This window comes from Vibrio sp. 10N.222.47.A9 (genome assembly GCF_963872585.1).
Classification (GTDB): Bacteria; Pseudomonadota; Gammaproteobacteria; order Enterobacterales; family Vibrionaceae; genus Vibrio; species Vibrio splendidus.
Window position 1 is genome coordinate 1 of sequence record NZ_CAWNBB010000019.1, and the last position, 57,671, is coordinate 57,671.

Annotated in this window: 49 protein-coding genes (1 of these 49 running past the window's edge); 29 read left to right on the forward strand and 20 right to left on the reverse strand. The window is 43.9% G+C overall.

Features of this window, described 5'->3' with window-relative positions; genetic code table 11:
• Positions 1–100: 100 nt before the first annotated feature.
• Entirely contained in the window at positions 101–577 is a 477-nt protein-coding gene (locus AACT19_RS02845) for a hypothetical protein (RefSeq protein WP_004729970.1), read from the reverse strand.
• 612 nt (positions 578–1,189) lie between these two features.
• Here AACT19_RS02845 and AACT19_RS02850 point away from each other — a divergent pair.
• From AACT19_RS02850 to AACT19_RS02885, 8 genes are all read left to right on the forward strand, one after another.
• Positions 1,190–2,398, forward strand: a complete 1,209-nt coding sequence (locus AACT19_RS02850) for a NupC/NupG family nucleoside CNT transporter (protein WP_076645096.1) — start codon at positions 1,190–1,192, stop codon at positions 2,396–2,398.
• Positions 2,399–2,736: 338 nt separating this feature from the next.
• Entirely contained in the window at positions 2,737–3,006 is a 270-nt protein-coding gene (locus AACT19_RS02855) for a hypothetical protein (RefSeq protein WP_004729977.1), read from the forward strand.
• A 113-nt stretch (positions 3,007–3,119) separates the two neighbouring features.
• Positions 3,120–4,553: a TolC family protein gene (locus AACT19_RS02860; RefSeq protein WP_076645098.1), complete on the forward strand. Its 1,434-nt coding sequence runs from the start codon at positions 3,120–3,122 to the stop codon at positions 4,551–4,553.
• Complete coding sequence (locus AACT19_RS02865) at positions 4,550–5,788, forward strand: efflux RND transporter periplasmic adaptor subunit (protein ID WP_076645100.1); 1,239 nt, start codon at positions 4,550–4,552, stop codon at positions 5,786–5,788. The genes AACT19_RS02860 and AACT19_RS02865 overlap by 4 nt, the downstream gene beginning before the upstream one ends.
• A 2-nt stretch (positions 5,789–5,790) precedes the next feature.
• Positions 5,791–8,997, forward strand: coding sequence for an efflux RND transporter permease subunit (locus AACT19_RS02870; RefSeq protein ID WP_076645104.1), 3,207 nt, complete (start codon positions 5,791–5,793; stop codon positions 8,995–8,997).
• Between the two features lie 153 nt (positions 8,998–9,150).
• Positions 9,151–9,861: a response regulator transcription factor gene (locus AACT19_RS02875; protein ID WP_076645106.1), complete on the forward strand. Its 711-nt coding sequence runs from the start codon at positions 9,151–9,153 to the stop codon at positions 9,859–9,861.
• The gene (locus AACT19_RS02880; protein ID WP_076645108.1) at positions 9,858–11,111 is read left to right on the forward strand and encodes a sensor histidine kinase; all 1,254 of its coding nucleotides are present in this window, start codon (positions 9,858–9,860) and stop codon (positions 11,109–11,111) included. Before AACT19_RS02875 ends, AACT19_RS02880 begins: the two co-directional genes overlap by 4 nt.
• A complete protein-coding gene (locus tag AACT19_RS02885) occupies positions 11,111–11,728 on the forward strand; it encodes a class I SAM-dependent methyltransferase (RefSeq protein WP_076645110.1) in 618 nt (205 codons plus the stop codon). Before AACT19_RS02880 ends, AACT19_RS02885 begins: the two co-directional genes overlap by 1 nt.
• 145 nt (positions 11,729–11,873) lie before the next feature.
• On the opposite strand, the gene AACT19_RS02890 is transcribed toward AACT19_RS02885, so the two are convergent.
• Positions 11,874–13,022, reverse strand: coding sequence for a DUF3541 domain-containing protein (locus tag AACT19_RS02890; protein WP_076645112.1), 1,149 nt, complete (start codon positions 13,020–13,022; stop codon positions 11,874–11,876).
• 283 nt (positions 13,023–13,305) lie between these two features.
• On the opposite strand from AACT19_RS02890, the gene AACT19_RS02895 reads away from it, so the two are divergent.
• Positions 13,306–14,661, forward strand: a complete 1,356-nt coding sequence (locus AACT19_RS02895) for a diguanylate cyclase (protein ID WP_004729996.1) — start codon at positions 13,306–13,308, stop codon at positions 14,659–14,661.
• A gap of 164 nt (positions 14,662–14,825) precedes the next feature.
• Positions 14,826–16,421, forward strand: coding sequence for a DEAD/DEAH box helicase (locus tag AACT19_RS02900; RefSeq protein ID WP_076645114.1), 1,596 nt, complete (start codon positions 14,826–14,828; stop codon positions 16,419–16,421).
• Positions 16,422–16,976: 555 nt separating this feature from the next.
• Here the strand turns inward: AACT19_RS02900 and AACT19_RS02905 are convergent.
• Positions 16,977–18,506, reverse strand: coding sequence for a DUF3612 domain-containing protein (locus AACT19_RS02905; protein WP_017085410.1), 1,530 nt, complete (start codon positions 18,504–18,506; stop codon positions 16,977–16,979).
• Between the two features lie 169 nt (positions 18,507–18,675).
• Here AACT19_RS02905 and AACT19_RS02910 point away from each other — a divergent pair, with 169 nt between their 5' ends.
• Positions 18,676–19,272 carry a malate synthase gene (locus tag AACT19_RS02910; RefSeq protein WP_076645116.1) on the forward strand — a complete coding sequence of 199 codons (597 nt, stop codon included), beginning with the start codon at positions 18,676–18,678 and terminating at the stop codon, positions 19,270–19,272.
• A 186-nt stretch (positions 19,273–19,458) separates the two neighbouring features.
• Here AACT19_RS02910 and AACT19_RS02915 read toward each other — a convergent pair whose 3' ends face one another.
• The 6 genes from AACT19_RS02915 to AACT19_RS02940 all read right to left on the reverse strand — a co-directional run bounded on the left by AACT19_RS02915 (position 19,459) and on the right by AACT19_RS02940 (position 26,246).
• A complete protein-coding gene (locus AACT19_RS02915; protein WP_076645118.1) occupies positions 19,459–20,475 on the reverse strand; it encodes a GGDEF domain-containing protein in 1,017 nt (338 codons plus the stop codon).
• A 401-nt stretch (positions 20,476–20,876) separates the two neighbouring features.
• Complete coding sequence (gene cspE, locus AACT19_RS02920) at positions 20,877–21,089, reverse strand: transcription antiterminator/RNA stability regulator CspE (protein WP_004730009.1); 213 nt, start codon at positions 21,087–21,089, stop codon at positions 20,877–20,879.
• Between the two features lie 360 nt (positions 21,090–21,449).
• Complete coding sequence (locus tag AACT19_RS02925) at positions 21,450–22,727, reverse strand: cytosine deaminase (protein WP_076645120.1); 1,278 nt, start codon at positions 22,725–22,727, stop codon at positions 21,450–21,452.
• A gap of 9 nt (positions 22,728–22,736) precedes the next feature.
• Positions 22,737–23,975, reverse strand: coding sequence for a cytosine permease (gene codB, locus AACT19_RS02930; RefSeq protein WP_032545837.1), 1,239 nt, complete (start codon positions 23,973–23,975; stop codon positions 22,737–22,739).
• Positions 23,976–24,678: 703 nt separating this feature from the next.
• A complete protein-coding gene (locus AACT19_RS02935) occupies positions 24,679–25,902 on the reverse strand; it encodes an HlyD family secretion protein (RefSeq protein WP_017082492.1) in 1,224 nt (407 codons plus the stop codon).
• Positions 25,896–26,246, reverse strand: coding sequence for an MFS transporter (locus tag AACT19_RS02940; protein WP_076645122.1), 351 nt, complete (start codon positions 26,244–26,246; stop codon positions 25,896–25,898). The genes AACT19_RS02935 and AACT19_RS02940 overlap by 7 nt, the downstream gene beginning before the upstream one ends.
• Before the next feature lie 133 nt (positions 26,247–26,379).
• Here AACT19_RS02940 and AACT19_RS02945 point away from each other — a divergent pair, with 133 nt between their 5' ends.
• On the forward strand, positions 26,380–27,387 hold the full coding sequence (locus AACT19_RS02945) for an AraC family transcriptional regulator (RefSeq protein ID WP_076645124.1): 1,008 nt from the start codon (positions 26,380–26,382) through the stop codon (positions 27,385–27,387).
• A 9-nt stretch (positions 27,388–27,396) separates the two neighbouring features.
• Here the strand turns inward: AACT19_RS02945 and AACT19_RS02950 are convergent, their stop codons facing one another.
• Both AACT19_RS02950 and AACT19_RS02955 read right to left on the reverse strand, forming a co-directional pair.
• Positions 27,397–28,323 carry an urea transporter gene (locus tag AACT19_RS02950; protein WP_076645126.1) on the reverse strand — a complete coding sequence of 309 codons (927 nt, stop codon included), beginning with the start codon at positions 28,321–28,323 and terminating at the stop codon, positions 27,397–27,399.
• Between the two features lie 82 nt (positions 28,324–28,405).
• Positions 28,406–29,065 (reverse strand): pyridoxamine 5'-phosphate oxidase family protein, encoded by a 660-nt coding sequence (locus AACT19_RS02955; protein ID WP_054547130.1) that lies wholly within the window; start codon positions 29,063–29,065, stop codon positions 28,406–28,408.
• A gap of 90 nt (positions 29,066–29,155) precedes the next feature.
• Here AACT19_RS02955 and pdxR point away from each other — a divergent pair, with 90 nt between their 5' ends.
• A complete protein-coding gene (pdxR, locus tag AACT19_RS02960; RefSeq protein ID WP_076645128.1) occupies positions 29,156–30,613 on the forward strand; it encodes a MocR-like pyridoxine biosynthesis transcription factor PdxR in 1,458 nt (485 codons plus the stop codon).
• Between the two features lie 46 nt (positions 30,614–30,659).
• Here the strand turns inward: pdxR and yjeH are convergent, their stop codons facing one another.
• Positions 30,660–31,928: an L-methionine/branched-chain amino acid transporter gene (gene yjeH / locus AACT19_RS02965; protein ID WP_076645130.1), complete on the reverse strand. Its 1,269-nt coding sequence runs from the start codon at positions 31,926–31,928 to the stop codon at positions 30,660–30,662.
• Positions 31,929–32,184: 256 nt separating this feature from the next.
• Here yjeH and AACT19_RS02970 point away from each other — a divergent pair, with 256 nt between their 5' ends.
• The 3 genes from AACT19_RS02970 (at position 32,185) to AACT19_RS02980 (ending at position 34,301) form a co-directional block, all read left to right on the forward strand.
• Complete coding sequence (locus AACT19_RS02970; protein ID WP_076645132.1) at positions 32,185–32,646, forward strand: Lrp/AsnC family transcriptional regulator; 462 nt, start codon at positions 32,185–32,187, stop codon at positions 32,644–32,646.
• Complete coding sequence (locus tag AACT19_RS02975) at positions 32,640–33,560, forward strand: LysR family transcriptional regulator (protein ID WP_076645134.1); 921 nt, start codon at positions 32,640–32,642, stop codon at positions 33,558–33,560. The genes AACT19_RS02970 and AACT19_RS02975 overlap by 7 nt, the downstream gene beginning before the upstream one ends.
• A gap of 126 nt (positions 33,561–33,686) precedes the next feature.
• Positions 33,687–34,301 carry a LysE family translocator gene (locus AACT19_RS02980; protein ID WP_029221972.1) on the forward strand — a complete coding sequence of 205 codons (615 nt, stop codon included), beginning with the start codon at positions 33,687–33,689 and terminating at the stop codon, positions 34,299–34,301.
• Positions 34,302–34,432: 131 nt separating this feature from the next.
• Here the strand turns inward: AACT19_RS02980 and AACT19_RS02985 are convergent, their stop codons facing one another.
• Positions 34,433–35,596, reverse strand: a complete 1,164-nt coding sequence (locus AACT19_RS02985; protein ID WP_076645136.1) for an alpha/beta hydrolase — start codon at positions 35,594–35,596, stop codon at positions 34,433–34,435.
• Positions 35,597–35,649: 53 nt separating this feature from the next.
• Positions 35,650–35,880, reverse strand: a complete 231-nt coding sequence (locus AACT19_RS02990; protein ID WP_017061777.1) for a hypothetical protein — start codon at positions 35,878–35,880, stop codon at positions 35,650–35,652.
• A 273-nt stretch (positions 35,881–36,153) separates the two neighbouring features.
• On the opposite strand from AACT19_RS02990, the gene hcp reads away from it, so the two are divergent.
• Both hcp and AACT19_RS03000 read left to right on the forward strand, forming a co-directional pair.
• Positions 36,154–37,815, forward strand: coding sequence for a hydroxylamine reductase (gene hcp, locus AACT19_RS02995; protein WP_004730037.1), 1,662 nt, complete (start codon positions 36,154–36,156; stop codon positions 37,813–37,815).
• A gap of 119 nt (positions 37,816–37,934) precedes the next feature.
• The gene (locus AACT19_RS03000; protein ID WP_076645138.1) at positions 37,935–39,014 is read left to right on the forward strand and encodes a hybrid-cluster NAD(P)-dependent oxidoreductase; all 1,080 of its coding nucleotides are present in this window, start codon (positions 37,935–37,937) and stop codon (positions 39,012–39,014) included.
• A gap of 281 nt (positions 39,015–39,295) precedes the next feature.
• Here AACT19_RS03000 and AACT19_RS03005 read toward each other — a convergent pair whose 3' ends face one another.
• On the reverse strand, positions 39,296–40,732 hold the full coding sequence (locus AACT19_RS03005; RefSeq protein WP_017064852.1) for a glyceraldehyde-3-phosphate dehydrogenase: 1,437 nt from the start codon (positions 40,730–40,732) through the stop codon (positions 39,296–39,298).
• A 981-nt stretch (positions 40,733–41,713) separates the two neighbouring features.
• Here AACT19_RS03005 and AACT19_RS03010 point away from each other — a divergent pair.
• Complete coding sequence (locus AACT19_RS03010) at positions 41,714–44,305, forward strand: ATP-binding protein (protein ID WP_076645140.1); 2,592 nt, start codon at positions 41,714–41,716, stop codon at positions 44,303–44,305.
• A 32-nt stretch (positions 44,306–44,337) separates the two neighbouring features.
• Here the strand turns inward: AACT19_RS03010 and AACT19_RS03015 are convergent, their stop codons facing one another.
• The 3 genes from AACT19_RS03015 to AACT19_RS03025 all read right to left on the reverse strand — a co-directional run bounded on the left by AACT19_RS03015 (position 44,338) and on the right by AACT19_RS03025 (position 45,921).
• Positions 44,338–44,574 carry a hypothetical protein gene (locus tag AACT19_RS03015; protein WP_004730045.1) on the reverse strand — a complete coding sequence of 79 codons (237 nt, stop codon included), beginning with the start codon at positions 44,572–44,574 and terminating at the stop codon, positions 44,338–44,340.
• A 164-nt stretch (positions 44,575–44,738) separates the two neighbouring features.
• Positions 44,739–45,365 carry a D-Ala-D-Ala carboxypeptidase family metallohydrolase gene (locus AACT19_RS03020; protein ID WP_076645142.1) on the reverse strand — a complete coding sequence of 209 codons (627 nt, stop codon included), beginning with the start codon at positions 45,363–45,365 and terminating at the stop codon, positions 44,739–44,741.
• 241 nt (positions 45,366–45,606) lie between these two features.
• Entirely contained in the window at positions 45,607–45,921 is a 315-nt protein-coding gene (locus AACT19_RS03025) for a DUF496 family protein (protein WP_004730049.1), read from the reverse strand.
• A gap of 195 nt (positions 45,922–46,116) precedes the next feature.
• Here AACT19_RS03025 and AACT19_RS03030 point away from each other — a divergent pair, with 195 nt between their 5' ends.
• The 5 genes from AACT19_RS03030 to luxQ all read left to right on the forward strand — a co-directional run bounded on the left by AACT19_RS03030 (position 46,117) and on the right by luxQ (position 51,325).
• A complete protein-coding gene (locus AACT19_RS03030; protein WP_004730052.1) occupies positions 46,117–46,317 on the forward strand; it encodes a hypothetical protein in 201 nt (66 codons plus the stop codon).
• A 63-nt stretch (positions 46,318–46,380) separates the two neighbouring features.
• Positions 46,381–47,037: a YceH family protein gene (locus AACT19_RS03035; protein ID WP_076645144.1), complete on the forward strand. Its 657-nt coding sequence runs from the start codon at positions 46,381–46,383 to the stop codon at positions 47,035–47,037.
• Positions 47,038–47,352 (forward strand): GIY-YIG nuclease family protein, encoded by a 315-nt coding sequence (locus AACT19_RS03040; RefSeq protein ID WP_017093084.1) that lies wholly within the window; start codon positions 47,038–47,040, stop codon positions 47,350–47,352.
• 308 nt (positions 47,353–47,660) lie between these two features.
• Positions 47,661–48,755: a substrate-binding domain-containing protein gene (locus AACT19_RS03045; protein ID WP_076645146.1), complete on the forward strand. Its 1,095-nt coding sequence runs from the start codon at positions 47,661–47,663 to the stop codon at positions 48,753–48,755.
• Positions 48,755–51,325 (forward strand): quorum-sensing autoinducer 2 sensor kinase/phosphatase LuxQ, encoded by a 2,571-nt coding sequence (luxQ, locus tag AACT19_RS03050; protein WP_076645148.1) that lies wholly within the window; start codon positions 48,755–48,757, stop codon positions 51,323–51,325. Before AACT19_RS03045 ends, luxQ begins: the two co-directional genes overlap by 1 nt.
• Before the next feature lie 61 nt (positions 51,326–51,386).
• Here the strand turns inward: luxQ and AACT19_RS03055 are convergent, their stop codons facing one another.
• On the reverse strand, positions 51,387–52,046 hold the full coding sequence (locus tag AACT19_RS03055; RefSeq protein WP_076645150.1) for a PilZ domain-containing protein: 660 nt from the start codon (positions 52,044–52,046) through the stop codon (positions 51,387–51,389).
• Positions 52,047–52,240: 194 nt separating this feature from the next.
• Between AACT19_RS03055 and AACT19_RS03060 the strand changes: the two genes are divergently transcribed.
• The gene (locus AACT19_RS03060) at positions 52,241–52,591 is read left to right on the forward strand and encodes a HopJ type III effector protein (protein ID WP_076645152.1); all 351 of its coding nucleotides are present in this window, start codon (positions 52,241–52,243) and stop codon (positions 52,589–52,591) included.
• Between the two features lie 134 nt (positions 52,592–52,725).
• Here AACT19_RS03060 and AACT19_RS03065 read toward each other — a convergent pair whose 3' ends face one another.
• A complete protein-coding gene (locus tag AACT19_RS03065; protein WP_017079638.1) occupies positions 52,726–53,034 on the reverse strand; it encodes a DUF1289 domain-containing protein in 309 nt (102 codons plus the stop codon).
• A 159-nt stretch (positions 53,035–53,193) separates the two neighbouring features.
• On the opposite strand from AACT19_RS03065, the gene yegD reads away from it, so the two are divergent.
• From yegD to AACT19_RS03085, 4 genes are all read left to right on the forward strand, one after another.
• Positions 53,194–54,546 (forward strand): molecular chaperone, encoded by a 1,353-nt coding sequence (yegD, locus tag AACT19_RS03070; protein WP_076645153.1) that lies wholly within the window; start codon positions 53,194–53,196, stop codon positions 54,544–54,546.
• A gap of 490 nt (positions 54,547–55,036) precedes the next feature.
• A complete protein-coding gene (locus AACT19_RS03075) occupies positions 55,037–56,158 on the forward strand; it encodes a porin (RefSeq protein ID WP_076645155.1) in 1,122 nt (373 codons plus the stop codon).
• 349 nt (positions 56,159–56,507) lie between these two features.
• On the forward strand, positions 56,508–57,140 hold the full coding sequence (locus AACT19_RS03080; RefSeq protein ID WP_076645157.1) for a fumarylacetoacetate hydrolase family protein: 633 nt from the start codon (positions 56,508–56,510) through the stop codon (positions 57,138–57,140).
• A gap of 150 nt (positions 57,141–57,290) precedes the next feature.
• Positions 57,291–57,671, forward strand: partial view of a LysE family translocator gene (locus AACT19_RS03085; RefSeq protein WP_076645159.1) — the 5' portion only. Its footprint extends 252 nt past the window's final position; only the first 381 of its 633 coding nucleotides appear in the window; it begins with the start codon at positions 57,291–57,293; its stop codon lies off the right edge, out of view.

A 57,671-nucleotide genomic window follows, 5' to 3' on the forward strand; every position in this document is an offset into this window, starting at 1 on the left:
AATTACGCAACAAAGCCTATCTTATTGAGAAAGGCAGGAGTAAATGTATTTATTTTTCGGAAGACAAATATTTAGAGGATTTGTGAAATAAAATAGATAACTAATCGTATCGACCGTAATCGGTAAGCATTTTCTTAAGCATACTATTGACGTCTTTGGTCTTTTTATTTCTTTTTGTTAATTGACTAAGAGAGGTTGGCTTTGGAGCCTCAGTTTTATCATTCTCAACATCTTCGACCTTATCTTTCATTTTTTGTACAGCGGGCAATAACATTCGAATTTCTTCGTTATTAGTATTGGTTAGTACCACAATATTTTCAGATTCAACTTGGGTAATGGTCAATATTCCATGCTTAACGGATTCAACCTTTTCACCAATCATAATTGATTCAGGTGCGACAGAGCGATCAGTTAACTGACCTGTACGTAATTTCGCCGCACTGATAGCGCGGATATTTCCGGTGTTTTCAAACGCGACAATAACAGTATAGGTATTATAATATTCAACAACTGTCACATAGCCATGTCTATTTGTTTTGAATTTAGCTCCATTGTTCATGTCGTGCGGAGCTTCCATTTTCTTCAAGTGTTTCCTCTCTTAGTCTCGATGGCTGTTATATCTAATCAGCTCTATTAGTATTTTATAGATAATTATTTGGTGAGATCACACAAAGTATATACGCATCTAAACTTAAGATGAATCTTGAAGTATCGGGAAATGAGGCAGAGCACAGAAAAGTAGTAAGAATCACACAGAATTAACCGAGTGATTACGCTCATACGTTTAAAGGCTTAACATTACAAATTCAACTTCATACAGGTTGTTTACAGTTTTTATGCACACAAATGACGATAAACACAGCGTTTTGTTTAATCCTTGACCGCGCGATCGTTTGCGTCAAAAAATGTGATGAAAGTCTCACTTAACTGTTTATACTTCTTTTCCGGTTTTAAGCCGGTGCTTAGCCAATACAAGCCGTCACATGGATATGTGAATGACCCCACGGACCGGACCAGCTACGTTCCACTGCTTGTATAAGGTGATTTTTACATGAACAACTCGTTGTTACAGTCGCTAACGTTGTTAGCTCCTTCATCGCGTAGCGTTTTGCTTGCGGTTCTTTGTCCTATTCCTTTGATGTCATTCGTTTGGCTCATGTTCACTCTTTAAGGATTACTAGGACACATTATGAATATTCTATTTGGTCTTGTCGGTGTTATTGCACTGATTGCTTGCGCATGTCTGCTATCTGAGAGTCGCTCTTCTATTAACTGGAAAACGGTCTCTCGTGCACTATTACTTCAAATCGGCTTCGCTGCTTTGGTGTTGTATTTCCCTTGGGGACAACTGGCGTTAACAAGCCTAAGCAATGGCGTTTCGAGCTTGCTTGGTTTTGCAGACGTTGGTATCGCTTTCTTATTTGGTGACCTGGCTACTGAAGGTTTCATTTTCGCGATTCGCGTACTTCCAATCATTATCTTCTTCAGTGCTTTGATCTCTGCGCTCTATTATTTAGGCGTTATGCAGAAAGTGATTCAAGTTCTTGGTGGAGCGGTGCAAAAACTGCTGGGCACCAGTAAAGCTGAATCTCTAGTTGCAACAGGTAATATCTTCCTTTCTCAGGGTGAGTCTCCTCTTCTTATTCGTCCCTTTTTAAAGTCTATGACTCGTTCTGAACTGTTTGCTGTAATGGCGGGCGGCATGGCGTCAGTGGCCGGCAGTGTGTTGGGTGGCTATGCAGGATTAGGTGTTGAGCTTAAATACCTAATTGCAGCAAGCTTCATGGCGGCTCCGGGCAGCCTGTTGATGGCGAAGATCATTGTTCCTGAGCGTAGTACTCCGAGTGACTACGACCACATTGAGCTAGATAAAGCTGACCAAAGCAACGTGATCGATGCATTGGCAAGTGGCGCAATGAACGGTATGAAGGTGGCGGTCGCTGTCGGCACTATGTTGGTTGCATTCGTGAGTATGATTGCAATGGTGAACACGGGTTTAGAAAGTCTAGGCGAAATGTTCGGTTTTGCGGGCATTACCCTGCAAGCTATCTTCGGTTACCTATTCTCGCCTCTTGCATGGTTAATTGGTATCCCGAGTGATGAAGTATTAATGGCAGGTTCTTACATCGGTCAGAAGATCGTAATGAACGAGTTTGTTGCTTTCATCGACTTCGTTGAGAACAAAGCTCTGCTGTCTGAACATAGCCAAGTGATTGTGACTTTTGCATTGTGTGGTTTTGCCAACATTGGTTCTATCGCGATTCAATTAGGTTCGATTGGTGTTATGGCACCAGAGCGTCGTGCAGAAGTGGCAAACTTAGGTTTGAAAGCGGTAGCGGCTGGTACGTTAGCAAACCTAATGAGTGCATGTTTAGCGGGTATCTTCATTCTGCTTTAAGCTAGATGAAGTTAAAGTAGCTAGATTCAATAAAAGCGCTTAAATTTAGTAAAAGCGGGTATCTTACTTACGGAGTTTACGTAAGAAGGGTGTCCGCTTTTTTGTGCCTGCTCGTTAGGTTGATTGAGGTTCTAGTCACCACTTCTCATTGTTCTGCAGTGTGTTAGGCTCACTCGGAAGAGTAATAGAGCAAGCTCCTTTTATCCGATATACTTGAATATCATCAGGTTGCGATTAATATCGTTCGGTTTCGATTAAGAACATTCGATTTCGACTAAGCACATCCGCTTTCGACTAAGAATAATGGCAACCAAGTCCAATAAATCAAAGGTCTCCCCATGAACATGCGCGTTCTCATCGGTCTTATCACTGCCTTTATCGGCTTGTTTGCGATGGTTTATCTTATTGCTGGTGGTACTCAGTTCCCTATCTCTCAGTGGCCGCAAGAGGCTTACCACGGTTTAGTCTTCAGCATCGTATGGGGCACTGGTGTAGCCGCATCGGTGGGGCATTTCTTCTCGGCATTGGTGTTTGTGACTATTGCAGTGGTTTGCTATGCGATTGGTTATAAGATCGGTGGGCTCTTCTCAAGCAAATCAGAAGCGTAAATTAGAAGTTTAAACGTACGCTCTATGCATTTTCTTTAGGGTTAACGTTCGCCTTAACCCTCTCTTAACCCCCGACTCGTTATCTTGTCTCCATTCTTACAGGAGACAAGAAGATGAAATTGAATCTTCCTTTAAAACATTCCCTTATTTCACTTGCTCTAATCGGGTTGATCGGTTGCACGACAACCAGTCAGGCTGACTATGTTTCGCTAGCTGAGCAAAGCACTAATCAGACACAACAAAGCTTACTCGCAGAGCTGATTCAACAGGCTTCTAGTGATCAAACGTCTACTAAACAAGATCTAGACGCTGAGAATCTACAACTCACCGATTTAGTGAATGCGCCGGAGCTCGATCTCTATATCGAGCGCGCTCTGCAGAACAGTCCAAGCCTTCAACAAAGCATCACTGCACTCAAAATTGCCTATGCACAGCAAGGTGTGACGTCTGGCGACCGCTTACCAACCGTCGATGCGAGCTTTTCTGGTCAAGCTGATGAAGGCACTAACGGCTCAAGCACCACTGAAACCTATACCACAGATGTGACGGTTGGTTGGGAGCTCGATCTATGGCAGAAGCTGGCAGACACAAACAACGCCGCGTTAAAAGACATTGCGACGTCTCAAGCTAACCTTCAGGGCGCTCAAGATCTTTTGGTCGCGAGTGTGATGAGAAGTTGGCTTGATATCAGTTTGAAGCAGCAGCTTGTCGATATCGAATCGCAGCGTTTGGTGATTCTAGAAAATAATGAAGAGCTGGTTTTAGAACGTTATCGCGCAGGGCTAGGTAGCCTTGAAGAGCTAGATAACGCCAAAACGAGCAGCGCATCGACTCAAGCAACCTTAGCTGATTACCGTGAGCAGCTTGCACAAAGTCGACGTGAGTTGGTTTTGTTAACAGGGCAATGGAGTGGGGAGTCTGATGAAGCATCTCTTGCTGAGCTCGGCTCATTCCCAACCATCATTAATCCGCTAGAAAACATGCCGACACAAGATCTAGCAGGTCGTCCCGATCTTCAAGCGGCTTTCTTTAATATCGAAGCAGAAACTCTGCGCGCTGACGCGGCGTATAAAGCGATGCTGCCGTCGATCAGCTTATCTGCAAGCCTAACTAATATGGCGGATTCTCCGAGCGAAGCGCTGCTTACCGGGCCTTTGTGGAGTGCGCTTGGCCAAGTGTCAGCACCATTGTTTCAAGGTGGCAAGCTAAAAGCACAGGCAGAAATTGCTGACCTAACCACAGAAACCAGCTACTGGGCTTACCAAGAAACACTGCTCAATGCGGTGAATGAAGTGGAAAATGCGATGGGGCAAGAGTCGTCACTAACACTTCAACAGCAACATCTAACGAATGCCTTGGTGAGCGCACAACGCAGCTTCACCAGTTATGAAGAGAAATACCGCCAGGGTTTGGTCGACATTTTTGATCTACTTACTGTTCAGCAACAAACCTATGACCTTGAAGCGCAGTTAACACAAACTATTTATAACCGTCTCGTAAACCGAATTGATTTAGGCCTAGCTCTGGGCTTGGGAGTATCTTCATGAAACTGAACACCATCACAATTGCAATCACCCTTGTTGCGGGTTCAAGCATTTTTGCTGCCCTTGCTTACAACGGTTCACAAACAGAGCCTACGCCCCAAAAGGCGAATCAATTGACGGTTTCAGAGCCTCAGACGCCTGTTGAAACTACGACTTTACCTGCTTCACAACAACAGCAAGTGTCTGTGGTACTAGCCACTCTCGGTGACTATCAAGCCGAAGTTGTGGGTTATGGCGAAGCGAAATCGCGTTACGAATTGATGTTTTCAACGGAAGTAGGCGGTCGAGTAGAAACGCTCAGCTCGCAGTTTGAAACCGGGCAAGTTATTGGCCAAGGTGACGTGATTGCCAATATCGATTCGACCAGCTATCAACAAGCGGTAACCCAAGCCAAGGCGAATGTGGCTCAAGCTCAATTGGATTTATTGGAAGAACAGAGACAAGGCGAACAAGCTAAGTCTGAATGGCAACGATCTGGTTTGTCTGGCGAGCCGGATTCACCTTTGGTGTTGCGTGAACCGCAACTGGCACAAGTAACAGCTGCCTTAGAGAACGCCAAGCTTGAGCTGGTAAAGGCTGAGCAAAACCTCGAAAAAACAACCTTGGTTGCCCCTTTTGATTCGTTGGTCGTGAGCCGTGATGTTCAACCGGGAAGCTACGCACAAACGGGCGCTCAGATAGCCACGTTATACAGCGTTGATGAGGTTGAGGTCTCTGTTCCTTTGTCTGAAAGCCAATGGTTGAGCTTACCAAACAGCGATAACTCGCAATTGAAAGAGCAGCCGTGGCCAGTGACTCTGTCGAGTTCTGATGGTCAATACCAGTGGCAAGGTTATGTCGAACGAGTAGAGCAGCACTTACAGCAAGACACACGTCAGCGCTCATTGATCGTGAAGGTCGATAACCCTTTGGAGCAAGAGAAAGATCTTTATCCAGGCACATTCGTACAAGCAACGATCTCGGGTAAGCAGTTAACCCAATTATGGGAGCTTCCAGCCTCAGCACTTTCGCAGCAGGGTGACCTGTGGTTTGTAGACGACAACGGTCTGCTTTCTAAATCAAACGCGAATGTTGAGTTTGAAAAGGGCGGTTTGATTTACATCGACCCAACCAAACTGAGCAACTCCACCGAGCTAAATAGCCTTACAGAATCAAATAGTGACAGTGTGCAAGTGGTCAAGCGTCCATTAAGCAGCTTTAAATCAGGCATGGTTGTGCTGGCTAAGGCAGAGGGTTAGTTATGTCTAACGAGCTGAAACCTAATAACCAAGCGCACTGTGATCACCAAGTGCACAGTAACCAGACGTCGAGTAAGTCACATACTGGCGTAATCGCGTGGTTTGCTAACAACTCTGTGGCAGCGAACTTACTGTTAGTGGGCGTGATCATCATTGGTGTGTTGTCGCTTAACACGTTACGTAAAGAAGCATTCCCGAGCCTAGAACCCGATGTTGTCACTGTTTCAGTGACTTATGACAGTGGTGACCCTGTTCAGGCGGAAGAAGGCCTTGCGATTAAGATTGAAGATGCGTTAGAAACCGTACCGGGCATTAAGCGTATTACATCTACTTCTGATGCGAACGGAAACCACGTTTCGATTGAGAAAACGAGCACCTATGACCTTGATACCCTGTTAACCGACGTTAAAACTAAGGTTGATGCGATCAATAACCTGCCTGCGGGTGCTGACAATCCTGTAATTGATAAGGCTCGCATGCAAGACCACGCCTTATGGGTACAGCTTTATGGGGACGCAGATCGAGCAACGTTACAGAGCTTAGCCGAGCAACTTAAGTCGGACTTACTGAGCCAATCGGCGATTCGTGATTTGGAAATCAAAGCCAAAGCCGATCCTATGATCTCGGTTGAGGTTGATGAGAACAAGCTCCAAGCTTATGGATTAACACTGACTGACGTTTCTGAAGCGATCAATGCGGAATCTTCTGCAGCTATCTCGACCAGCCTTCGCAATGGTGAAAAAACGGTTCGTTTGAAGGTATCTGAACAGGCGTACGAACTGCAAGATTTCAACGCGATTCCGGTGATGACGACCACTGATGGCACTCAAATTACATTGGGTGACATTGCTAACGTTGAAGACATGTTTGCCGATGACACCTTCATGCTTTCTCGTTACAACCAACAGAATGCGATGGCGATTCAGATCGTAATGGATGAATACGGAGACGTCGTCAGCATCGTTGAACAGGCTCAACAAGTGGTGGAGCGCTGGGAAAACAGCAACATGCTGCCTAATGATGTCGAGATTGAAACTTGGTACGACAAAAGCACCATGATCAAAGACCGCTTGAGCCTGTTAGTGAAGAACGCGCTCACCGGTATCGCTTTGGTATTCATCGTGTTAGCGGTGTTTCTCAACGTGCGTGTCGCTTTCTGGGTAGCAGCGGGCTTACCGTTTGTCTTTTTTGGCACTATGTTCTTCATGACAGACACCTTTATGGGGCTAACCATCAATGAGATGACCACCTTTGGTTTCATTATGGCGCTCGGGATAGTGGTCGATGATGCGGTGGTGGTCGGTGAAAGTATCTACTCCACCCGCAAGGAAGAAGGCGACTCGATCGGTAGTACCATTCGAGGCACCATGAAGGTGGCATCACCGACCATATTTGGTGTGTTGACGACGGTTGTTGCCTTCTTAGCGCTAGCTAACGTTGAAGGTAACATGGGGCAGATTTACGCTCAATTCGGCACGGTCGTGACTATCTGTTTGTTGCTGTCTTTGGTTGAGTCTAAGTTCATTCTTCCATCGCACCTCGCACACATTAATACCAAGCGCAGCGATAAAAAGGGGCTGTGGGCTCGTGTTCAACATGCTGCCGATACAGGACTAGGTTGGTTTAATCAGCGCATCTATTGCCCTGTGATTGAATGGGCGTTGAAACTGCGTTACGCCGTGGTGATGGTTTTCTTGTCACTGCTTATCTTGGTGGCGGGGCTGCCAATGACTGGGGCGGTACGTGTGGCATTCTTCCCTGATATGCCGGGCGACACTGTGACTGCAGATATGTCGATGCAAAACGACGCGAGCTTTGGCCAAACACAACAAAACTTATTAGTACTTGAAGCCGCGGCAACACAAACGGATGAAGCTTTGAGAGCGCAATACGGTGCTCAAGATGAAGCATCGGAACTGCTGAGCCTTCAGGTTATCGCCGATGCTGATGATTCTGGCCAAGTTAAAATTGAATTAGACAGCGACAGTGTCTACACATCGAACGAGTTTGCAGATGCGTGGCAAGAGACAGTGGGCACGATGGAAGGGGTTAAGAAGCTCAAAATCTTGTCTAAAATGGAGATGGTCGACAACTTCAAAGTCGAGCTAAAAGCGTGGAATGAAGAATCTGTTACTGCGGCGGGCAATGAGTTCTTAACCAAGCTTCAAGCGATTGACGGTGTGAGTGGCATTGATCATAACTTGGATCTGGGTGAACCTCAGTATCGTTTCGAATTAACACAACAAGGTCGCGCGTTAGGGTTTGATACTGCAAGCCTTTCGCAACAAGTACTGCAAGCGTTTGGTGGTGATATTGTTCAGCAGTTCCAACGTGGTAAAGATGAGGTGAAAGTCCGTGTTCGTTATCCTGAATCGGATCGTCAAACCATTGCGGATATCAAGCAAGCGAGCGTGAGAACCAACGACGGCACCGTGGTACCTTTGAGCACAGTCGCTAAAGTATATTCTGATTACCAAGTATCAGAGATCACACGCATTGATAGCCAACGTGCTGTGTACATCAGTGCAGTATTGGACAAAGAGGTGGTTGCGCCTGCTGAGCTTGTTCATCAGTTGCAAGACACATTAGTACCCGATTTAGAAGCGCAATATCCGGGATTAACGGTCGACTTTGCTGGCGAAACGGAAGAGCAAGAAGAAACCGCGAGTTCAATGATGAGCATGTTTGTACTCGCCATGATTGCTATCTACACGCTGCTTGCTACCCCGCTGAAGTCTTACATTCAGCCTGTGATTATTATGACAGCGATTCCATTTGGTATTGTTGGCGCAATCCTAGGGCACTGGTGGAATGACTTAACAATCAGTATCCTATCGTTAAACGGCATTCTTGCGTTGAGCGGTGTGGTAGTGAATGACAGCTTGTTGTTGGTTTCTCGTTTTAACGAACTGATCAAAGAGCAGGGCAAGTCGGTCCACGATGCGATTGTTGAAGCGTGTTCTGGTCGACTAAGAGCCGTGTTACTCACATCGGTCACCACGTTCGCTGGTTTGACGCCACTATTAAGTGAAACGTCTCTGCAGGCTCAATTCCTGATCCCAGCAGCGGCGGCGCTAGGCTACGGCATTTTGTTTGCGACGTTTATTACATTGATTCTGACGCCTGCATTGTTAATGATTCAGTGTGAGATTAAGTCTCTGATCCTTAAAGTCACAAATCGAGTCAAAGGCGTTGAACAAACGGCTTAACAATAGCTAAGCTAATGATGATATTTAACGGGTGGATGCCGAGTTAGTCTTAGCAGCACCTGTTTAGGTTCATTACAGTCAAAGCTCCATAGCTAAGGCGTTACAGAACCGCGCATAACAAGCCACACAACAACTAAAATAGAGGTCGTCACGATGGCAGAATCCGTCACTAATAAACTCACAGATAAGCTTCAATTGCTTTTGGTTGAAGACGACCTTGATTTAGCCACTGCTGTTATTGATTACCTCGATTTAGAAGACATCCAGTGCGATCATGCCGCAAATGGTTTAGCTGGACTCAATCTCATAGAAACTAATCGCTATGACGCAGTAATTCTCGATCTCAACTTGCCCAAAATGAACGGCTTGCAGGTGTGTGAGAATCTCAGAGTACAGGGTATTGATACCCCCGTTTTGATGCTGACCGCACGTGATACGCTTGATGATAAGCTGACTGGCTTTTCAAAAGGTGCCGATGACTACTTGATCAAACCATTTGCGATGGAAGAGTTGATTGTTCGAGCTCAAGTATTGGCAAAGCGGCGCAGTGGTCAGGTTAGCCGCTTATCGGTGAGCGATCTCGAGATCGACCTTAAACAGCATCAAGCTTATCGTGCGAACTCACCTCTCAAGCTTTCCCCAACTGCGCTCAAAATTTTAGAAGTTTTGATGCGATCTAGTCCTAATCCTGTTTCACGAGAGACGATCATGCAGGGCGTGTGGGGCGACGACCAACCAGACAGTAACAGCTTGAAAGTACACATCTTTAATTTGCGTAAACAAGTGGATGCAGAACAAGACAAGAAGCTACTGCATACTATTGCGGGCAAAGGTTTTGCGATTAAGGAGTTACGACAAGAATGAAGATCAGACCAAGTTTAAGGATCTACGTCTTATTGGCGATTCTGGTCACTGGTGTGACGACGATTCTGGTTCTTTCTGCATTGAGCGTAAATTACTTTGTCTCTGGGATGGATATCGCTATGCGTGGCTCTATGATTGCCCAAGCGCAACAAGATGCGGTGAAGCCGGGCAAGCCTATGACCAATCAAGAATTTACGGTGGCGACCCAATGGAGCGACTTGCCACAAGGTATTCAGAACAACCTTAAGCAGAACGAACTGCAATTCAACCGCATGACCAAAATGATCATTGGCAAATCTATATTCTCACCTCCCGAGAAAGGTTATTTCGCCATGAAGGTAATGAAAGGTGATGAGGTTCGTTATGTTTCTGCGGTGTTTACGCAAAGGCATGATCAATTTATGAAAGATGACGGGCTTCCGCACTTTGTGATGATTTTATTGACCGCATTGGGTGCGATTGTATTGTTTTTCGTTATCTTGGTTTTGGTGTTACGTAAGGTGGCATCGCCTGTTGAGCAGCTAAAGAACTGGGCCAAATCGCTAGATAAAGATAACCTCAATGAACCGACACCAGATTTTCACTTCAGTGAACTGAACACCTTGGCTCACATCATTCGTGATAGTTTGAGTTCAGTTCAAAACAGCTTAGAACGAGAGCAGAAATTTTTGGGTTACGCGAGCCACGAATTACGTACTCCTATTGCGGTCACAAGAACCAATAGTGAACTGCTAGAGAAGCTGATTCAAAAGGGAAAGAGCCCAGAAAAGCAGCTTGAAGTCATAGATCGAATCAAGCGCGCGGGTTTCACCATGACAGACCTGACAGAAACTTTGTTGTGGCTCACCCGACAACAAGACAAAGACCTGCCTCTGGAAAGCGTACATATTGGCGAACTGTCGCAACAGATTACCCACGATTTAAGCTATCTATTGAATGGTAAAGCGGTGGTTGTGAATCTTGAAAGCGACGACACACAATGCCAGTTACCAGTTGGACTAACCCGAATCGTGCTGACCAATTTGATTCGCAATGCTTTCCAGCACACAGGAAGTGGTACCGTGGATATCGTTCAAGTGGGTTCAAAAGTCACCATTGTTAACAACAACACTGATGGCACGGCAGAAGACAATCATTTGGGCTTTGGTCTAGGGTTAGAGCTCACTGAAAAGCTGCTTGCGCAATATCAATGGCAGTACCATAACCAAGAGCTGGCTGGTGGCCGTGAAGTGTGGGTGGATTTCTCGTAATGCACTGGCGTGATCGTTTTAAGGTGTATTGGTATCACCGAAAACAGACTAACCGCTCGAATGGCGATAAGGCCAAAGCTCTAGGTTGGACTAGTGAAGAGAGTCAATTGTGTCGCTTTGAAGTGATCGCTCGTTCAGCTGACTTCGAAAAGAAGCGTGTTTTAGATTTGGGTTGTGGCTATGGCGAGTTGTTTGAACTGCTCGACAGCATCTATCGTATTCAATCTTACACCGGCGTTGACCAACACGCAGGCTTTCTAAAGAAGGCGAAGAAAAACTACACAGAAGATCGTTGTCAGTTTTTGTCGGGTGACATGAGCAAAATGAAACTTGAGGTGCATGATATTGTTATCGCCAGTGGTTCACTGAACTACATCTCTCGTGATTCTGACTATCTGACAAACATGATTACTCGTATGTATGAATTGGCGAATCAGACGGTGATTTTTAATCTTCTCAATTCAAGCCAATATCCTTCACGTAATACCTTGATGAGTTATCACCCTCAAGGTGTCTATCGTTTCTGTAAAACCCTATGTGATGATGTCTCTTTAATAGAGGGCTACGCCGAAGGGGATTTCACGATAGTGATGAACAAAGCCGTGTCTGGGGCTTGATGTCGTCTTTGTTTTTATCTTTACGCAGGTTTTGATATTAACAACTTTTAATACGAGTACTGACGTAGCAAACAGTAAAAAGCCGCAGGCCTTGAAAGGTATGCGGCTTTTTGGGTTCTATGACCAACCTAGGCTAGGTATGCTGCTAGTTCTTCGGTGGTTGGTTTTTAATAAGTCCGTAAGGGATGTTAGTAAACACCTTAGGGTTGCCTTCATAGGTCGGCGCTTCATTCACTTGCTGCCAATCGAGTAGCATGATTGCTAGCACGTTACGGTGTTCACCATACTCAAGATCAAAATCACCAGTGATAGAAGGGATCATGCCTTGTTTCTCATCGATAGAAGCTTGAATCGCGAGCCGAGTTTTCTCGACAACTGGGTCATCCTCTAAACCTGCCAGTAAGAAGGTCAATCCAACCTCAGCAATCACATCCTCTTTCGCACGCAGCAGAATCGTATCGATGTTTTCTCTGAAGTAATCGTAGATCCATTGATGATCTTGCTCGCTCACTTGATGCTGATAGTACTCGGAATCGCCAAAGATGACGTGTGTCATGCCATAGAGTTTGTTGCCAAATTGCTGACTTGAAAGCTTCTTATCTTCATCGTCTGGATACGCTTTCTTGAAGGTGTCGACGAACTCATCAACGACATCTTGTTCACCCAGTTGGCGTAACCAGTAAACCTGATTCGCTAATTGAGCCGCCCACGCTTTCACCATGTCTTCGTTGGTCACGTATCGTGAGAAGTCATAGCGACGAATGATTTCGCGCAGCTTAGCATCGTTCTTGTGCTCTAAACCGTATTCATTAGCACGAGCCATTGAGCCAAGAAGATCAACACCAAGGTAGAGATATTCCGGCATGTGCTTGGTGATGTTGTAACGTCGAACACTGCGCTCATCGTTATCGCCAACATAAGAAGCAACGCGCTTCTCTGAGTAGAGTACGATTTGTTCCATGGTATGAACGTCATTCGACAGGGTGCTGAGCTTACTTGCCACTCGTGCCATGTCACTCCATACCGCAGCAGAATACTTATCGTCTAATGTTTGGCGATACATGCGCAGCCCGTAATGACCTTCTTTGAATGCAGGCAGAGTGTAAAGCTGGCTTTCGTAGGTCGTACGAATGAGGTCTGCAGATTGTTTGAAAGATTGTTCATGAGAGTTGAGAGAATCTGCTTGGGTTTGAATATTCGGTACATTTGTCGCCAGAGCGTTCTCTTGTGCGTGAACAGCGACCGTAACTGAGGCCGATAGTAATGTGCACAGTGTAATCGTTTTTAGCTTCATGTCGTGAGGTACCAAGCTGATTAATAGTCTATGTAAAATAACATCGATGAATCCTTTAATGTAAGGTTTGAGTCAATACAATGTAAGCTTTATAAGGTTCACTAACCCTTTTTGATTAATCAATTAGTATAACCAACAGACCTGAAGTGATGAATGGCACAATATTTGATAGATACTAGACGTTAGTATAGATTTTTAGTGACTTAGCGGCATACTGGAGCAATAAGCCAGAAATGAGCCGTTATAAGGCAGTATATAGAACAAAAGTGTTAGAGGTTCGTAAATGCCAAGTGGTTCTAGCAAGCAGTGGTCTGCTAAGGTTGTATCTTTTCTTTTTTTCCTTGCGATAGTGAGCGCGATTGAGTTCTTTCACGCCAAGCAATTAACTTTTCTTAAAAATGAATCGTATTCTGAGGGAAAAAAACAATTATCCATTATTCGTTCTCGGATCGAAGCCGCGATCGTGTCAGATATGTATATCCTCAACAATTTCTCGACCTTAGTGACCATCAACCCTGATGGTGAGGTGAAGAATTGGGACAAGATTGCTGAGAATATCATTCAAGATGGCTTCCATATTCGACTTATTGGGCTCGCCAAAGACGACATTCTAAACTTTGTTTACCCTATGGAAGGCAATGAGCAGATTCTTGGTATTAATTATCGCGATTATCCCAACCAATGGGAGTCTGTTGAGATAGCCCGTAATCTCGGTAACACTTTTATTGCTGGGCCTTTTGAATTGTTTCAAGGTGGTCAAGCCCTCATTACGCGAACTCCGATCTTTCGAGACCCACCTTTTAATCAAGACTATTGGGGTGTATCCAGTGCTGTTATTGGCTTAGATGAGCTGTTTGAAGATGTCGGAATTGGGAAAATCGAGAACAAGTACGAACTCGCAATTCGCGGTGCCAACAGTTCGGGTAAAGATGGCCCTGTTTTTTATGGCACCCAGGATGTGTTCGATAATGCGTTTGCCACCGAACAGGTGAGCTTTCCTTACGGTGGTTGGTACCTTGCTCTCTCCGGTAGTGAGCATGTATTGATGGACGTGCCTTGGTATCGAGTTCAAGCGGTAAGGCTGGTGGGCTACTCCATAATGTTAGTGCTAGCGATTGCCTTTATGACTATTTATCGCCTGTATCTAATTGCTGATAGCCGTTCTATGCATGATGAGCTCACGATGTTACCGAATCGTCGATACTTCATGTACAGCCTCAAGCAGGCATTTAAAACCACTCAAAAGCAGAGAGCGAGAACCTTTGCGGTTGTCAATATCGATCTGGATGGGTTTAAAGCGATCAACGACACGTTTGGTCATGCGGCCGGCGATCAGGTATTAGTTGAATGTGCCAAGCGTATAAAGAGTGAGTTGCGCGGTTCAGACATCGTGGCAAGGATAGGAGGCGATGAGTTCTTAGTTTTATTGCCACGCATCATCGATGATCAACATGTATCGTCGATTGTGGCTAAACTTCGTAAGGTGATATGTACGACACCAGTGGTCTATGAGACTCACTCAATTTATCTTCGAATTAGTGTTGGTTGGGTTATTCATAACAATAACTACGATGATGTCGATGCACTCTTGAAAGCGGCTGATGAAAAAATGTACGAACAGAAGCGGCAAGTTATGTAGGTTGAATTGGAGCTGTGATTAGAATTTAGTTGCTGAATGTGGGGAAAAGCCTCAGAATACCGCGCTTTGCTCCTTATCAATCCAATTGATGAGCGAAAGCTGTAGCAACGACTTCTTTCTGCGCGTTGCTCATACTAAATGTTATTCAACTGAGAAAATAATCTATGAGTTTTACCTCCCTGGGCCTTTCTGAACCGATCCTTAAAGCTATTGAAGCACAAGGTTACGATAAGCCATCACCAATACAAGAGAAAGCCGTACCTGCTGTCCTAACGGGCAAAGATGTTATGGCCGCTGCTCAAACAGGTACAGGTAAAACTGCAGGCTTCACGCTACCTATTCTTGAAATGTTGTCAAAAGGCCCTCGCGTACGTCAGAACCAAGTACGTGCGCTAGTGCTAACACCAACCCGTGAGCTTGCTGCGCAAGTGAATGGCAGCGTAGTGAAGTACGGTATTAACTTACCTCTTACTTCTACGGTGGTGTTTGGTGGTGTGAAAATTAACCCTCAGATGCAAAAACTGCGTAAAGGTAGTGATGTACTGGTAGCAACACCAGGTCGTCTACTTGACCTATACAACCAAAATGCTGTGCGTTTTGATCAACTAGAAATTCTAGTGCTAGATGAAGCTGACCGCATGCTAGACATGGGCTTCATTCGCGATATCCGTAAGATCTTGGCTTTTCTACCTAAGAAGCGCCAAAACCTACTGTTCTCAGCGACGTTCTCTGATGATATTCGTGGCTTGGCGAAAGGTTTAGTTAACAACCCAGTTGAAATCTCGGTAAGCCCTGCGAACTCAACGGCACCAACTGTTGAGCAAAGCATCTACCCAGTAGATAAAAAGAAAAAAAGCGCAATGCTAGCGAAGCTCATCAAAGATAATGATTGGCGACAAGTGCTTGTGTTTAGCAAAACGAAACATGGCGCAAACAAGCTTTCACACTTCCTTGACGAGCAAGGCATCTCAGCGGCTCCTATTCATGGTAACAAGAGCCAAGGCGCGCGTACTAAAGCCCTAGAGAACTTCAAAACGGGTAAGGTACGAGTATTGGTGGCGACTGATATCGCAGCGCGTGGTATCGATATTCCGCAACTGCCTCAAGTTGTGAATTTCGACCTTCCAAACGTATCAGAAGATTACGTTCACCGTATTGGTCGTACTGGCCGTGCTGGTGAAGTGGGTAAGGCAATTTCATTGGTTTGTGCTGATGAAGTAGGTGAACTGTTTGGTATCGAGCGCCTTATTCAGCAAGTGCTTGAGCGCCGTGAACTTGAAGGTTTTGCACCTGTAAACAAGTTGCCAGAATCTCGTTTGGATTCGCGTCCGATTAAGCCTAAGAAGCCGAAAAAGACGCGTGAACACTCTGATGGTCAACGTTCTGGTGAGAATGCTCGCGGGCACAAACCAGCAGGTAAGAACAAGCGTCATGTTTCTGGTTCAGGTTCTGCTCCTAAGCGTAAGCCTAATGCGAACAAGCCGAACTCAGGCAACAAAGCTTCTGACAGCAACTCAACAGTTGCGGGTGATGATAAATCTTTAAGAAATAATGGCAGTAACTATAAGCGTGGTAATGCGGCAAACAAGCCTTCTACGAATAGTTCTGGTAAGCCAGCGGGTGCAGGTAAACCTAAGAAGTCTGGTTTCGGTGGCAGTAATGGCTCGAGCAAACCGTCGAACAAACCAGCAGGTAATAAGCCTACAGGTAACAAGCCTTCACCATCTAGAAGCCGTTCTAAGCCTGCACCTCAGAAATAGTAGCTCTTTGGTAGACCAAAAGGTTGATAAGGTAGCTTTGTAGCGGTTCAGCAACGAGAATTACTTTTTAAGAAGGTTCTCGTTTATTAGCGAATTTCTGCAATTTAACTCGAATAAGCGCGAATATTGAATTTCAATGTTCGCGTTTTTTTATGGGTATTATTTTGCGAATTAGAAGTGATTTCTTGGCCGTAAAAACGACTGAATCAAGAAGAAATACGCTATTGAGAGGAAAGGTAATGATTCGTTAATGATTTATTAATAACAACATAATCACTAGCGTTTTTGTGGATCTTTGCAATTTGCAATTCCAGTTTGCAAAACAAGCAGGGATTTACGGCCAATACGTGTTCAGATGCTTAGTAAATACGTGTTTTAAAAGTTGGCACGTATGCTGCATTAGTAACGGTGACCCTTCTTAAGCCGAGGGTCACCTAGCCAACTGACGTTGTTAGTGAACCCATATTGTTCACACAAAATATATGACCAATCACCTTTATTGTGGTTGGTTTTTTTTTGCCTGAATTTTGAGTTCTACTTGTTGGTTTTACTTTTTTACTCGCCACACTTCGAGTAACAGCTTGGTTGGCGAGGGCACTCTCCACCTCTGGAGCAGATAAGCCTAGCCTCTGTCTCAATCCCACGTTCAATCCAATTTATATTTAGAATCTTGGCTATTGTCGTGAGATCTTTCTTGATGTTACGTGGGATTACCACAGAGCCACCATTGTTGACGCATGACGCCTTAAGCTGCTCTGCAATATCTCTTGAATTACCGCCTTGAGCATCAATCGCTGGGTTTAAGTCTATACCAGCACACAACACACGATTGTTACCCGCAGGATCCGTCATATTGATGGATTCACAGCAATAGATTCTTGGCTCATCTCCTACATTTAAAATGGAGATCTGAGCTGAGCTACCCGCCCGAGGTTCTGATAATCGACGGAACACTGCCCAATGTTGACATGGGTCGGCGACCGTTCTCATATTCCCCCAAGGCAGTGGAATCCCATTCCCGCGGTATACCGCCTTGAGCTTCCCCGGCCCATAAGCATCAAAGTAGTGCCAGTGAGGGTAGGGCGATACTACCGTCATTCTACGCATCGCAACAGAGGGGGAAACCCCCGCTCTCTTATGAACGTCTATTTCGTAACCTGTGCGGTCAAGCAGCTGTCTAAACGGGACTTTAGGGCACAGAAGTGCTCCTGCAAAGAAACTGGATTCAAAGTCTCGCCACGCTTGCAGAATGTCTTGAGAGTTCAGCTGTGAAGAGCCTGAAACCTGGTTGTCATCCCATGTGTTGTTGTTACCGACCGACAACACACTCTTTAGGCCCTCTTTGCTATGCAGAATGCAGTGGCCGATATAAACCGAGAGATCATATTTCAGACGAGTGGGATACTCTTTGAGAATTTCGTTTAAAAAGATCGTACCGGGAGGCTCAAAGAATGAAGTAACCAGTTGCTTGGCATTAATTCCTAGCTCGTCAACCACGTCCTGCGGCGTGCGCGTAACCCAGCGGATGTTAATACCAAGGGTTCTAGCGATGTCTATAAGGTCTTCTACGCTCAGGTTAAGACGTTTTAGGCCAACCTCCTCTGCGGCACGCTCAAGGTCAGGGAAGTGGTTCTGGTTGCTTTCTTGGTGTGCCCTAATCAAGAGGTGCGCAAACTGACGGCCAGAGATCCCCGTTTGTGACAGCATCTCAGGAATCGCAATCTGCAGGATGTCGTTGGAGAAAAGAAAGCTAGGCTCGAGTGCCATGCCACTTATCCCACCACGATTCCCTTTGTCAGGTGCAATGGCTTGTTGTTCTGATTCGTCGTCGAGGAACCACGTTGGGGTCTTCTGAAAAACCTGCGCAATCACTTCCAGCATGTCGATGCTTGGCACACGCTTTCCACGTTCAATCATTGAAAGGTAAGAAACGGAAGGTGCGTATTCTGGGTTGATTCGAATACAACGCGCAGACAGATCTTCCATCGTTAAATGGTTACGTTTTCTTAGGTTACGTATTTTCGTACCTAGGAAATGAGACTGACGAACTAAACTTTTTGACAAGGCCATATTTGTAAAATTCACATTGTAAAATTTTTGTTGTGAAATTGTATGTAAAAAAGCGCTAATCTACAAACTAAGCAATTCACAAAATGACAAATAAGTTAAACGTTAGTTTGGAATAATTGCTCTAGGACACATTTTTGCTGTAGAAATCGGTGGTTATCACCGGGCTAGTCAAGAGGGAAAGACTATGAATATGCTTACATTCGATAAAACAGAAATCCAAAAACAATCAAAACCATTTATCGCTGAAGCTGTCTTTGCCGTGGAGACAATCAGTGCCAACCAGCAAACAGAGAAGCAAGCGAAAGCAAAACAGCTGCTTGATCGACTGTTCCCACTAGAGAATGGTTCACATCAAGACGTAACCAGCTACGTAGTTGATTACCGCCATATCATGGCTTACTTTAAAGATGGTCAGCACAGCGGCCTAAAGCACCCTAAACAGTTTGTAGCGTACATGGGTGAAAAGAATGACCCAGACTCTATCTTGTTCCGAGATGGCAGTGGCAGTCACTTAGAAGTGATGTTTGGATGTCATAAAGGGACGGGGTGTATTGAATTGGTAGAGATCGATGATATTCAGTTAGAATCATGCACTACGTTCGGTCAATCGCCAGTGGAATCAACGACCACAATGCGCGAAGAGACCATTGCAGCAATGCGCCACTGGATCAGTTTGATTCAAGGTGATGCAAAGGGCAAACCAAAGGCATGCAGCGAAGATAAAGAGTTCAGAGCGAAGAGTGGTGAAGATTACTGCCTGAATTACTGCTACCAGCTTTAGTCTTATGAAATAAGGTTTGGAACGCTGAAGGGGTTGAACCCAATAAGTACTAAGCCGATACACATAGCCAACAAAAAAGCCCCAAAGATTAACGTACTAGTTAGTCTTTGGGGCTTTTTGTTGTTTTTTAAATGTATATCAATTCGCGTTCACGGGTTCTCATTGAGCAGAACCAGCGGTGAAACCTTAAAGAGGCATGACTCGGTTTCGGCCAAGTGATTTCGCTTCGTAAAGTAGCTTATCAGCTCGTTCGATCAGTGATTGCGCCGACTCACCGGGCTCAAGTTCAGCGACACCAAACGATGCGGTGATACTGCCGACTTGTTGACCACTGCGACGATCTTTAATAGACAGCTTTTCTAGAGAACGTCGATTAGTATCAGCGAGCTGACGAGCAATACGTAAAGACTTGTTTGGCACGATGAGTGCGAACTCTTCACCACCAAACCGATACGCAGAAATACCTTCACGGCAACTTAACTTCAGCTTGCGAGCTATCCCTTTAAGAACCATATCGCCAAACAAGTGGCCATAGGTGTCATTGAAATTTTTAAAATGATCGATGTCGAGAAGAATCAAACACAAAGATTCTTTTGCTTCACACAAGGTTTCTATATCACGGTCGAAAGAGCGACGGTTATAGAGTGTCGTTGTACTGTCAAAGAGCGCATCTTTCTGCACTTCTACAAGTTGGGTTTTAAGCTTGGAAATTTCTGATGTAGCAGAGTGCAGCTGAGAATTCAGAAACTGAGTAGAGTGACGAATATGACGAGACTCAGAAACCAACTGACGAACCAACGACATGACTTCGTCGATCGATAAACTTTCATTATCAACACGAGCCAAATCCTCGAAGCTTTGATCGATCATATCGGAGAAAGCTGAGGTATCGGTGAGAGTATCATTCATCGAATTCGAAACTTCAGAAACTAACAGTTCTAGGTTAGCGCGAAGATCGTTGATATTGGTTTCAGATTTGCTCGCAACGTAATTTTTGTAAAGCTGCTCACCAACGGCTGGAGGACAAATGCCGTAGTGTTCTAAAACACCATCCATGTCTTTAGTTAGCTGTGGGATAGCATTATCGACATAGGTGTACCAAAGTGCGTAATTTGCAGGTGTGGTAGACACTCTGTTCTTCATCATAAGAGGTACCGCTTTTTTTAGATTAGCGGTGGATTTCTGGAATTCGTCTTTTTTCATTATTTTTACTGCAGATACCAAACTAACTCAAGCCACTTGTGGACAAGGTTAGCGGATTTCGCAGGTCTTTGCTTTAAAAATTATATGATTAATAGATGAGGATTGGATAAATAACTCATTTTTATTATGAATATCGATTGCGTATTCATAAATGGTGTCTAATGGATTGTTCTTTAACCATATTTTTGGTTATTCACTATGGAATATAAGTTGAGTTTTGTCTTAAAACCTTAGTTCGGGAGAGCGCTGTGATTTCAGAATCGATTGGAGAAGTAACTCGATTGAAGAAGTAACCCAGAAATTTGAATCGAGAGAGGGAAAGGATGAAATCATTTATGACCAGATACAAAAAAGCGCCGATAAAAATCAGCGCTTTAAAATTCTTTTTAGCTAAAAGCTAATTATTGAGCAACAACGTTTGCTGCTTGTAGGCCTTTTTGACCGTTTTCAACTTCGAAAGAAACCTTTTGGCCTTCTTTCAGAGTTTTGAAACCTTCTGAAGCGATTGCACGGAAGTGTACGAATACGTCAGCACCGCCGTTGTCTTGAGAAATGAAACCGAAACCTTTCTCTTCGTTAAACCATTTTACAGTGCCAGTATTTGTGTTAGACATAATTTGTCCCTTATTCATAAATTTTCTAAATTGTTGATTGCATTACTGCAATGCGCTGATAATTGAATTATTTAATGTTGCTAAGAAATAAGGAAAAACTACTTACAAAAACGGGTAACGATTTTACATGTCATTTTTTACTATTCATCTAACTTAAATAACTCCGGCTAACAGAGCGAGTGCATGTTAACACAGTCTTTCCGGTTGTACACTCATTGATTGAGAAATCAGCGAGTTTTTTTGTCATGTTGTGCTCGTTAACAAAACCACCTGAAATAGCTGATAGTTTTATAAAATCACACGCTGTGACAAAGTAAAAAGGAAGCCTAAGCCTCCTTTTCATCATTAGTATAGACGATATTATCGTTTGAAGTTGATATCTTCTGTTTTATCCAAATTAATTTTTGTTTTCGCTGGCTGAGTCTCTGCGATTACCTTGCCGTGGCGGATAGAGTACTGCACTGGTACTTGGCGGCGCACGGCATCAAAGCCATCGTCAGCAGGAAGAATTAGCAGGCTTCCTGGCTTACCTTCCTCAATACCGTAGTTGTCTTGGATGTTCAATGTACGAGCTGAGTTCTTGCTGATTAAATCAAGAGAGGTGTTGATTTGGTCGTAGCCCATAACTTGTGTTACGTGCAGTCCCATGTGCAGAACTTGAAGCATATTCGCTGTACCCAGCGGGTACCATGGGTCAAACACATCATCATGGCCGAAACACACATTGATATTAGCCGCTAGCATCTCTTTAACACGAGTCACACCACGACGTTTCGGGTAGTCGTCGAAACGGCCTTGTAAGTGGATGTTCACTAACGGGTTTGCCACGAAGTTAATGCCAGACATCTTTAATAGACGGAATAGGCGAGATGCGTAAGCACCATTGTAAGAACCCATTGCTGTAGTATGGCTTGCCGTTACCTTATCACCCATGTCGAATTTATGAGCAAGGGCTGCCAGTGTTTCAACGAAGCGAGATTGCTCATCATCGATTTCATCACAGTGAACGTCGATCAAGCAGTCGTACTTGCGTGCAAGCTCGAACGCATAGTGCAGAGATTCAATACCGTACTCACGAGTGAATTCGAAGTGAGGGATAGCACCAATAACGTCAGCGCCGATCTTCACAGCTTCTTCAAGCAATTCTTTGCCGTTAGGGTATGAAAGAATGCCTTCCTGAGGGAATGCAACGATCTGGATGTCGACCCACTCTTTCATCTCTTCACGAACTTCAACCATCGCTCGTAACGCAACTAACGTCGGATCCGATACATCAACGTGGGTACGTACGTGTTGAACACCGTTAGCAATCTGCCATTTCAGTGTTTGCTTCGCACGAGACTTTACGTCTTCGATTGATAACAATTCTTTACGCTCAGCCCACCGCTCAATACCTTCAAACAAAGTACCAGAGATGTTCCAGTTAGGTTCGCCAGCCGTTTGCGTAGTATCTAGGTGAATATGCGGTTCACAGAAAGGAGAAACTGCAATGCCACCTTCAGCATCAAGGATGTCACCTTGATGATTGATTGGCGCGTCATTATCGAGAATGCGAGAAAATTGACCATTTTCAATCAGGATTTGTTTCAAGCTGTCTTGGTCTTGAAGCTTCGCGTTCTTGATTAATAAGGTTGTCATAGTGTGTCCTTAAGCGGCCTGAGATTTCAGAGCGTTTTTATTCAATAGAGGGTTAAGCACGAGGTAACTGATTGCACCACCAAACACGGCATTTAAAGGAACGATGCCCGGAAGGAAGTGACCAGCGGCTACGCCTGTTGCTACCGCGATAATGCCAGCCCAGTTAACGGTTTGGAACTCTGCTTTTGCAAAATCTTTGTAACGTTTACGGTTCGCAAAGAAGTCGGCGATGATTACGCCACCAATGGGTGGAATTGCCAGCGAAAGGAAGGTTAACCAGCCGACGAAGTTGTTGTACAACCAAAGCGCGAAAATCGTACCTACGATACCGTTAATGATAGACATTGTAGTACTTGAGCGACCTGTGATGTTAGATAAACCAAGACCTGACGCATAAAGTGCGTTTTCATTGGTTGTCCAGATGTTCAAGCCTAGAACGATGATGGCTGGAAGAAGCAGTCCTTGCGCAATCATCACATCTGAAATGTCAGAGAGACCTGTCGCTGCTGCACCTGCCGCGCCAAAGATAAACATCAGTGAGTTACCGATGAAGAATGCGACCATGGTAATTAACACTGCGCTCGCTGGCTTTTTACCAAAGCGAACGAAATCGGCAGTTAAAGTACCCGCACTCACGAATGAACCGACAACCATTGCTAACGCCATTGAGAAGTCCATTGGTGTTTCCGGCTCAATCAGTTGTAGCTGTTCTAGCCCGCCAACACTGTCTACCGCAGTCAGTACTGAGTAACCACCCAGAATTGCAATGGCAGGAACCGCAATCGCTGAAAGCACCATGAGTGCTTTGATTCCGAAGTACACCGTACCTGTCATCAACAAGCCTGATACAACAATTAAGGTGTTGGTATCAATGCCCGTGGCTTTCTGAACTGGAATGGCAAACATTGCCACGCCCACACCAAACCAACCGACTTGTGTACCACCAAGTAAAGCAGAAGGAAGCCATGAGCCTTTAGTACCGAAAGAGAAACGAGCAAGGAGGTGAGTAGAGAGGCCAGTAGATGAGCCGATGTAGCCAAGAAAAGAAGTGTAAATACCGAGAATTAGGTTACCGATGAGTACGGCGAGGAAGAAATCGTTGAATGAAAGACCTGTCCCGAGTGAACCACCTGTCCACATACTTGCAGAGAAGAAAGTGAGTCCAAGCATTACCATGGTGAGTGAAGCGACTCCTTTCCTAGCCGATGTAGGAACCGGCCCAAGACTGTAGTTATTATCAGCAGCCATTTTTTACCTCCGCAAATGATCAAAATTAAATTTAACGGTCGCCGTATTGCAGGCAAACGTGCGCATTATGGTGATATAAATCACGTAGTCAATGTTAATTTTGTCAATAAAAGCGGTATGGAATCAGTTATTGAACTAAAAACAATATAAAACATAAGGTTATGTTTTATATTTTTTTAATTAAAATAAATAGAAAACGTTTTCTATAACGCATCAAGTATCTTTTGTTCATAGTTGGCTATGAATGTTGATTATTATATTTATGAACGGGTGTCTGTATATTGGGCGGGCGATGTTTCCTAAATGACAGGCAAAAAAATGGCCAATCGCAATATTCGCAATTGGCCTATATATATCGTGAACAACAAAGGTTCACTAACAACGTCAGTTGGCTAGGTGACCCTCGGCTTAAGAAGGGTCAATGTATACATTGCAGTTAGTGTGCCAACTTTTAAAACGACGTAAAATGGGTGTTTTATAGCAATTTGGTGCGTATTTAAGCTGATTTTTCGCGTTTTAAAATTGCAATTTCGCAAAACGAAAATGCATTATGCAAATATGGATGGGTTGTCTAAGCTATGTAATAAGAACTATTTTGTATTTTATGCCGACAGCTAGTACTAACTCGTCTTTGTTCTTCCCCAAAAAAGCCAGCATGCTTTAAGGGCATACTAGCTTTGTATTGATTGACTTGTTACTTAAGTTAGATTGAGTAAAAGAAGTACAACTGAGATTTCATTCGAATGATAATCCCGCGTATTACGTCTAGGAAGCCCATAAAGCCAATTGGCTTTTCACCGCTGACCCAAGCTAGTCCAACGGAGCCGACAGGAATATCGTAACCTTCCGTTTCGTCAATTTTTAAGCGGACAAAGTGGTGTTTGTTTTGGAGGTTTCTGCCTGTGGTAACGCGAACCTGTTCATCAATACCTAATAAGCTAGCTTGTGCTTCACCCGTCGCTTCAACAATGCCTTCTACGGTTGCAGAGAATATTTTCCCCGGGTATACCGCGGTCGAAAATTCTGCTGGTTGACCCACCTTAACATTGCGAATCGCTTGGTGATTGACTCGCATCAATACGTACTTCTCTTCGGTATACATCTGGATACGAGGCATCATTGAAACGCGTTGACCCTCACGAAGGATAAAGTTCGTTACAAAGCCGTCAGTCGGTGCCGTGACTTTGGTACTGTTCAAGTCCCATTGTGCTTGTGCTAATGTTGCTTTTGCTGAATCGACCTCAGTCTGCTTCTTGCTTACATTGGTTTCAGCCTTGTGGATGTTTAATTTCGCATTCTCGGCATCGACTTCTTTCTTGCTAAGCTGAGATTCCAATGTCGTAACGTTATACGTCGCTAAGTCTACCTTTGCTGTTTGTTGGTCGATGTCAGTTTCTGTAATCGTATGTTCTACAACACTGTTTTGTTTCTGGTAACGGTCAAGGGTCTTAGATTGCAACACTAGATCTGTCTTTGCTGACTCTATCTGTGCAATAGATGTTTTGATGTCTTCTAGCGCCGACTGATAGCTAATTTTAGCAATGCTGACTTCTTGGCGAGCGGTATCTAAAGCGACTTTTGTTGACTCAAGTTGAACGCCTGCTTTGTCTCTCGCAATCACATACTTAGTGTCATCAATTTCGTAAAGAAGTTGCCCTTCAACCACATCTTGGTTTGGGCTGATGTGAACCTTTGTGGTTTTTCCTGTGACCGCTGTTGAGTCCGGGCGTAATTGAATATGTGGAGACTGAACAACCGACCCTCCAGATAGGTCCATCGGAGTAAAGTTGATTAACCCAACCCATACGAACATCAACCAAGATGTACCACCTAAGTAAGCAAACGCTTTGGTGCCTTTATTCCAAGGCATACCGACCAGTCTCAGTAAATAAATGAACAGTGCCCAAATCGCTAAACCTTCTAACATACTGGGTTCTCCTGATTTTTATCATTTTGTTCCGGCGGTACATCAGACTTTGGCGGCGCTTTCCAGGTGTCTCTCAGATTGATGATAGCTTTTTCCATATCAACAAAGGCCAAGATGACGGCGAGTACCCATACCCAGTGCCAGATAAAACCAATCCAAGTTAATGCGGTGATCAAACCGAGTTGTTGGTGCTCTTTGCTGTGAGCTTTATTGATTGGTAATTCATGCACACGCCAGAACCCGTAACATGCAGCAGCGATAGTTCCGATTAATACAACGCCGGCTACAACGTGTAGAGCGGTATCGGCGCCGGTGCCGACAAATGGGACACTCACTAAACTCATTGATAAACCCTAGGTTAAATTGAGCACAGAGTGTGATTGATATCAGATTTAGAGGTTGAAAATTTACCAATTACTTTAATAATAATGTCAATATGACTTGATCTGTAATAGTGACTTCTAAGTATGGTAGCTAATGAACAATTGTAACTTCTTAAGAGCATTGGGAATTCTGGGTATTTACCAACACGCAACGACTAATAAGTTCGTGAATGTAGAGCAATTAGGTATCCCCAAGTCGGTATTTAACAACCCGATGAGCCTTATTCCCGTTGGCGAAGTGGACAAATGGTATGGCTTGCTTGAACAGCAAACAGGCGATTCTGATATTATCTTGAAGCTTGCTGATAGGGTGGATATTGAAAGGCTAGGTCCTCTCTCGAACTGGTTTTTCTCTGGACACGATCTGGCTTCTTCTATTCGTCGAGTTAACATTGGCCTGCACTGTTTGCAGTCTGGTGCTTTTCTCTATGGCGCTCAAGTCGGTAAACTCATCAAGTGGTGTTACGACAACCCTGCGTATTCTGAGACTGGTAAAGTTCATGACTCGATTCGAGTCGCCATCTTTATGATGAAGATATTGAGACGATACTTGGGAGACGATTTTACCCCTGCAGCCGTATCTATCGCTGGTTATCGCGAAAACACTCAACTTTATCAGGAGTACTTTAGGTGCAATATTCAGTGGGGCCAACCACGAACTGAGATTTGGATACCGAGCCACTTGAGGTTGTCGATCAACCAATCACCTTCTGTCGGCAAGATGAGTTTGGCGATGAACTTTCATGATTTAGACAATTACCTCAACATGCCCGACGCCGAGGATGAGCATAAAGTGACTTATGAGATGATCAATTATAGTCGCCATTTCGGCCTGCCAACGCTGCATAAAGTTTCCAGTCTACTCGGGCTATCTGAACAGCAGTTCCAACGACGATTACACAAGTTGGGTGTTAACTTTTCTACCATCATGGGATACGCGCTAAGTAACGTGGCGGTGGAGCTATTGTTGTATTCAGTGCCAGTGGAAGAAGTGGCGACGAGGTTAGGTTATACCAACGTCGCGAGCTTTAATCGGATGTTTAAGAAACATCGAGGCTTGACGCCCAAGCAATATGTGGAGCGCTTAAAAACCGGACTGTAACTATGTTGCCTAACTGGCCTTCGGTTCTTGCGTTAGGCCTGATAAGTAAACCACGACCCAAGTACTCAAAATAAAAGGGGCGGTGAGTGGCAGTAGTGACAGTTCATGAAAGCCAAGTGTGATTACACAGCTTAATAGCATGCCTAATAGGGTTAACGGCCAAGGGATTCGCGGATAGAGCACAAGTGCTAAAGTGGCAAGAATGGCGTTGTACCCGTAAAGACCTTGCGCTACCAGTTCGCTAGAAGCGCCAATCAAACCGCTAAATACGGTGCTAATTATTACTGCGAGCATAATCCAAATGGCATGCTTGATATTGCTGAGTGCGATGGCAACCAAGATTACGAGCCCCGACAATGCATTTTCGATGAAGCTGACTTGGCTTATCCCTTTTAACAACGGGATTACCACTGTCGGCAGTTTAAACAACGAGTTAGCCTCAATACTGATTAGTGGCATCAGTGCGGAATCAGGTGCAGAAAATGCCGATAGATCCAAGGTTGATTGGATAGCATAAATCAGCCAAGAGGTGAGGATAAAGGCGCTAGTGTAACCGCGATATTTTTTAAATCTGAATACAATGTTGGCAATGGGAATTGTGAGTAATGCGCCTAACACAGCCACTAGAACCAATAATGGTGTGACACCCAAAAAGTTACCGATAAACAAACCAATTAAAGCCCCATTTAACGCATACATACCGCTATCAATATCGTAAGCTGCCTTGTTGGCGTTGGCGTTGGTGTACATATAGCAACAGAAGGCTAGTGCATAGCTGCAACTGGCGCCAAGCAAGGTAAGAAAAGCTAGCGCAAGTGACTCAATAGAAATGGCAAGTAATAGCAGAAGCGACGTCATAACAGACGGTGTGAAATAGACTTGCCCAATGCCATTGAGCAAGCCTTGAAATGGTTGAATATCCTTATTCGTTCTCATCGTCTGATTACATTATTATGTCATGTTAAATTTTTGTAATTCAGATTGTATACAATTTTATTAAGTTGACCATCTTTGTGTATCAATTCTGATACCAGCGCTCACCATAGGCTTGTTGGTAATCTGGTGTTTCAATGATGCCTTCTTGCTCTGGAACCGTTTCTAATGGCCCTACGACCGTTCGATAAGGTAATACGCCAGCCCATACTGGGATATCCATATCGGTTTTATCATCATTCACACCATGTTTACCAATCTTCACGGAGGCTTCCGTTAAAGGGATCGCTAATAACTCGGTCGCGGTGAGTTCTTTTTCATTACTGAGCCTCACTTCATCGGTTCTACCCGGCGCGATTTGCTCAATAAAGATGTTCAACAAGCGGTCCTTTTCTTGATTGTCATCGATGACTGAAAATGACCCCAATACCACAGCAGAACGATAATGCGCGCTGTGATGAAATGCCGAACGAGCCAACACCCAACCATCGAACAAAGTGAACGTTAAGCAGGTTGGATCTCCCTTTTTCAGACCTTTCAATAAGCGACTGTTTTTAGCCCCATGAATGTAGACCATGTCATCGACTCGCCACGCGAGCATCGGGATAACCATTGGGCCTTGTTCGCCCTGCAATGCAATGTGTGCGATTAAGCTCTCATCAATAATTTGGTGCAGTTTCTCTTGTTCAAATACGGCTTTGTGAGCCCCTTTTTTAATCGTGGTTCTTTTCGTGTTAGATAACATAATCGCTCCTTAATCATTGCCTTTTGATTAATGTAGCGATTAACTGGTCTATTAAATAGAGCCACTTTTAAACACTATTTGGATCCAGTTATGCAGCCTATTGATGTCGGTGATCTACAGTTAGACGAACAACACGACACGCGTCAAACCGCCTTGTTCCACGCGATAAGAGAGAAGATCGTTCAAGATTTATGGAGCAAGGGCAGTAAGTTACCTTCAACACGTAAGTTGGCTGTCGAGTTATCGGTGAGTCGAAATACGGTGATTTATGCGTACGAACAACTGGTCACCGAAGGCTATATCGAGAGTAAGCAAGGCTCAGGGTTTTATGTCTCGGTTGAACAACCAGAACACTTTCTAAGTTTGTCTAAGCCAAACAGTATTCAGGATCCGAAGGTTAAACAAACAGTCAGTAAACCGACTACAAACATAGCGACACCTAACGATATTAACCGCAGCTTTGCCCCTGGAGTTCCTGACTTAGATGCCTTCCCTTTTGCGAAATGGCAGAGGCTACTGCAACGTCACTCTACACGTCAGAACATTGCGGGCAATCAAGAGGTTCAGGGAAGCTTAGCCTTGAGGGAAGCGTTGAGCGGGTATCTTGCGAGTAGTCGCTCGGTTCACTGCAGTGCCGATAGAATCATCATCACGGCAGGCGCACAGCAAGCCATTTCAATTGGCTTAATGGCAACGTTGGCGATGGGCGACAAAATTCTTGTGGAAGAGCCCGGCTATCGACAAGTGCATAAAATCATCGATATGTTGAGGCTAGAGCTAGACGGTGTGAGTGTGCGTGAAAAGGTTGGATTAGATATTGAAAAAGTGTTGTCCAGTAACGCCAAGGCATTGTACGTCACCCCAAGCAATCAATACCCAATGGGCACGACCCTCAATACTGAGCAACGCCTCAAGTTGATCGATTGGGCTAACAAACATCAGTCATGGATCATTGAAGATGACTACGACAGTGAGTTCCAGTTTGCTCATCGTCCTTATACCAGCATGCAAGGTTTGGCGGGTAAGTTAGGGTTCGATGATCGTATCATCTATGTCGGTTCCCTGAGTAAGGTGATGTTCAATGGCCTTCGACTAGGTTATTTGGTGGTGCCAGAAAGTCTGGTGGCGAAGTGTCTTGAGATTAAAGATGCGCTCACGGGAGACACGGCTTCACATACACAAGAAGCTTTGGCGGATTTTGTTCACGAAGGCGATTTATTGCGTCATATTAGAAAGATGCGTCGTTCATACAAACTCAAGCATGAAGCGATGATAGAAGCGATTAAAAGTGAGTTTCATGGCGATCTTGAAGTGATTAGCCAAGCGGCAGGGCTACATGTGACCGTGAAGTGGTATCAAGGCATATCTGAACATGAGTGGAGCCGTAGAGCAGAGCTTGAAAATATCATCATTCGTCCTTTTGACTTTTATGAATATGGATCAAGTGATGCTCGTGATTGGAATGGGGCAGTGTTGGGGTTTGGAAATATCCGTTTGGCTGAGATAAAGCCGAAGATCACACAGATCGCTCGGCTTTTTTATCAGTAATATTGGTAGGGCTTGCTTACAGTTTGTCGATTTATCATTAATCGAGTTATAACTTGTCGATAGAAACGGTTTTACCTTTACCTAGCCACTTGCGCCAAGGGAGTGACAATGTCACAAAAATAGTGACGGCATAGAGCATCGACCAGCTTAAACAGATAAACACCAAGGTACAGAGGACCAGTGAGAGCATGGCGGTGTATCTAGATGCGCCAGTCAGTAATCGGCAAGCCGCTAACATTGCAAGCAGATAAACCAGAACGAAAATCCCGTTGGCGAGTTTAAGAAAGAATTCGAGATCGAGATTAGACAACTCACCAATCACACAAGAGATAAGCGCGACAAAGCCAATTGCTAAGGTTGGGTAAAGTGGTACACCACGGCTATTGAGTTGAGCCATTCTACTTATAGGAGTGTGTTGGCGAGCCTGAGCCCAAATCATACGAGACAAGCTTTGTGTGTAAAGGTTTAGGCTAGCAAAACAAGCAAAGAAACCCAGCACACTAATGACGGTTTTGAAGCCATTACCAAACAGTTGTTCTGTTACCCACGGGATGGATGCAGCATCAAATTCAGGTGAACCATAAGCGCCTAGCTTGATAATAACCACCGAGCAAGCCCAGTACACTATGCCCGCAACGAAACACCCTGCAATGATTGCGATGGGAAAGTCACGCTGTGGATTTTTAAATTCTTCTCCCATGTGAGCAAAGGCTTCTATCCCGACAAAGCACCAAAACATTACCGCTAAGGCTGCGCCAATCGACCACATCGAATCGGACGTCATGGTCGGAACTGTGATGTCAGCTGCTGTGATGTCGGCTTTCCAAACAAAGGCGCTAACCAAGGCAAAAATCGACAAGGCAATCACCGTTTGTAAGCGGCCAGAAGACTTACTGCCCATCAAATTGACGGCAATAAGCAGAGCGACGGTAAAGGACTGAGCGCCAAGTGGTGTGTCGAGTGGTGCTGGCAATAGTTGTTGTGCAAAACCTCCAGCCAATGCAATGGCTGCCGGAATACCGACAGGAATCACACTCACAAATAACCAAGCCACGCTGGTTTCTAATCGCTCACTGAATGCCTGACGCACAAAATAGGCCGTGCCACCTGCATTGGGGTAGCGTTTTCCTAATGCGGCAAAGGTTAGTGCAATCGGGCAAATAGCGATAAACAGGATTAACCACGCGAGTAGTGACAACTGTCCTGCAATGCCTGCTGCGATCGCAGGGATCATAAATAATCCAGTGCCTAGCAAGGTAGTCGAGAGTTGTCCGATTCCTGAAATAAGCGTGATTTCTTGTTTGAGTTGTGTCATTCGCTCTCCTAGCTATTGGCTTATCATATCGGCCTTATTGTGCCTGTCTTCTGATGTTTGGGTGATGCTATGAATGAGAGCATACATTGTCGACATCAATAATACAGCTAGCGAAACGTCTTAAGACACCGTCAATTTAACGGTTTTAACTTGATTAAGCGTGAAAGTGTCGGCTGTCATAATGGCTGTTATAAGTAGGAAAGTTGTGTCAAATTAGGCGTTATAAATAGAACAATAAATGGAAAGAATCAGAAGCATGGATAAATTTGATCGCCAAATTTTGGATATTCTTAAAACCAATGCACGATGCTCAGTGAGTGATATAGCCCGAGATGTCAGTCTCTCGCGTTCGGCGGTGAACGCCAGAATCAAGAAACTGGAAAGCGACAAAGTGATTACGGGTTATTGTGCTCAAGTGGTAGAGCCCAATCAAACGAAGAATGTGTGCGCTTACATCTTGTTGAAGTTCGACATGTCGAGCAGCGACCATAGTTGTGAGTCTTACGCGACACGAATCCAGAGTATTGATGAGGTGCAATGGTGCCACTCTATTAGCGGTGAGACAGATATGATGCTTTATGTTGAAGTTGAAAGCATGGACCGTTTGAATCAAATCCGCGATCGGCTGCAAAACTATCCAGAGCTTCGACACCTTATGACTCATACTGTCTTGACGGAATTTTTCAACAAACAGAATGCGACGGTGCATTCATGTTAGGCAATATCAACTTAAACCTACTGCGCTCTCTGCATGTGCTTCTCGAAGAGTGTCATGTCAGTCGAACAGCTCAGCGTTTGCACATCACGCAGTCGGCGGTGAGCCGTCAACTGGCTCAGCTTAGAGATCTATGTGGCGATCCTTTGCTGGTTCGTGATGGCAACAAACTGGTTCCGACTAACCGTGCTTTGTTGCTCAAAGGCAAACTCGATGACTTGCTTGGAGAGTTCGACCACCTTTTAGACGATAAACCCTTTGAACCGCAAGACTGGCAGGGGGAACTGGTATTGTCTTCGAGTGACTATGTGGCTCAGTATATTCTTCCTGTTATTGTTGCAGAGGTGTCCGCCGAAGCCCCGAACATTAATTTGGCTTTCCGTTTGTGGCAGCCAAACTACCTTGAAGCTCTGAACGAGTCGGGTATTCATTTGGCTTCCAGTATGTTTCCCACAAAGCCAGAACATGTCTCAAGCATTAAGCTTGGTGAAGATAAATCGGTGTGTTTAATGCGCAAGTCGCATCCATTAGCCCACCAATCGACTTTGAGTGCAGAAGATATCGTCAGCTACTCTCACATCAAAGTGACAGGTGGCGGAGATAAAGACAGCTACGCGGACATAGCATTGAAGAAGCAAGGGCTGAAGCGAAGAGTGGCTTTACAGGTCCCGTTCTTTTCATCCGCAGGCACAGTGTTAATGCAAGATGACTATTTGATGATCGTGCCAGAACATATCGCCTATAACCTAGGTCGGCACCTCGATACTGCCTATTTTTCTTTGCCATTTGATACAGAAATGCACACCTATTGGTTAATGTGGCACCCCAAGTATGACAACGACTCTGCCCACAAATGGGCGAGAGAAAAGGCATTCCAAGCTATGCAGAAGTCGAGTTATAATATCAGTATGATTTGAAATCATAAGTGTAATGATAATCTTTGATTTCAAGTAATGCCTTCTGCGAATTATGGTAAGTGCCAAGTATTGAGTATTAAGCGTAGAGCATTCAACTGGAACGCTTTATTTATTAGGAATGGAATGATGACAGTAACAATTTGGTTTTCTTTATTAGCGATTTGCTTGTTGGGTGCAATGTCTCCGGGCCCAAGCTTGGCGATGATTGCAAAACACAGTCTGGCTGGTGGCCGCATGAACGGGCTTATCGCGGCTTGGTCTCACGCCGTAGGCATCGGTATTTATGCGTTCGCAACCATTGTTGGTTTAGCCGTTGTACTTGAGCAATCACCCATGTTGTTCAAAGCCATTAGTTTAGCGGGTGCAGCGTATCTGCTTTATCTCGGCGTGAATGCGTTGCGTTCGAAAGGTGGTGTTGCCGCGAAATTGGAAGCGGGTGAGCAGATGAGTTACATGCAGTCTGCTCGCGAGGCTTTCTTGATCTCTATCTTGAGCCCAAAAATCGCGCTGTTCTTCATCGCTCTGTTTAGTCAATTTGTTGCGTTAGGTAATGAACTGACCAATCAAGTGATTATCGTCTCAACACCGCTACTTGTAGACGGTTTATGGTACACATTTATAACCTTGGTGCTGTCTAGCCCTTTGATTGTTGAACGTATTCGTTCGAAAGCGCAGTTGATTGACCGATTGTCAGGTGTGGTGTTGATTCTGCTTGCTGTGCGTGTGGTGTGGATGATTTAGTCATCACTAGACCTTAAGATCTAAAACGGCTCACAAGAGGTTATCTTGTGAGCCGTTTTTGTTTCTACTTATCTAAACGCTAAACGCTAAACGCTAAACGCTAAACGCTAACAGTTAACCGCTAAAAGAAGTTAGCCTGCTGAATTTAGAACCGAGTCTAATTCTTTCATTGAGTCAGCAAAGTAAGGGTTATAGGTCAAACGTGCATGGTTTTTTCCATCTTCACGATATCCCCATGCTGAGTACCAAACTTCACTTGTCGCGTTGCACTGTTCTTCAAAACCTTCCTCTTGACCATTGGAGCAGATCTTCTCACTACCATTAATGCCGTAATACGGATTGCTTGGCGAGAACAGTAAACCCATGTGAGAACCGTTCGAGATGCGTTGCTCCGGGAGTTTCATGCTGTACTGAACCGCTCGCGGATCATTGAGTGTCGTCTCACCTTGCCAGATCAACACATTGTTTGGGTTGGGCATCGATTCAGTAAATGCTTGTTGAACGTAGCTGGTGTCAATCACGCTGTCGCCTTCACTCATCATAATAAACACTGGTTTATCGAAGTGCTTATCTTGTAAGTCATCACGAACGACTTCTGATGTCTCGTAGTAAACCGAGGCACCGTTCATTGGTAATGAGTTGTAACGCAATACATTGTCTTCAGGATCTTGATCAGCCCAAGTGAAAAAGTAGCTTGCGAGCCCCGCGTATTGAACGGCAGACGAGCTTGGTTGAAACGCAGGAGAGAACAGCAGTAATCCGGAGATCTTAGGATCGTTCATCGCTTGCGAAGTGACGAGATTTGCGCCTGTTGAATAGCCGCCAAGCCACACAGAATCATACTCTTGCTCAAGCAACTTGGTATGGTGAGCTACTACACCTTGCCAATCATCTAAGCTCGGTTGCATTAGGTCACCCACACGACTACCGTGACCCGGAAGCAATACCGTTCTCACTAAGTAACCTTGCTCAGCCAAATGGGTAGCGATGTCTTTAAACGAATAGGGTGAATCACCTAATCCATGGACCAATAACACTGCCTTGCCATTAGGTTCGGTAGGTTTGTATTCAGTCGGGGAGTTCAGCTGAATCTCAAGCTGCTTGTCTTTTGTCATGAACACGCGGTTTATCAGCAACCAATCTTGGGTGTCATTGACGTAGGCATCAAAGCTATCTTGCTGATAGGCCGGCAAGCTTGGAGATGTTTCGTAAGCGGGTATAGTTGTCTCGTTGGAACAACCAACGAGACTTAAAGTCGTTAAGGCGAGCAGCGTTAGAATGGTATTTCTATGCATTTTTTAATGTTGTCTCTGTTGTGCTTTCACTATGTTTGAAACTTAAGTTTAGATTACTTTTTGCTTGAAAGGTCTTCGTATTCACCTTCAATAACACCGGCATCATTGGTTGATGATTGACGTGTGTTCATGTGAGCTGCGAACCCCTGTTTCTTCATTTGATTCTGAATGCGCTTGCCAGTAATTAAAGCTGCAATAGCTAAAGGAATAGCAAGGATCAAGCTAGTGAATAACGCCAATAGGCCAGTAAACAACGCAACAATCGTAACTAATATATTTTTCATATTCATTCCTCTTTTTCTATGTTGTTACTATATCGCTTCTATTCTGAACGAAACATGAACACCACCAAATAATTCTAGAGAGTCACTATGACACAGGTGTGTGTGGATTGAGAGTATATATGTAGTCATAATCACGCACTAAAATAAGGGAATAAAGCCAAGTTCAATAAAATCAATGGGTTAAAAGTTGGCACGGTTGATGCTCTATAGGTTTTGGAATAAGTCACTGTAAGCAAAGTACTTACAGTTAACTAAAATATTACTGGAGCCCTTATGTTCTGTATTCAATGTGAACAAACAATTCAAACCCCAACCGTAAAAGGCTGTTCTTTCGCACAAGGTATGTGTGGTAAAACATCGGAAGTATCCGACCTTCAAGACGTGTTGGTGCATTCTCTTCAAGGTGTTTCTTTCTGGGCCAATTTAGGCCGCGCTTGCGATGTTATTGATACTGAAATTGACGAATGGGCACCAAAAGCGTTCTTCGCAACACTGACTAACGTTAACTTTGACCCTGCTCGTATTATCGAGTTCGCACAACAATCTCACGAGTTTAAGCAGCGTTTAGAGCAACAGGTACGTGCGGCTGCTACGTTGATCGGTTTTGAAATCCCAGCACTTTCGGCTGCTGCGCAATTCGATCTTCCAACCGATTCTTCAGAGCTATTGGCACTTGCCCCTCAAGCTGCGGTAAACCGTGGTCACGACTCTCAACATGAAGATGTGATTGGCCTTCGCCTTCTTTGCCTATACGGCTTAAAAGGTGCGGCAGCCTACATGGAGCATGCGCGTGTTCTTGGTCAAACTGATAATGCTATCTTTGCTGAATACCATGAAATCATGGCTTTCTTAGGTACTGACCCATCTGACTTAAAACAACTGCTAGATACGTCTATGCAGATTGGCTTGATGAACTACAAAGTCATGGAAATGTTGGATAAAGGTGAGACAGATACATTTGGTCACCCTCAACCAACAACCGTGAACGTGAAGACTAAGAAAGGCCACTGTATTCTTGTTTCTGGTCACGACTTGCATGATCTAGAAAAGATCCTTCAACAAACTGAAGGCAAGGGCATCAACGTTTACACTAACGGTGAGATGCTACCTGCACACGGTTACCCTGAACTGAACAAGTACCCACACCTTGCGGGTAACTACGGCAGCGCTTGGCAGAACCAGCAAAAAGAATTCGCTAACTTCCCTGGTGCCATCGTAATGACATCTAACTGCCTGCTTAACCCTGATGTAGGCTCATACGCTGATCGTCTATTTACGCGTAGCATCGTAGGCTGGCCTGGTGTTGATCACCTTGAAGGCGACGATTTCAGCGCAGTAATCGACTGTGCTCTTGCGCAAGAAGGCTTCAAACACGACGAGATCGAGCAAATGATCACTGTCGGTTTTGGTCGTAACGCACTGATGGAAGCGGCTCCGGCGGTTATCGAGCAAGTAAAAGAAGGCAACATCAAACACTTCTTCCTAGTCGGTGGTTGTGACGGTGACAAATCTGAACGTAGCTACTACACAGATTTCACAGCTCAAGCGCCAGAAGATTCAGTAATCCTGACACTTGCATGTGGTAAATTCCGTTTCAACAAAAACCAATTCGGTGACATTAACGGTATCCCACGTCTGTTAGATGTTGGCCAATGTAACGATGCTTACTCTGCGATTCAGCTTGCTATCGCACTGTCTCAAGAGTTTGATTGTGGTATCAACGAACTTCCGTTAACGCTGGTTCTATCTTGGTTCGAGCAAAAAGCGATCGTTATCCTGCTTACCCTGTTCGCTCTTGGTGTGAAAGGTATTTACACGGGCCCAACAGCGCCAGCTTTCCTAACAGAAAACCTATTAAAGATTATGCAAGACGAGTTCGATATGCGTTCTATCTCAACGCCAGAGCAAGATCTTAAAACAATCTTAGCGGCTTAATTTAAGCCAACTCTAAGCCCCGTTGTTGTGACGTTTTTCTAAAACAGACAACGGCGGGGCTTTTTCGATTTAAATCTTTAGTCATTTAATCATCTAGTCATTAGCAAGGTACACGAACTATGTATGCATGGTCGGATAGCGATTCAATCAATTTAGTGTGTTTAAAGAAATGGCACGAGACGCCAGATACGGTCAGCTTTGAGCTTGGCAGCGTTCCACAAGACTTACATTTCAACTTTAAGCCAGGGCAATTTATTACTCTGGGTTTGGATATGCCGGCGAAAACGGATTACCGTGCTTATTCTGTAGCGTCTTGTCCTGAAGATAACCGCCTGAAGCTGACGGTAAAGCGTGTGGAAGGTGGTTTGGTTTCGAACTTTATTGTTGATGAACTTGATGAAGGTGATGAGGTTTCTGTATTGAAGCCTGCTGGTGCGTTTAACTGTATTGATTGCATGCCAACGACGACAAAAAAAGTAACGTTAGTGAGTGCGGGTTGCGGTATCACTCCTGTGATGGCGATGGCAAAGTATTGGTTGGCTCAAGGCAGTGATATTGAAATCGATTTTGTTCACATGGCACGTAATCGACGCGAGACCATCTACTTTGAAGAGCTTAACCAACTTGATGAGACACACGCTAACTTTAACCTTAAGTTGCTTCTGAAAGACAGTGAAGGAACAACTGCTCCCCAAGGTCGTCTAGACAAGAACTGGTTGGTAACACTCAGCCCAGACATCTTAAACAGAACCGTATACTTGTGTGGGCCGGTTAGCTTTATGCAAGACATAGAGAACTACCTGAAAGAACTTGAGTTCAACATGGATAACTTCTATCAAGAAAGTTTTACTCCCGCGACTCAAAGTAATAATTCACTAGCCAATAGCAATACTGCTTCAGAAGAATTACAAGCAGAAGCGTCTGCAGATTCAAATAGTGCCGTTAAGGTGTTTGTTCCTGCATTTGGCGCAGAAGTAGAAGCGGAGGCGGGTACACCACTCGCTGATTCATTAGAGAAAGCAGGCGTTCCAATTATCATCGCTTGTCGTAGTGGGATTTGTGGTTCGTGTAAGTGTAAAGTAACCAAAGGTTCGGTGGAATCAAGCAGCCAAGAGACATTGACACCGGAACAGATTGAGCAAGGTTATGTACTCGCGTGTTCGAGTGCGATTCAGTCAGATGTTGAGATTGAGTTGTAACAGACGTGAAGTGAAGCTTTCCAAGAGTGACGAGGATAAAGTTCTTGTCATAGCGATAATAGTTAGCTTTCTAGATGTAAAAAGGCCACTTAGATCAGATAGAGAGAGCAGATCTAAGTGGCAACCTTCCTGTTTATACGGGGGAGTAAAACAAGAAGGGTTGCAAAGCCCATTACAGACCTCGCAGATATAATTATTATGTTGTGGAGCTGGTTATCTAAAACTGTTTATAGAATCTAAGGAAGTAATAGAATCTAAGCAATTTACAGGCTCTAAGCAGTTTATACTTCAGGGTAAGTCTTGTAGCGCACACCCATCATTTGTTCCATACAGTGAACAACCTGACAGCTGTAGCCAAACTCGTTGTCGTACCAAATATACAGAACAGCACGGTTGTCTTGTGCGATAGTCGCAACACCGTCAACCACGCCTGGGTGGCGAGAGCCAACCAAGTCCGTCGATACAATCTCAGTCGAGTCTGTGTAATCAATTTGTGCAGATAGAGAAGAAGACAGCGCCATTTCACGCAGGTACTCGTTCAATTCTTCTTTGCTTGTGCCTTTCTCAAGGTTTAGGTTTGCTACTGCCATTGAAACATTTGGCGTAGGTACGCGAATCGCATTACCTGTTAGCTTACCTTCCATTTCTGGCATCGCTTTTGATACCGCTTTAGCAGCACCAGTCGATGTCAGAACCATGTTCAATGATGCAGCACGACCACGACGGTCGCCTGAGTGGAAGTTATCGATTAGGTTTTGGTCATTGGTAAATGAGTGAACCGTTTCAATGTGACCAGAAAGTACGCCGAATTTGTCGTGAACCGCTTTCAATACTGGCGTGATTGCGTTTGTCGTACAGCTTGCAGCAGAGATGATTGTGTCTTCTGGTTGAATGACATTCTCGTTCACACCAAATACGACGTTCTTAATGTCGCCTTTGCCTGGCGCAGTCAGTAGTACTTTCTTCGCACCGTTACACGCAACGTGTTGGCTTAGGCCTTCAGCGTCACGCCATACACCTGTGTTATCAACCACAAGTGCATTTTCAATACCGTAAGTCGTGTAATCCACTTCTTCTGGCTTGTTTGCGTAGATAACTTGAATGAAGTTGCCGTTTACGATGATTGCTTTACGTTCTTGGTCAACTACGATGCTACCGTTGAACTGGCCGTGAACAGAGTCACGACGAAGTAGGCTAGCACGTTTTTCTAGGTCGCCGTCTTTGCCACCACGTACAACGATTGCACGTAAACGAAGTGGGTAACCTGGGCCACTTTTCTCGATCAATAGACGAGTTAGCAGTCGGCCAATACGACCAAAACCGTACAATACAACGTCACGAGGTTCTGTCATTGCATCGCCTTGAAGCGATTCTACAAGTGCAGTTTGTAGAAAATCATCCAACCCGTGAGTGTCTTCGCGATCTTGCCAGAATGCGTGGGCAAGGCGACCAACATCGATACGACATGGAGACAAGTCCATAGAGAGAAGGTGTTGAATGATTGGTTGAGTCTGTTCTGCTGTAAGAGGAGAACCAGTGTAACGTTTTGCGATACGGTGAGCTTTGATGATGTCGATAGTTGTCGCGTTAACCAGGGTCTTACCGAAGAGGATAACTTCTACGCCTTTTTGACGGTATAACTGACCTAAAGTTGGAGCGATGGATTCAGCAATAGTTTGACTAGTTTGCCAGTCTAGGAGGTGCTTTTCGGGACTCATCTTTACTCGGGACCTTTCACGTTAAGTTTCTGCATTCATGGCGGTTGTAGGGAAGCCAATCAGCATAGGGGATTTGAGGCATCAGGCTATGGTCTATATTGCCACTTAAATGTGCTTGATATGCCTTGTGTGCAACTTGTAATTTTTATGTGGCAGGATTGTAAGGTACGACGGGTTATTCTGCTAGGAAAAATAAATGCAGACAAATTATCTGTAAGTTGGCCTTATATTAGCCATAAATCAAGTTTTTAGTGTCGATAAAGACTATTGACTTTAACAATCTGTAGCACTTATTTTTCACCAAAAAATACTCAAATCAAAATATTATATGTAATAAAAGTCATAGTGATCATTAAAGGTGTGATCGTTAGCTCAAGTTACACGTAAACAGTAAACGACAAATAAGGTGATCAATGCGTTTTCTTGTTCGACCTTTGAATACGCCGAATTCGAGTGCGAAAAGTGCATGACGCAAACGATTGGATCTCACAAATTTCACTTAACTTCGGTGTTTGTTGGCTTATAGAGTCATTACTCCCAACCTTGTGGAGCCGAGAAGCATGGCCGTTTGCTTATTATGCGAGTGATAATAACTGGATAAAGCTTGCTTCGTTAAATTTCACTTGTTCATACCTCGTTTGTATACAGCTCTCTCATCTATACTCCTCCTGTTTAAACATCGTGTGTCTAGAGCGCACTTGTTTAAAGCGCACTTGTTTAAAGCATATTTGTTTTAACTCTATCTGTTTAAGTAACAGCCCCCCTTTAAAGCCTAAACATGGAGGTAAGTTGATCATAATTTACCGTTCTGGGCTCAGAGTATCGTTTGTTCATATCCAATTTGATCAATAAGTCCTGTTAATGTCCTATTCTTAACTTGGGCTAGGTAAAATTACTTTCGGGAAGGGAGTCGTTATAAAAATGATAAACATGTCAATTAGATGGCGTCTTATATTTCTTTCCACGGTTTCTGTATTCATCATGTTTGGTTTTACAGTCAATGAAGTGCTCAAGAACGATAAGAAGATGAATCACCTTGAAACAACTCGTATTAAGGTTGAAGCGCTTCAATCTTTTAATACCGTTTCCAGCGATGCTTATCGATGGTTGGTTCTGTCTAATGACTCTCCAGAGAAAGAGCTACTGCTTTTAAAGCTGCAAGCTGATTTAGCTAGACTCGCTCAGTACGAGAAACAGCTTCGACAGTTCGACAGCAATTGGACTGTTGAACCACAGTTGGTTGAGCTTAAGAGTGTGTTAGCGAAACTTGCTCGCGTAACCTCCAGTATGAACAGCGACGCAACACAGATTACTGACAACAACACGCAACTGACAGAGCAGGCCTTCGATTTGCTAAAAGGCGTGTTAATGGAGCTATCTGAGTATCGCATTAACATCGTGGACGAAAAGATCAGTCAAGCTGACGCGATGTTTATTAATCTTACTCACTACGTGTTTTGGAATCAGCGAGAAGCGTGGTTGAGCTACCGCTTGTATCGTTCTCCAGAGCTGATAGATCAATATTTATTGAGTTATGTTGGTGCTTTAGAAAGGCAGCAGCAGTTATTAGATACGTTTTTCCGTTTTGGAAGCCGTTCGCCTGAAATTAGAAAGCTGTTAAGTACGTTTTCTAAAGATGAATTTCAAAACCGTTTTACAGCTCGAATCCTCAAAGGTGACTTCTCGTCGCCTGAAATATATGAACATGTGGAAGGTTTAGAACGAAAGAAGCTAGCGATTTCAAAGGCAGTGGGTGCTTACACGAAGCAATTACAGTTTGATCTGACCAAAAATATAGCGCTGCAAAAAAGGCAAACCTTGGTTATGACATTGCTTATTCTTGTCGTTTCAGGTGTGTTGTTGTGGCTTGGTGTAGCGACATCTCTTCGCTTAAATCGAAACCTATCTATTATTTTGAAAGGGGTGTCTGAATGCGCCGATAGCTACGGCAAGCCCAAGGTCATTCATATTCAAGGCAACGATGAACTTGCCGAGTTCACTGAAACTCTGAATCGAGTGATGGAGCGCAACTATCAACATAACAAAGAGTTAGTAGAAGCAAAGGAAGATGCAATTTCGGCTAACAAGGCCAAGAGCGCATTTTTAGCCAATATGTCCCATGAGATACGTACACCACTCAACGGGATTATTGGGATGGCTGAGATCTTATCTCAAAGCCAACTGAGCGCGAATCAACAAGAAGTGTTAGGAGACATCGAATCGTCTTCTCACTCATTACTGGTTCTGCTTAATGACATTCTTGACCTGTCCAAAATCGAGTCGGGCAACTTAATGCTATCACCACACAATGCTGATCTGAGAGAGGCGGTTTACGACTCAGTAAGTGTGATTTTATCCAAAGCGATAAGTAAAGATATCGAACTCGACATCAATATCGATTCCCAAACTCCACCGCAGCTGTTTTTCGATGAGTACCGTGTGAGACAAGTACTAACCAATTTGCTGTCTAACGCCATCAAGTTTACGGCAAAGGGCACGATTACGACGGACATTGCATACACACCTATGTCTTTGGGTAGAGGCAAGCTGGAATGCAGTGTGTCTGATACTGGAATTGGGATTGAGCCAGAGAAGCTAGAGTCCATATTTGAACCTTTCACTCAAGAAGATGGCAGCATTATTCGCCAATTCGGTGGGACAGGGTTAGGCCTTGCGATTTGTCGACAGCTTGTTGATTTGATGGGTGGTTACATTACCGCGCGTTCAGTGAAAGGAGAGGGCTCAACGTTCACTTTTTGTTTGTATGTCGACACTGTCGAAACTCATGTTCAAACCTTCGACAACCTAAGCCGTGCGACTATTATCTCGAATTCTTTCAATTACCTCGATCAACTGGTCAAAGAGTGTGAACGCTTAAATGTTCGACCTAATGTTGTGTCATCCATTTCGGATCTTGATGAAAACCTGAAAGAAAGTGACTTCATACTTTATTGTCATACGCTGCATCACTCCATGGATAAAGATCTTGCGACGCTGAAGGCGTTATACCCTTTGGCTCGCGTTATCGTGTGTCAGCATCATCTCTTTAAAACCAATCTAATCACAGAAACGGTGCACTCAACTCATACATTGCCATTCTTGGGTCGACGATTCTTAAACAGCTTACAATCGCTCGATATCGGTGAAGAACAAGCGCCGGCGGTGGAAGCAAAAGATGAAGAGGTTCGTTCTCTGAATCGACGTATTCTGATTGTTGAAGACAACCTGATGAATCAGAAGATAGCGAGCTTCTTCCTTGAGCAAGCGGGTTATGAATATTTGATTGCCAGTAATGGCCAAGAAGCGGTGGATGTCATCACTCAAGGCGCTCAGTTTGATGCCATCTTAATGGACTGCATGATGCCTGTTATGGATGGTATAACGGCGACTCGTGCGATTCGGCAGTGGGAGACTGACCAACAAGCTGCGCCATTACCCATCATTGCTTTAACCGCTAGTGTGCTGGAAGAAGACATCAAGGATTGCTTTGAAGCGGGCATGAATGCCTACTTGCCGAAACCTTATAAATCCCACCAACTGTATGACCTTTTCAGTAGCCTTGATATTGTCTAACTGGCTCATTATCAAGGCTAGCACTGTACGATTTAGCGAACTTCTAACCCAAGGTTGTATTGCGCAAGGCAGCGGCCGACATAACTAATCTTTAGTAATGCAGCCACTAAGATCGTGCTGATGTGTGCGACAATTTGAATTGGCAGTGAGAAGTGATCGGCCATAGGATAAGCAACAATAATACTGAGTAGCATAAGCAAGGCGGTGGTTGCTAAACTGAAGTTTGAAACAGAAAGTAGCGTTTGAAAGCGTTGAGTCATCGTCTTCATATTGAATTCCTAATTGCTATTAATAATTATGATACTCGTTATCAATAGCAATTAGCGTTCCAGTTTTATTTTAATCATTAAATCAATTGGTTAAAGTGTCCTATTAATTGTATGAGTCATAATGACATTAACGGTTATCGTGTCTTTGTGACTCCATTGGGTGATTACCACTGTCTGAATCCGCAAGTATCGATGTGGAATCGAACACCAGAATACAACCCCAGCCCAACGTTATTTTTTTGCCCAAATTCAGCATGAACCTTTTTAAGTTTCACGTGTAGATCTTCGCGAGTAATATCATTCGCAGGCACTAAGTCTAAGGCGCAGAATTCCAAGTGTTTACTTCGCAGTGCGCCGCCAGCTTGTTGATTGTAGATATTGGTTCGCTCTCCGGACACAGGGATAACAACGCCAATTTCAGGCTCAATATATTGTTGTATGTACTTAAGGGTATTGATCATGTTTGGCACATGTTTCTTATTGGGAAGGGTGAACAGGGTCGTATTACTCATTGCCCAATCCGTGCCTTGCAACAAGACTAAATGCAGAGGCATGCTCTGAGTGATGCCGTTGTCCTTGAGTTGTTGACCGATCGCTTTGACTTGACCTTGGGCGTGGTTAAGGAGCATCCAACCTCGAAATGCTGATCGGGTCGGAACCTTGTAGCCATGAACATCGACCACGAGATCGTCATAAGTGATTTCGGTTTCTTCGGTATAAAGTTTCTCAAATTTTTCAGGGTAAGGTTGTGTCGTTGATAACGCCAAGGTAATCAGAATACTTCCGTACATAAAGTATCTCCATCGCTAGTGTACACTCGTTATTTAGTTTGATACTGCTGTTGAGTTTCATTCATTTTTGCTTAGGTACGCTTAAGTCTAGACGGTTAGGTTTAGATGCTTAGGTTTAGATGCTTAGGTTTAGATGCTTAGGTCTAGATGCTTAAGTATAGACGCTGGAGTTTAGGTACAAAAAAACCCACTACTAAGAGTGGGTTACTAACATTGTTACAAGTAAATTAGCGAGGTTAGATTACTTCTTACCTTGAGTTTGCTTGTCTTCTTCTGTTAGTTCACGAATGCGGCGGCTGATGTCGCGACGAGCTTTAGAGATCTCTGCACTCTTGATGATGTGATCATCAACGCGGTCTTCGTAGTCAGCTTTCATGTTTTTGATAATGCCTAAGATCTCGTCGTGAGTCATCTCTGGCTTGATGTAATCAAGTAGGTTATCAAGAAGGTCGACACGCTTGCGGTTGTCGCGAACTTTCTTTTCGTTGTCTAAAAGTTCACGCTTAAGTTTGTTCTTACGTCGTGCTTGGTTAACAATTTCAAATACGCTGCTCATAGATTCCTTTTCCTAATCGTCAAATACGTTGTCTGGTTCTGATTAAAGCACATCAGTTAGTGTTGTAACAGTCTTTAGATCAAAGCAAAAGTAAGGTTGTATAATTATTCGGCACTCTCGCTAAAGTGCGATTGTTTTTATCTAACTGTTCAAGTTAGTATCCAGTATAGACACGGCATTGATACGAAATGTGAAATGAATCAACAACAACTGGAAACAGAAGATTTGGGCGACGATGTCACTGAACCTTCGGCAGAGCAAAACAAGCTTCGTGATGCGTATGTACAAGAACGTACTTATTTGGAAGTCGTGGAAATAGAGCTAAATCGTTCTAAGATCATAATGATTGATGAACAAGGCAGAAAGAAACGAGTACCGATTTTGTCTGAGCATTAGCCATTACTGGCTGCATTGTTAAATGTTGAGATGGAATTATCAAAATAATAAAAAGGAAAAACGATGAACACAGTACTTTCCCCAATTGAAGCGAGAATTATCGGTTGCTTGATCGAGAAAGAAGTCACTACCCCGGATCATTACCCGTTAACGTTAAACAGCTTAACGACTGCATGTAACCAAAAGAGTAACCGTGAGCCCGTTCTCTCTCTGTCTGAGTCGGACGTTTTAGATGCGGTTGATGGTTTGATAGCTCGCCGCATGGTGAGTGATGAGAGCAGCTTCAATAGCCGTGTTAATAAGTATCAGCATCGTTTCTGTAATACTGAATTTGGGGATTTGCAATTTACAGAGCAAGAGCGCGCAATCATCTGCTGTATGCTGCTTCGCGGGGCGCAAACTCCTGGCGAACTGCGCACTCGTACTGGTCGTCTTGCTAATTTTAGTGATGTGAAAGAGCTTGAAGCGACACTCGATAAATTAGCCGTAAGAGAAGCGGGTGCTTTAGTCGTGAAGCTACCACGTGAAGCGGGTAAACGTGAATCACGCTACCAGCACTTATTGAGTGGTGAAGTGGATGTTGAAGCGTTTGCGACGGCATCGGTAAGTACGGCTGCACCCTCTGCGACAAGCGAAAAGTTTGAAGAGCTTGAATCAGAAGTCGCAAGCCTACGTGAAGAAGTGGCAGAGCTTAAGGCTCTGGTTGAATCACTGCTTTAGATGTCTGAGTCTGATAAAAATGCGGATTGGGTCGTGTACTTAATCCGCAATCGTCACAATGCCCTTTATTGTGGCGTGACGAATAATTTAGAACGTCGATTTGAACAACATCAAACGGGTAAAGGTGCCAAAGCTTTAAAAGGTAAAGGCCCACTTAAGCTAGTTTGGAGTTTTGGTGTTGGATCAAAAAGTGAGGCGTTGAAAACCGAATACGCGATCAAACAACTACCAAAATCTCGCAAAGAAAAATTGGTATCACTCAAACTAATTGTTGAGTGGCAACAAGACAGAATTCAATATATCGAAGTCTCATAATTCATAGCTAAAATGTTTGTTATTGATTAAATCTTAATAATGGAATGGACTATAATAAATCAATATAAACCTATGAATTTTAACGGTAATCACTCTTGCTGTGAATGGGCTGAAATCATCATTGAACTCGTTGTTCTTAATCTCCATTCCAAATTAACATATTGCTCATTTAGAATGTCGTTCTAATTAGTGTTAGACGCTATCATTTATCATCGTTGTCCTACATAATATCTTTCAGCCATACAAAGAGATGGTGTCATGCTAGGTTAAAAAATGAGCCAAAGTAGCTCATATAAAACGAGAAAAATATGAAACGTTTACTGATGTTGTTTGGACTTGCCGTATTTTCTGCGTCCGCTTTCTCCCATGGTACTCATGTCCTCAATGGGTACTGGGAATACCAAGATTATCTTTCCAAGTTTCCAGAGCAAAAAGCACTGACCGATAAAATGGTTGAAGCTGTACAAAATCACCCTGTGCCATTGAGACGATCTCAGAATGAGCCTATTACGATCTCAGTGGTGTATCCGGGTCAACAGATCTCCGACTACTGGGTTCGTAACATTCAAGCTTTTGAGAAACGCCTCGATAAGTTGAGAATTAACTATCAAATAAATCAGGTGTTTACCCGGGTTAATGCCGATCTCACGCAAACAAGCATTTCATTGCAAGAAGCGATAGAGAACAAAACGGATTACTTGATTTTTACATTAGACACGACGCGCCACCGCAAGTTTATTGAGCACGTGTTGAGCTCTACTGACACCAAACTCATTCTGCAAAACATCACAACACCAGTGCGTGCTTGGGCTGATAGACAGCCGTTCATGTATGTGGGATTTGATCATGCGACAGGCAGTTTAAAATTGGCAAATTACTTTAAAGAAGTGAGCAAACCAGACAGCAAATATTCTGTGTTATATCGCTCAGAGGGCTACATCAGTGATGCTCGTGGAGATACCTTTATCCATGATGTGAACACCGATACGAACTTTGATCTTAAGTCTTCGTTTTACACGAAATCAGATAAAGAGAGTGGTTACCAAGCGGCTAAAATCAGCATTGCGAACGATAAGGGCCTAGACTTTATCTATGCATGTGCAACCGATGTCGCTCTGGGCGCTGCGGAAGCCATTCGTGAATCTGGTCGAGATATCTTAGTTAATGGCTGGGGAGGCGGATCCGCTGAACTGGAAGCCATTGCAAAGGGCGATTTAGATGTCACAGTCATGCGTATGAATGACGATACCGGTATCGCTATGGCAGAGGCGATCAAGTGGGACCTAGCCGGATTGGAAGTTCCTACGGTTTACTCTGGTGAGTTTGAAGTTGTGGCCAAAGATGATTCACCAGAACGTATTTCAGAACTTAAGCAGCGAGCATTTAGGTACTCAGGTCAATAATGAAGAAAAGCTACGCCAGTACACCTAGGAACACTTTAGCTAAACTCATTACGCGTATCATTATTTTAGTGATAGGCGTGATGGCACTTGGCGTACTTATTCATAATTATGAAACCAGCAGTAATATCGTAAAGCAAGAGACGAATCGAACGGTCCAGCAAACCTCTAGCTTGATCCAAAATATGTTTGATTACCGTTTGTCGGTGCTGCAAATCCATCAAGACAGTAGCTCACACAGTGAAACACTCAGAGAGTATTTTGATACCCACAATGAAGAGGCTCTGAGTTATTTCTTTTTTGGTGTTGACCAAAGAGAACCGGATCATGCGCCGGATCTTCGCTTTGTTTCTACTCATGACGGTTTGGCCTGGGAAGATGGCAACGGTCAGTTTTATGGATTGGACTCGTCCAACTTAAAACATATCTCTGATGAGGTTTCATTTAGTAGTAACTGGCATTTCATTAAAGTGATAACCGATATTGGTAAGCGTCATTTGTTGGCTCGCCGAACCCCTATTGTGGATAACAAAACAGGGGAGGTTCTTGGCCAGCTCTATATCGCGATCGTACTTGATAACAATTTCTCTCTGGCTGAGTCTATTCAGAAGGGCAGCAACTGCGAAAATATTGTTATCGAAGCGCACGGTACACCGGTTACGTCGACATTCAGTGGCGATGAAAGTTACACAATAACGGACATCCTCAACTACAAAATGTACGAGCAACTGCCTCGTCATTTCGTCACCATCGCGACCATTAAGATCAATGCCGTTGAAACGCCCCTTACCATTCGAGCTGTCCAAAAGAACACTAACTTCATTGCCTTAGAAGAGAACTATGAGCGTGCGATCATTGTTGTGATTGTGGTGATCATATTGATGTCTTTCTTTGCGAGAGCTTGGATTCAAAGAAAGGTGGCGGCTGAACTCGATAAGTTGATGGACTTTACTCGCTCAGCAAGTGACGGCGAAGAGTACAACAAGTTCGATGGCTCCAACATTTTCGAGTTTCATCATATTGGTTGCACCCTTGAGGATACTTTTGAACGTTTATCTGAACAGAACCAAAAATTCCAAGATCTCTTTAACTTTGCTCATTCACCTATCTTGGTTTGGTCTGATAAAGGTGACTTAATTCAGATGAACCCCGCTGCTCGTATGGCGTTATTTGACGCCGATGATAACTACGGAGCAGTGGCTCAAGAGTTTGAGCATCGCATGCTACCGAATATTCATATGGTGGTTCAAGGTTCAAAGCTGACGGGCATTAACGTTCCCATTGGTGAAAAGGTGTTTCGCTGGAACATGTCTGCTATTCGTGTGGAACATGGCATTACCGGTGTCGTGGTACAAGGCCAAGACATTACTAAGCTCATTGAAGCCGAGAGGCAGGCTGATCGAGCAAGAGAAGAAGCTGAGCACCTTGCGAATGTGCGGGCAGATTTCCTCGCAAAGATGAGCCATGAGATTCGTACACCGCTTAACGGTATTCTTGGTGTTTCTCAGTTGCTAAAGCGCTCTATACACAGTGAAGATAACCGTGAACAGGTGGATGTACTTTGTAATAGTGCGGAACATTTGCTGGCGGTACTTAACGATATCTTGGACTTCTCAAAGATAGAGCAAGGGCAGTTCAATATTCAAAAGAAAGACTTCCGCTTAGGGGAACTGGTTAATACATTAGACAGTATCTATCGTCCGCTTTGTGGCGATAAATCGATCGCATTTACTATTGTGAATCACTTGGCTGATGACATTGAAATAAACACCGACCAAGTGCGCCTGAATCAGATCATGTTTAACTTGGTGAGTAACGCTCTTAAGTTCACTCACCAAGGCGGTATTTCCGTTAGTTTTGAGCTCGAGAGTATCTTTAACTCTGATCACGCCAGCTTAATCGTGCGAGTGAAAGATTCCGGAATTGGTATTGATGAAAGTAAAATTGATGCTGTTTTTGAACCCTTTGTTCAAGCCGAAGAAACCACGACTCGTGAATATGGTGGGACAGGGTTGGGCCTAACGATTGTAAAAAATCTGGTCGATATGCTGGAAGGGGATATTCAAGTCCGCAGTGAGATAAACCAAGGTTCGGAGTTCATTATAGAAATTCCAGTGGAAGTGCACACTAAGCCGCTATTGGACGTGAAGCAACAAGCCGATATCGAACCAGAGGCGTTGTTTAGTCGATCTTTGAACGTATTGCTGGTGGAAGACAATCACACCAACGCCTTTATTGCGCAGGCTTTCTGTAAAAAATATGGCATGGTAGTTACTTGGGCAAAAGATGGCTTAGAAGCGCTAGAAATGGCTAAGGCGACAACCTATGATCTTATTTTGATGGATAACCAACTTCCCAATCTTGGTGGCGTTGAAACTACTCAGCAACTTAGGGATGATATTGGCGTTACAGCCCCGATTTATGCGTGTACCGCGGATGCTCAAGCGTCGACAAGAGACAGCTTTATGGCAGCTGGGGCTAATTACGTGATTGTAAAACCCATTAAAGAAGAGTCGCTACACCAAGCATTTGTTCATTTTAAAAAATCACATTGGGATGTCACGAACCACTGATCTAAACCTTTGAAAGTGCGATAGAACAAGTGCTGTGAATAAACTTTACTTGAACACGCATTTATACAAAGCCGGCAACAAAGGCTTGCTCCAACAGCAGCGTTTTTAACTCGTCGCTCATATCTAGGTGTTCAGGGAACTGAATGCCTAATAGCCAACCCTGGCCTTGTCTTTTTTTGCTCACTACGTTGTAGACCTGTTCGCTATCTAAGTACTCACTTAAGACAGTGTTTACTTGTATCTTCCAACCGACATCGATATCGGATTGCTGGGTAATATAGACGCCACAGCCTGAGACTGAAAAATCGACCAGAGTGGCATCTAATGACAAAGTATCAAAGGTAACTTCACAGCTGAGTCGTACCTTATATCTTTCGTGTTCACGGATAGGCTTGGTCGCGAAGCTTGAAGGCGGACGAAGGAAAATAAGGTGTGCTGGCGAGGTGATATGAGCCAATACGTTGGTTTTAAACGCGACAATGTGTCCAAGTTCGGTGTCGGTGATGGCACGAACAATAATATCCACGTTGATGAGTTTTCTGAGCGTCAGTGCTTCTGTCGCTTTTTGTGGCAGCTCAAGGACAAGGTATTGTTCTTCTTTGTGTCCGATATAGAGTGTAGTGATCTGGATCGAGTCGTCTGGGCCAAATTCTAATACACCTGCTGTTTTTGTACCTGGTTTGAGGTATCTAAACAGTTCTAAGTTTTTATCTTTATGCATATTCGTTACTGAACAATGTTAATCGTCTGATAAAATAATATAACGTCCTGATAAAACTATGTCATTAGTTTCATTGAGGTAATTTGCAGTATTCGTTCAAAAAGTGAATCGCTGTCCCAAGTAAACAACGGCTTACTCTTGTCGTAAAACAAGATACACTGCTGACAGATATATACTTGATGGAGAAATAGTAAATGGAACTGGAAACCTTATTAAATACTCTGGCTGAAACCCCAGAAAGCGTGCAATTTGAAGATACAATGCAAGTGATCGAAGCTCTCTATGTTTTTGCGGAGAGTGAATTTCGCAATGGTGAAGTGGTGAATACCGCAGGGCAGAATAATGGTTCGTGTAAGATTTTTGCTTTTGGTTTAGAGCAAGGTTTATCTGCGGAGCAAACACTTGCTTGTTTTGGTCAATTTTATCGTAACGACGTGCTAGGTTTTCCAGAGAACACCGACCATCAAAATATTCGTAACTTCATGGTTCATGGTTGGAACGGTATACAGTTTTCTCAGCCTGCGCTGGTTGCAAAAACGAAGTAGACACTAACCAAATAAAGCTCAGTATTTTGAAGCGAGAAACAACCTCTCGCTTTTTTGTCTATGTTGAACCGGTACGTAACCTGCGGAATAGGTTTTAAACTACTTAACAGGTTCTAAACTACTGAACAGGTAACCTACTGAATAGGCAGTTCAGACAAGCATTTACGGCACAGACATACTCCAGCTTTTGGAATATCGCTAGTATCACGCTTTTCTAGTTCAAAACACCAACACGTCTCTTTACCCGCACTGATATCGCATTGAGCTGGCTCGTTACACTGCGGACATTGGTGAGTCGAACTAACACCAGTAAGATTATCCATAACCGAAGTTTGCTCTTCTTCAGATAAGCCTTTCCAGCCTATAATTTCATCCATTGTTCGAAAGCAGCCACTGCACATTCCGCCATTATTTTTACAAGCCGCTCGGCAAGGTGTTTTCATTTATCTAACCTGTGATTCATTTGGGCTGAAATGTAGCATATTTGTTTGCCTATTAAGAGCCGTTAGGCTAAGAAATCACTCAGTTAAATTTAGAAATGACCTCGTAATTTTTAGGCTTTTCATGTAGCATCTCGCCCCTTTTGTTGAGTGGGGGATATTATGTTTATTGGATTTGATTATGGAACAGCGAACTGTTCTGTCGCGGCAATGGTTGATGGAAAACCAAGCCTGTTACCGCTAGAAGGTAACAACCACTATATTCCCTCAACCGTGTTTGCGCCTACTCGTGAGAGTGTTTCCGAACATCTATTTCGCCATTTGAATATCAAACCGAGTGATGCGGTTGGTGAGCAAGTGTTACGACGTGCTATAGCTTTGAATCGAGAAGAGAGTATCGATTTGGTGCCAGAAGATATGGCGTTTGGTCAGGCGGCGTTGGACCTTTACTTAGAAGACCCTCGCGATGTTTATTACGTAAAATCCCCTAAGTCTTTTCTTGGCGCAAGCGGGTTGCATGATGTTCAGGTGAGTTTCTTCGAAGATTTAGTGTGCGCCATGATGGCAAATATTAAGCACCAAGCAGAACTCACGACTCAAGAGCAGATCAAACAAGCTGTTATCGGTCGACCAATTAACTTCCATGGTCGAGGTGGTGAAGAAGCAAACCGACAAGCTGAAGACATACTCTCACGCGCAGCTAAGCGTGCAGGCTTCCTTGATATCGCTTTTCAATTTGAACCAGTAGCCGCAGGCCTTGATTACGAAAGTACCCTGACTGAAAACCAAACGGTATTGGTTGTGGATATTGGTGGTGGTACCACCGATTGCTCATTGCTAGAAATGGGGCCAACTTGGTCGGGTAAAGCGGACCGAACCCAGAGCTTGTTAGCTCACAGCGGGCAAAGGGTAGGGGGTAATGACCTTGATATCTACCTTGCCTTCAAGCAGCTGATGTCACCTTTCGGTATGGGCAGCAAAGGCATTTCGGGTATCGATATGCCGCTGACTCAATTCTGGAATCCAATTGCAATCAATAATGTCGAAGCTCAAAAGAACTTTTATTCTCGCGAAAACCTAGCGGCCTTGAAGTTACTTCGTAAAGAAGCTTCAGACCCTCAAAAGCTAGAGCGTTTGATGAGGGTTTATCATGACACTCTAGGCTATAGCATTGTACGTAGAGCGGAAGAAGCCAAGATTGCACTAGCAGAATCTTCTCAATATCGAGCCGCGATTAATGTTGCTTCTGAATTGGTCGAAGTGGACATTTCCGTTGAGCAGATGGTTGAAGCTATTGAATCGCCAAAGTCTAAGATGATTGAGTTGGTTAAAGATGCCATGCAACAAGGCCAGAAAAAGCCAGACGTAATTTACATGACGGGTGGTTCAGCTCGTTCACCTATACTTCGTGAAGCCGTACAACAAGCAGTGCCAAACGTACCTATCGTGAGTGGTAATTACTTCGGTTCAGTAACCTCAGGTTTAGCTCGTTGGGCTGAGGTTTGCTTCAAATAAGAGTCCAATGATGTGTTATGAAGGGCAACCAGTCGCTGATTGGTTGCCCTTTTTTTTGTTTTCTCGAGTGAAATTTCAATTGAACGATTTTTTCTAGCTTAAATCGAGAATTGTTTCACAAAGCTAAATATTTCAACCTACTTCATCATGTTACAAAATGTTTCAATTTCGAGAGTGTACCTCTCGATGGTCTGATGAGTGATTTTTCAATTTGATTTTTAATGCTTGTTTGTTGACTATAAAATCAAAAATAGTCGAAGCTTTTGTCTCAAAATATAAAAAAGATCACCAGTGAGTTCCTGTTTATCTTGTTGTTTTAAAGTGATTTTTTGTTTTTTATAGTGCGTTTTTTTTAATTTTATATATTTTAATGCAACTTTCTTGTCATTCGTACATTAGGGTTTGCCTACTTGTTAAATACAGGTAACAACTTCTCCGTAAGCACGAGGTTGTTAGTGAATAACTCACCCAGTTACAAATGGATATGACAATGAATAAGAAACTTTTAGCGCTAGCAATTTCTGGTGCAGTATTTGGTACACAGGCAGTTGCAGTAGAACTTTACAACGAAGACGGTACAACATTCTCTGTTGGCGGGCACGTTTCAGTAAACCTAAATGGTTCTGAGAACGGCGATACAGATGTAGGTGCTAACTCACCACGTATCAACTTTAACGCTACTCAAGAACTGAGTAACGGCTTTACTGCTGACGCTAAAGGCGAATGGGCGCTTAACTACCTTGAAGGTGGTGAAGAGACGTTTACAACTCGTCTAGGTTACGTCGGTCTTACTCACGATGACTTCGGTCGCGCAGTAGTAGGTACTCAATGGGCTCCTTACTACGACGTAGCTGGTGTTGCTGATATGCCAATCGCATTCGCGAACGAATTTATCTACGACAACCATGGTGCGTTCGGTACTGGTCGTGCAGACAAAATGGTTTCTTACCGTAACGGTTTTGATCTAGGTGAAGCGGGTAAAGTTACTATCGGTCTAGGTTGGCAGGGTACTCAAACTGCATCTGACATCTACACTGCAACTATTAGCGATGATTCTGGTTTGACGGATGCGTCTCAAACAATTGGTATCAATACTGAAGTTAAAGACCGCACACAAGTTACACTTGGTTACGAGATCATGGGTGCTAAACTTGGTTACGGTTACAACACTGGTGACATCAAGATTTCTGGCGACACTGAAACAGCATCATCTCACGTATTCTCTGCAGCATACGGTTCATACGGCACAGGTCTTTACCTTGCGGGTGTTTACGCTTCTAACGAGTACATGAACTCTACTTCAAGTACTGGTGCATTTAACGGTGTAGATGCGACGCTAACTGGCCTTCTTGCTGAAAGTGATGCATACGAGCTATTGGCTGCATACGCACTAGACAACAGCCTAAACTTCATCATTAACTATGAGATGGTTGAAGGTCGTGTAGCTACAGGCGAGTCAAAAGAAACAGCTCGTGAAGAGCTAGCTCTTCAAACTGAGTACAACTTCACTCCTAAGTTCGTTGGTTACGCTGGTTACCAATTCGACCTAAACGACGATAACGGTCGTAATACTGATGATAAGTGGACTATTGGTGGTCGTTACTACCTATAAGTCGCAGACTTATTTAGCATAGTGTTTACTCCTTAAGTTTACTTTTTAGGATACTGTCCTAGACACCATGCTAAGCCCTCTCAAGCCTTTTGGTTTGAGAGGGCTTCTTTCGTTTTAATGCTCTTCAAATTTAACTGCCTACTTTAGTTTCATTTTCTCTAATTTATGTAAGCCGATGACTCGATTTCTGGTGGGTAGGTCGAGATATACACCGATATTTACCTAAAAGTATTCAAATCAATGAATTGAGCTCAAGATCAGAATTTAGAGATCGGTAATCATCTTGTCGAAGACTCTCATTTTATGATGCGCTAAACTCTGCTCTCTAAAAATAGTTCAGGGATAAACTATGAGCAGCGTTGTAGATCAGAAACAATTGATGAATTCGAAACGAACAGCAACCCCAACAAAAGTACTGTGTGTTGGGCGTAATTATGTCGATCACATTGAAGAACTTAACAATGCGATCCCTGACTCTATGGTGGTTTTCAATAAGCCGAGCACCAGCGTTACTTCCTCTCTGTCTTCTTTTCATCAAGAAGCGCTGCACTACGAAGCAGAAATCTGTTTTATTGTTGAAAACGGTGAATACTCTGCTGTGGGATTCGGCTTAGACCTTACCAAGCGTGAGTTGCAAAGCAGTTTAAAAGCCAAAGGTTTACCTTGGGAGCGTGCCAAAGCCTTTGATGGTTCCGCTGTCTTTAGTCGCTTTATTCCCGTTGATAATTTTGATCTCTCTGACTTAAACCTAGAATTATTTATTAACTGTGTCCGCGTTCAAAAGGGTCACGTTGAGCAGATGCTGTATTCTCCACAAACTATCCTAGAAGAGCTCTCTTCTTACACGACTGTGCTTGATGGCGATGTTGTAATGACAGGTACCCCAAAAGGTGTTGGTGAAGTGCATCGAGGTGATATTTTCCTTGGTCGCCTAAAGTGTGGCGAAACCACATTAATTGAGATCGAGTGGGTAGCAAGTTAAGTAGTCTTTTCAATTTGGTTAATAAATTTGCTTTATTGTTCATTGATGGTATTTAATTCGAATATTTTACTATCTTACAACTAATTGCATCTGGAAGGGTGTTAGTAATTGATATAAAATCCGCCTCCGTTTTTATCAATACTGAAACCCATGATCGACTTAGCCATCCTACCTGTTTACCTGACTGCCGTTGTTGCACTTCTCCTTTTGCCTGGCCCTGATATGTTACTCATCGCGAGCTCAAGTATGAGCTATGGTCGCAAGGTTGGTGTGTTTGCAAGTTTGGGTAACGCGACTTCTGGAATTATCCTGACAGTATTGGCAGCAATGGGTGTTTCAGCATTGATTGCGATGAGTCCAGTGGCTTTAAAAGCCCTTCATCTGTTAGGCGGCACCTACTTATTAAAAATGGGGTGGGATTGTCTTCGAACAGAGCAGGGCAATGCGCCTGAGTTAAGCGACGACTTTGCTGCAAAAGCCTACTATCAACGAGCATTGATTAGTAACCTGCTTAACCCTAAAGCGTTGGTT

Coding starts and splice junctions, on each gene's coding strand:
- AACT19_RS02845 (WP_004729970.1), bottom strand. CDS start 577: ATGGAAGCTCCGCACGACATGAACAATGGAGCTAAATTCAAAACAAAT.
- AACT19_RS02850 (WP_076645096.1), top strand. CDS start 1,190: ATGAATATTCTATTTGGTCTTGTCGGTGTTATTGCACTGATTGCTTGC.
- AACT19_RS02855 (WP_004729977.1), top strand. CDS start 2,737: ATGAACATGCGCGTTCTCATCGGTCTTATCACTGCCTTTATCGGCTTG.
- AACT19_RS02860 (WP_076645098.1), top strand. CDS start 3,120: ATGAAATTGAATCTTCCTTTAAAACATTCCCTTATTTCACTTGCTCTA.
- AACT19_RS02865 (WP_076645100.1), top strand. CDS start 4,550: ATGAAACTGAACACCATCACAATTGCAATCACCCTTGTTGCGGGTTCA.
- AACT19_RS02870 (WP_076645104.1), top strand. CDS start 5,791: ATGTCTAACGAGCTGAAACCTAATAACCAAGCGCACTGTGATCACCAA.
- AACT19_RS02875 (WP_076645106.1), top strand. CDS start 9,151: ATGGCAGAATCCGTCACTAATAAACTCACAGATAAGCTTCAATTGCTT.
- AACT19_RS02880 (WP_076645108.1), top strand. CDS start 9,858: ATGAAGATCAGACCAAGTTTAAGGATCTACGTCTTATTGGCGATTCTG.
- AACT19_RS02885 (WP_076645110.1), top strand. CDS start 11,111: ATGCACTGGCGTGATCGTTTTAAGGTGTATTGGTATCACCGAAAACAG.
- AACT19_RS02890 (WP_076645112.1), bottom strand. CDS start 13,022: ATGAAGCTAAAAACGATTACACTGTGCACATTACTATCGGCCTCAGTT.
- AACT19_RS02895 (WP_004729996.1), top strand. CDS start 13,306: ATGCCAAGTGGTTCTAGCAAGCAGTGGTCTGCTAAGGTTGTATCTTTT.
- AACT19_RS02900 (WP_076645114.1), top strand. CDS start 14,826: ATGAGTTTTACCTCCCTGGGCCTTTCTGAACCGATCCTTAAAGCTATT.
- AACT19_RS02910 (WP_076645116.1), top strand. CDS start 18,676: ATGAATATGCTTACATTCGATAAAACAGAAATCCAAAAACAATCAAAA.
- AACT19_RS02915 (WP_076645118.1), bottom strand. CDS start 20,475: ATGAAAAAAGACGAATTCCAGAAATCCACCGCTAATCTAAAAAAAGCG.
- cspE (WP_004730009.1), bottom strand. CDS start 21,089: ATGTCTAACACAAATACTGGCACTGTAAAATGGTTTAACGAAGAGAAA.
- AACT19_RS02925 (WP_076645120.1), bottom strand. CDS start 22,727: ATGACAACCTTATTAATCAAGAACGCGAAGCTTCAAGACCAAGACAGC.
- codB (WP_032545837.1), bottom strand. CDS start 23,975: ATGGCTGCTGATAATAACTACAGTCTTGGGCCGGTTCCTACATCGGCT.
- AACT19_RS02935 (WP_017082492.1), bottom strand. CDS start 25,902: ATGTTAGAAGGTTTAGCGATTTGGGCACTGTTCATTTATTTACTGAGA.
- AACT19_RS02940 (WP_076645122.1), bottom strand. CDS start 26,246: ATGAGTTTAGTGAGTGTCCCATTTGTCGGCACCGGCGCCGATACCGCT.
- AACT19_RS02945 (WP_076645124.1), top strand. CDS start 26,380: ATGAACAATTGTAACTTCTTAAGAGCATTGGGAATTCTGGGTATTTAC.
- AACT19_RS02950 (WP_076645126.1), bottom strand. CDS start 28,323: ATGAGAACGAATAAGGATATTCAACCATTTCAAGGCTTGCTCAATGGC.
- AACT19_RS02955 (WP_054547130.1), bottom strand. CDS start 29,065: ATGTTATCTAACACGAAAAGAACCACGATTAAAAAAGGGGCTCACAAA.
- pdxR (WP_076645128.1), top strand. CDS start 29,156: ATGCAGCCTATTGATGTCGGTGATCTACAGTTAGACGAACAACACGAC.
- yjeH (WP_076645130.1), bottom strand. CDS start 31,928: ATGACACAACTCAAACAAGAAATCACGCTTATTTCAGGAATCGGACAA.
- AACT19_RS02970 (WP_076645132.1), top strand. CDS start 32,185: ATGGATAAATTTGATCGCCAAATTTTGGATATTCTTAAAACCAATGCA.
- AACT19_RS02975 (WP_076645134.1), top strand. CDS start 32,640: ATGTTAGGCAATATCAACTTAAACCTACTGCGCTCTCTGCATGTGCTT.
- AACT19_RS02980 (WP_029221972.1), top strand. CDS start 33,687: ATGACAGTAACAATTTGGTTTTCTTTATTAGCGATTTGCTTGTTGGGT.
- AACT19_RS02985 (WP_076645136.1), bottom strand. CDS start 35,596: ATGCATAGAAATACCATTCTAACGCTGCTCGCCTTAACGACTTTAAGT.
- AACT19_RS02990 (WP_017061777.1), bottom strand. CDS start 35,880: ATGAAAAATATATTAGTTACGATTGTTGCGTTGTTTACTGGCCTATTG.
- hcp (WP_004730037.1), top strand. CDS start 36,154: ATGTTCTGTATTCAATGTGAACAAACAATTCAAACCCCAACCGTAAAA.
- AACT19_RS03000 (WP_076645138.1), top strand. CDS start 37,935: ATGTATGCATGGTCGGATAGCGATTCAATCAATTTAGTGTGTTTAAAG.
- AACT19_RS03005 (WP_017064852.1), bottom strand. CDS start 40,732: ATGAGTCCCGAAAAGCACCTCCTAGACTGGCAAACTAGTCAAACTATT.
- AACT19_RS03010 (WP_076645140.1), top strand. CDS start 41,714: ATGTTTGGTTTTACAGTCAATGAAGTGCTCAAGAACGATAAGAAGATG.
- AACT19_RS03015 (WP_004730045.1), bottom strand. CDS start 44,574: ATGAAGACGATGACTCAACGCTTTCAAACGCTACTTTCTGTTTCAAAC.
- AACT19_RS03020 (WP_076645142.1), bottom strand. CDS start 45,365: ATGTACGGAAGTATTCTGATTACCTTGGCGTTATCAACGACACAACCT.
- AACT19_RS03025 (WP_004730049.1), bottom strand. CDS start 45,921: ATGAGCAGCGTATTTGAAATTGTTAACCAAGCACGACGTAAGAACAAA.
- AACT19_RS03030 (WP_004730052.1), top strand. CDS start 46,117: ATGAATCAACAACAACTGGAAACAGAAGATTTGGGCGACGATGTCACT.
- AACT19_RS03035 (WP_076645144.1), top strand. CDS start 46,381: ATGAACACAGTACTTTCCCCAATTGAAGCGAGAATTATCGGTTGCTTG.
- AACT19_RS03040 (WP_017093084.1), top strand. CDS start 47,038: ATGTCTGAGTCTGATAAAAATGCGGATTGGGTCGTGTACTTAATCCGC.
- AACT19_RS03045 (WP_076645146.1), top strand. CDS start 47,661: ATGAAACGTTTACTGATGTTGTTTGGACTTGCCGTATTTTCTGCGTCC.
- luxQ (WP_076645148.1), top strand. CDS start 48,755: ATGAAGAAAAGCTACGCCAGTACACCTAGGAACACTTTAGCTAAACTC.
- AACT19_RS03055 (WP_076645150.1), bottom strand. CDS start 52,046: ATGCATAAAGATAAAAACTTAGAACTGTTTAGATACCTCAAACCAGGT.
- AACT19_RS03060 (WP_076645152.1), top strand. CDS start 52,241: ATGGAACTGGAAACCTTATTAAATACTCTGGCTGAAACCCCAGAAAGC.
- AACT19_RS03065 (WP_017079638.1), bottom strand. CDS start 53,034: ATGAAAACACCTTGCCGAGCGGCTTGTAAAAATAATGGCGGAATGTGC.
- yegD (WP_076645153.1), top strand. CDS start 53,194: ATGTTTATTGGATTTGATTATGGAACAGCGAACTGTTCTGTCGCGGCA.
- AACT19_RS03075 (WP_076645155.1), top strand. CDS start 55,037: ATGAATAAGAAACTTTTAGCGCTAGCAATTTCTGGTGCAGTATTTGGT.
- AACT19_RS03080 (WP_076645157.1), top strand. CDS start 56,508: ATGAGCAGCGTTGTAGATCAGAAACAATTGATGAATTCGAAACGAACA.